The organism is Mesorhizobium sp. M1342, assembly GCF_040317955.1.
Lineage (GTDB): Bacteria > Pseudomonadota > Alphaproteobacteria > Rhizobiales > Rhizobiaceae > Mesorhizobium.
On the sequence record NZ_JAMYLI010000031.1, the window covers coordinates 1 to 57,022 of the forward strand.

General features: G+C 62.9%; 50 protein-coding genes, 1 tRNA gene and 1 riboswitch (1 of these 52 cut by a window edge). Of the genes, 24 read left to right on the plus strand and 27 right to left on the minus strand.

Going from position 1 to position 57,022, the window contains the following annotated elements; genetic code table 11:
- Positions 1-116: 116 nt before the first annotated feature.
- Positions 117-1,025 (minus strand): polyphosphate kinase 2, encoded by a 909-nt coding sequence (gene ppk2 / locus NKH06_RS26355; RefSeq protein WP_023811346.1) that lies wholly within the window; start codon positions 1,023-1,025, stop codon positions 117-119.
- A 224-nt stretch (positions 1,026-1,249) separates the two neighbouring features.
- Here ppk2 and NKH06_RS26360 point away from each other — a divergent pair, with 224 nt between their 5' ends.
- The 3 genes from NKH06_RS26360 to NKH06_RS26370 all read left to right on the plus strand — a co-directional run bounded on the left by NKH06_RS26360 (position 1,250) and on the right by NKH06_RS26370 (position 4,454).
- Positions 1,250-2,515 (plus strand): ATP-binding protein, encoded by a 1,266-nt coding sequence (locus tag NKH06_RS26360; RefSeq protein ID WP_352892112.1) that lies wholly within the window; start codon positions 1,250-1,252, stop codon positions 2,513-2,515.
- 113 nt (positions 2,516-2,628) lie between these two features.
- Positions 2,629-3,354, plus strand: a complete 726-nt coding sequence (gene phoU / locus NKH06_RS26365) for a phosphate signaling complex protein PhoU (protein WP_352632329.1) — start codon at positions 2,629-2,631, stop codon at positions 3,352-3,354.
- Positions 3,355-3,443: 89 nt separating this feature from the next.
- Positions 3,444-4,454 (plus strand): magnesium and cobalt transport protein CorA, encoded by a 1,011-nt coding sequence (locus tag NKH06_RS26370; RefSeq protein WP_352894625.1) that lies wholly within the window; start codon positions 3,444-3,446, stop codon positions 4,452-4,454.
- Between the two features lie 120 nt (positions 4,455-4,574).
- Here the strand turns inward: NKH06_RS26370 and NKH06_RS26375 are convergent, their stop codons facing one another.
- A complete protein-coding gene (locus NKH06_RS26375; protein ID WP_023811342.1) occupies positions 4,575-5,093 on the minus strand; it encodes a GcrA family cell cycle regulator in 519 nt (172 codons plus the stop codon).
- A gap of 358 nt (positions 5,094-5,451) precedes the next feature.
- Between NKH06_RS26375 and NKH06_RS26380 the strand changes: the two genes are divergently transcribed.
- From NKH06_RS26380 to NKH06_RS26390, 3 genes are all read left to right on the plus strand, one after another.
- The gene (locus NKH06_RS26380) at positions 5,452-6,651 is read left to right on the plus strand and encodes an aspartate aminotransferase family protein (RefSeq protein ID WP_023811341.1); all 1,200 of its coding nucleotides are present in this window, start codon (positions 5,452-5,454) and stop codon (positions 6,649-6,651) included.
- Between the two features lie 17 nt (positions 6,652-6,668).
- The gene (gene argF / locus NKH06_RS26385) at positions 6,669-7,580 is read left to right on the plus strand and encodes an ornithine carbamoyltransferase (protein ID WP_352894629.1); all 912 of its coding nucleotides are present in this window, start codon (positions 6,669-6,671) and stop codon (positions 7,578-7,580) included.
- 110 nt (positions 7,581-7,690) lie between these two features.
- Entirely contained in the window at positions 7,691-8,722 is a 1,032-nt protein-coding gene (locus NKH06_RS26390; RefSeq protein ID WP_031213286.1) for an Hsp33 family molecular chaperone, read from the plus strand.
- 48 nt (positions 8,723-8,770) lie between these two features.
- Here NKH06_RS26390 and apaG read toward each other — a convergent pair whose 3' ends face one another.
- A complete protein-coding gene (gene apaG, locus NKH06_RS26395; protein ID WP_013533640.1) occupies positions 8,771-9,163 on the minus strand; it encodes a Co2+/Mg2+ efflux facilitator ApaG/CorD in 393 nt (130 codons plus the stop codon).
- 25 nt (positions 9,164-9,188) lie between these two features.
- Here apaG and NKH06_RS26400 point away from each other — a divergent pair, with 25 nt between their 5' ends.
- Positions 9,189-9,392 (plus strand): hypothetical protein, encoded by a 204-nt coding sequence (locus tag NKH06_RS26400; protein WP_352554071.1) that lies wholly within the window; start codon positions 9,189-9,191, stop codon positions 9,390-9,392.
- 121 nt (positions 9,393-9,513) lie between these two features.
- Positions 9,514-10,665, plus strand: coding sequence for a ceramide glucosyltransferase (locus NKH06_RS26405; RefSeq protein ID WP_352752736.1), 1,152 nt, complete (start codon positions 9,514-9,516; stop codon positions 10,663-10,665).
- A 5-nt stretch (positions 10,666-10,670) separates the two neighbouring features.
- On the opposite strand, the gene NKH06_RS26410 is transcribed toward NKH06_RS26405, so the two are convergent.
- The gene (locus NKH06_RS26410; RefSeq protein ID WP_292564337.1) at positions 10,671-11,858 is read right to left on the minus strand and encodes an O-succinylhomoserine sulfhydrylase; all 1,188 of its coding nucleotides are present in this window, start codon (positions 11,856-11,858) and stop codon (positions 10,671-10,673) included.
- 57 nt (positions 11,859-11,915) lie between these two features.
- Positions 11,916-11,993, minus strand: a riboswitch (SAM riboswitch).
- A 138-nt stretch (positions 11,994-12,131) separates the two neighbouring features.
- Here NKH06_RS26410 and NKH06_RS26415 point away from each other — a divergent pair.
- From NKH06_RS26415 to NKH06_RS26425, 3 genes are all read left to right on the plus strand, one after another.
- Positions 12,132-13,226: a 2'-deoxycytidine 5'-triphosphate deaminase gene (locus NKH06_RS26415; protein WP_027039510.1), complete on the plus strand. Its 1,095-nt coding sequence runs from the start codon at positions 12,132-12,134 to the stop codon at positions 13,224-13,226.
- Between the two features lie 72 nt (positions 13,227-13,298).
- Positions 13,299-13,685: a hypothetical protein gene (locus NKH06_RS26420; protein ID WP_128287794.1), complete on the plus strand. Its 387-nt coding sequence runs from the start codon at positions 13,299-13,301 to the stop codon at positions 13,683-13,685.
- 99 nt (positions 13,686-13,784) lie between these two features.
- Entirely contained in the window at positions 13,785-14,558 is a 774-nt protein-coding gene (locus NKH06_RS26425; RefSeq protein ID WP_352720397.1) for an ABC transporter substrate-binding protein, read from the plus strand.
- A gap of 205 nt (positions 14,559-14,763) precedes the next feature.
- Here NKH06_RS26425 and araD1 read toward each other — a convergent pair whose 3' ends face one another.
- From araD1 to chvE, 4 genes are all read right to left on the minus strand, one after another.
- Positions 14,764-15,756 (minus strand): AraD1 family protein, encoded by a 993-nt coding sequence (gene araD1 / locus NKH06_RS26430; protein ID WP_352720399.1) that lies wholly within the window; start codon positions 15,754-15,756, stop codon positions 14,764-14,766.
- 299 nt (positions 15,757-16,055) lie between these two features.
- The gene (gene mmsB, locus NKH06_RS26435) at positions 16,056-17,342 is read right to left on the minus strand and encodes a multiple monosaccharide ABC transporter permease (RefSeq protein ID WP_027038593.1); all 1,287 of its coding nucleotides are present in this window, start codon (positions 17,340-17,342) and stop codon (positions 16,056-16,058) included.
- Positions 17,339-18,871 carry a multiple monosaccharide ABC transporter ATP-binding protein gene (gene mmsA / locus NKH06_RS26440; protein ID WP_352894633.1) on the minus strand — a complete coding sequence of 511 codons (1,533 nt, stop codon included), beginning with the start codon at positions 18,869-18,871 and terminating at the stop codon, positions 17,339-17,341. Before mmsA ends, mmsB begins: the two co-directional genes overlap by 4 nt.
- Before the next feature lie 120 nt (positions 18,872-18,991).
- Positions 18,992-20,062 (minus strand): multiple monosaccharide ABC transporter substrate-binding protein, encoded by a 1,071-nt coding sequence (chvE, locus tag NKH06_RS26445; RefSeq protein ID WP_128305264.1) that lies wholly within the window; start codon positions 20,060-20,062, stop codon positions 18,992-18,994.
- 311 nt (positions 20,063-20,373) lie between these two features.
- Between chvE and NKH06_RS26450 the strand changes: the two genes are divergently transcribed.
- Together NKH06_RS26450 and NKH06_RS26455 are read left to right on the plus strand one after the other, a co-directional pair.
- On the plus strand, positions 20,374-21,363 hold the full coding sequence (locus tag NKH06_RS26450; protein WP_127411597.1) for a LysR family transcriptional regulator: 990 nt from the start codon (positions 20,374-20,376) through the stop codon (positions 21,361-21,363).
- Between the two features lie 231 nt (positions 21,364-21,594).
- Positions 21,595-21,831, plus strand: a complete 237-nt coding sequence (locus NKH06_RS26455) for a hypothetical protein (protein ID WP_127266711.1) — start codon at positions 21,595-21,597, stop codon at positions 21,829-21,831.
- A 2-nt stretch (positions 21,832-21,833) separates the two neighbouring features.
- On the opposite strand, the gene NKH06_RS26460 is transcribed toward NKH06_RS26455, so the two are convergent.
- The 6 genes from NKH06_RS26460 to NKH06_RS26485 all read right to left on the minus strand — a co-directional run bounded on the left by NKH06_RS26460 (position 21,834) and on the right by NKH06_RS26485 (position 27,743).
- Positions 21,834-21,907 (minus strand) — tRNA-Gly (locus NKH06_RS26460).
- A gap of 76 nt (positions 21,908-21,983) precedes the next feature.
- Positions 21,984-23,897, minus strand: coding sequence for an acyltransferase family protein (locus NKH06_RS26465; RefSeq protein ID WP_352894635.1), 1,914 nt, complete (start codon positions 23,895-23,897; stop codon positions 21,984-21,986).
- A 197-nt stretch (positions 23,898-24,094) separates the two neighbouring features.
- The gene (locus NKH06_RS26470; protein ID WP_352894636.1) at positions 24,095-25,576 is read right to left on the minus strand and encodes a hypothetical protein; all 1,482 of its coding nucleotides are present in this window, start codon (positions 25,574-25,576) and stop codon (positions 24,095-24,097) included.
- Positions 25,577-25,614: 38 nt separating this feature from the next.
- A complete protein-coding gene (locus NKH06_RS26475; protein ID WP_031213781.1) occupies positions 25,615-26,082 on the minus strand; it encodes a GtrA family protein in 468 nt (155 codons plus the stop codon).
- Positions 26,060-26,761 carry a class I SAM-dependent methyltransferase gene (locus tag NKH06_RS26480; RefSeq protein WP_023813884.1) on the minus strand — a complete coding sequence of 234 codons (702 nt, stop codon included), beginning with the start codon at positions 26,759-26,761 and terminating at the stop codon, positions 26,060-26,062. The genes NKH06_RS26475 and NKH06_RS26480 overlap by 23 nt, the downstream gene beginning before the upstream one ends.
- On the minus strand, positions 26,754-27,743 hold the full coding sequence (locus NKH06_RS26485) for a glycosyltransferase family 2 protein (RefSeq protein WP_196815360.1): 990 nt from the start codon (positions 27,741-27,743) through the stop codon (positions 26,754-26,756). The genes NKH06_RS26480 and NKH06_RS26485 overlap by 8 nt, the downstream gene beginning before the upstream one ends.
- Before the next feature lie 273 nt (positions 27,744-28,016).
- Here NKH06_RS26485 and NKH06_RS26490 point away from each other — a divergent pair, with 273 nt between their 5' ends.
- Positions 28,017-28,280: a DUF6460 domain-containing protein gene (locus NKH06_RS26490; protein WP_023813886.1), complete on the plus strand. Its 264-nt coding sequence runs from the start codon at positions 28,017-28,019 to the stop codon at positions 28,278-28,280.
- Between the two features lie 59 nt (positions 28,281-28,339).
- On the opposite strand, the gene NKH06_RS26495 is transcribed toward NKH06_RS26490, so the two are convergent.
- Positions 28,340-29,242 carry a histone deacetylase family protein gene (locus tag NKH06_RS26495; protein ID WP_023813887.1) on the minus strand — a complete coding sequence of 301 codons (903 nt, stop codon included), beginning with the start codon at positions 29,240-29,242 and terminating at the stop codon, positions 28,340-28,342.
- A gap of 132 nt (positions 29,243-29,374) precedes the next feature.
- Here NKH06_RS26495 and NKH06_RS26500 point away from each other — a divergent pair, with 132 nt between their 5' ends.
- Positions 29,375-30,748: an MATE family efflux transporter gene (locus NKH06_RS26500; protein ID WP_352894638.1), complete on the plus strand. Its 1,374-nt coding sequence runs from the start codon at positions 29,375-29,377 to the stop codon at positions 30,746-30,748.
- A 480-nt stretch (positions 30,749-31,228) separates the two neighbouring features.
- Here NKH06_RS26500 and NKH06_RS26505 read toward each other — a convergent pair whose 3' ends face one another.
- The gene (locus NKH06_RS26505) at positions 31,229-32,305 is read right to left on the minus strand and encodes a quinone-dependent dihydroorotate dehydrogenase (RefSeq protein WP_352894639.1); all 1,077 of its coding nucleotides are present in this window, start codon (positions 32,303-32,305) and stop codon (positions 31,229-31,231) included.
- Positions 32,302-32,652 carry a DUF952 domain-containing protein gene (locus NKH06_RS26510; protein WP_352894653.1) on the minus strand — a complete coding sequence of 117 codons (351 nt, stop codon included), beginning with the start codon at positions 32,650-32,652 and terminating at the stop codon, positions 32,302-32,304. Before NKH06_RS26510 ends, NKH06_RS26505 begins: the two co-directional genes overlap by 4 nt.
- A gap of 187 nt (positions 32,653-32,839) precedes the next feature.
- On the opposite strand from NKH06_RS26510, the gene NKH06_RS26515 reads away from it, so the two are divergent.
- Both NKH06_RS26515 and NKH06_RS26520 read left to right on the plus strand, forming a co-directional pair.
- Positions 32,840-33,268, plus strand: a complete 429-nt coding sequence (locus tag NKH06_RS26515; protein ID WP_352894640.1) for a hypothetical protein — start codon at positions 32,840-32,842, stop codon at positions 33,266-33,268.
- A 120-nt stretch (positions 33,269-33,388) separates the two neighbouring features.
- Entirely contained in the window at positions 33,389-34,048 is a 660-nt protein-coding gene (locus tag NKH06_RS26520; protein WP_023813893.1) for a response regulator transcription factor, read from the plus strand.
- A 32-nt stretch (positions 34,049-34,080) separates the two neighbouring features.
- Here the strand turns inward: NKH06_RS26520 and NKH06_RS26525 are convergent, their stop codons facing one another.
- Positions 34,081-35,592: an MFS transporter gene (locus NKH06_RS26525; protein WP_352894641.1), complete on the minus strand. Its 1,512-nt coding sequence runs from the start codon at positions 35,590-35,592 to the stop codon at positions 34,081-34,083.
- A gap of 146 nt (positions 35,593-35,738) precedes the next feature.
- On the opposite strand from NKH06_RS26525, the gene NKH06_RS26530 reads away from it, so the two are divergent.
- Positions 35,739-36,647: a LysR family transcriptional regulator gene (locus NKH06_RS26530; RefSeq protein ID WP_023813895.1), complete on the plus strand. Its 909-nt coding sequence runs from the start codon at positions 35,739-35,741 to the stop codon at positions 36,645-36,647.
- Between the two features lie 147 nt (positions 36,648-36,794).
- Here NKH06_RS26530 and NKH06_RS26535 read toward each other — a convergent pair whose 3' ends face one another.
- Positions 36,795-40,283 (minus strand): PAS domain-containing hybrid sensor histidine kinase/response regulator, encoded by a 3,489-nt coding sequence (locus NKH06_RS26535; protein WP_352894642.1) that lies wholly within the window; start codon positions 40,281-40,283, stop codon positions 36,795-36,797.
- A 264-nt stretch (positions 40,284-40,547) separates the two neighbouring features.
- Here NKH06_RS26535 and mscL point away from each other — a divergent pair, with 264 nt between their 5' ends.
- Both mscL and NKH06_RS26545 read left to right on the plus strand, forming a co-directional pair.
- Entirely contained in the window at positions 40,548-40,970 is a 423-nt protein-coding gene (gene mscL / locus NKH06_RS26540) for a large conductance mechanosensitive channel protein MscL (protein ID WP_027038576.1), read from the plus strand.
- A 112-nt stretch (positions 40,971-41,082) separates the two neighbouring features.
- Positions 41,083-42,249 (plus strand): pyridoxal phosphate-dependent aminotransferase, encoded by a 1,167-nt coding sequence (locus NKH06_RS26545; RefSeq protein WP_352894644.1) that lies wholly within the window; start codon positions 41,083-41,085, stop codon positions 42,247-42,249.
- A gap of 73 nt (positions 42,250-42,322) precedes the next feature.
- Here the strand turns inward: NKH06_RS26545 and hemA are convergent, their stop codons facing one another.
- Positions 42,323-43,600 carry a 5-aminolevulinate synthase gene (gene hemA / locus NKH06_RS26550; protein ID WP_023813899.1) on the minus strand — a complete coding sequence of 426 codons (1,278 nt, stop codon included), beginning with the start codon at positions 43,598-43,600 and terminating at the stop codon, positions 42,323-42,325.
- A 267-nt stretch (positions 43,601-43,867) separates the two neighbouring features.
- Here hemA and galE point away from each other — a divergent pair, with 267 nt between their 5' ends.
- The 3 genes from galE to NKH06_RS26565 all read left to right on the plus strand — a co-directional run bounded on the left by galE (position 43,868) and on the right by NKH06_RS26565 (position 48,048).
- The gene (galE, locus tag NKH06_RS26555) at positions 43,868-44,863 is read left to right on the plus strand and encodes a UDP-glucose 4-epimerase GalE (RefSeq protein ID WP_128305248.1); all 996 of its coding nucleotides are present in this window, start codon (positions 43,868-43,870) and stop codon (positions 44,861-44,863) included.
- Positions 44,864-44,968: 105 nt separating this feature from the next.
- Positions 44,969-46,219, plus strand: coding sequence for a D-amino acid dehydrogenase (locus tag NKH06_RS26560; RefSeq protein WP_352441463.1), 1,251 nt, complete (start codon positions 44,969-44,971; stop codon positions 46,217-46,219).
- 2 nt (positions 46,220-46,221) lie between these two features.
- A complete protein-coding gene (locus NKH06_RS26565) occupies positions 46,222-48,048 on the plus strand; it encodes an alanine racemase (protein ID WP_352894647.1) in 1,827 nt (608 codons plus the stop codon).
- On the opposite strand, the gene NKH06_RS26570 is transcribed toward NKH06_RS26565, so the two are convergent.
- From NKH06_RS26570 to NKH06_RS26600, 7 genes are all read right to left on the minus strand, one after another.
- Positions 48,049-49,425, minus strand: a complete 1,377-nt coding sequence (locus NKH06_RS26570) for an FGGY-family carbohydrate kinase (RefSeq protein WP_352894649.1) — start codon at positions 49,423-49,425, stop codon at positions 48,049-48,051. It lies immediately after the preceding gene.
- Positions 49,422-49,739 (minus strand): L-rhamnose mutarotase, encoded by a 318-nt coding sequence (gene rhaM, locus NKH06_RS26575; RefSeq protein ID WP_352441460.1) that lies wholly within the window; start codon positions 49,737-49,739, stop codon positions 49,422-49,424. The genes NKH06_RS26570 and rhaM overlap by 4 nt, the downstream gene beginning before the upstream one ends.
- Complete coding sequence (locus NKH06_RS26580) at positions 49,739-50,734, minus strand: ABC transporter permease (protein WP_352441459.1); 996 nt, start codon at positions 50,732-50,734, stop codon at positions 49,739-49,741. The genes rhaM and NKH06_RS26580 overlap by 1 nt, the downstream gene beginning before the upstream one ends.
- Complete coding sequence (locus NKH06_RS26585) at positions 50,731-51,705, minus strand: ABC transporter permease (protein ID WP_352441458.1); 975 nt, start codon at positions 51,703-51,705, stop codon at positions 50,731-50,733. The genes NKH06_RS26580 and NKH06_RS26585 overlap by 4 nt, the downstream gene beginning before the upstream one ends.
- A complete protein-coding gene (locus NKH06_RS26590) occupies positions 51,702-53,252 on the minus strand; it encodes a sugar ABC transporter ATP-binding protein (RefSeq protein WP_352894651.1) in 1,551 nt (516 codons plus the stop codon). The genes NKH06_RS26585 and NKH06_RS26590 overlap by 4 nt, the downstream gene beginning before the upstream one ends.
- A gap of 113 nt (positions 53,253-53,365) precedes the next feature.
- Complete coding sequence (gene rhaS / locus NKH06_RS26595; protein ID WP_023813908.1) at positions 53,366-54,361, minus strand: rhamnose ABC transporter substrate-binding protein; 996 nt, start codon at positions 54,359-54,361, stop codon at positions 53,366-53,368.
- Between the two features lie 55 nt (positions 54,362-54,416).
- Complete coding sequence (locus tag NKH06_RS26600) at positions 54,417-55,226, minus strand: DeoR/GlpR family DNA-binding transcription regulator (protein WP_023813909.1); 810 nt, start codon at positions 55,224-55,226, stop codon at positions 54,417-54,419.
- Positions 55,227-55,410: 184 nt separating this feature from the next.
- On the opposite strand from NKH06_RS26600, the gene NKH06_RS26605 reads away from it, so the two are divergent.
- On the plus strand, positions 55,411-57,022 hold the 5' portion of the coding sequence (locus NKH06_RS26605; protein ID WP_352441456.1) for a bifunctional rhamnulose-1-phosphate aldolase/short-chain dehydrogenase. 491 nt of this gene lie beyond the right edge of the window; 1,612 of the gene's 2,103 nt are visible here — the first part of the coding sequence; the start codon lies at positions 55,411-55,413; the stop codon falls past the right edge of the window.

The following is a 57,022-nucleotide window of genomic DNA, read 5'->3' on the forward strand; positions in this document are numbered from 1 at the left end:
CACTCCTGTGCTTGCTTGGTGGTGGGCGCTGTTTGGTTATACATCCCCGGGGGGGGCCCTTGGGCTAAAGATACCTTCCCCCCGCCGCTCGCACTCGCCGGGGGGGCGCGGAAGCGTCAATCCTGCTTGCCGAGGAATGACGGCCCTTCGCCGATGATCTTCTTGTCTTCCTTGCCGATGATTTCGAGATCGCGCCCCTCATAGGGCAGAGACGACAGGATGCGCCGCATGATCGCCAGCCGCGCGCGCCGCTTGTCATTGGCCCGTACGATGATCCACGGCGCGAATTCCTTGTGGGTGCGCTCGAACATTGTGTCGCGCACCTTGGTGTAGTCGTCCCACTTGGTGATGCCTGCAACGTCGATGGGGGAAAACTTCCAGCTCTTCAGCGGGCTGTAGCGGCGGTCGTGGAAGCGCTCGAGCTGCGTTTCCCGGCCGATGTTCAGCCAGAATTTGAAAAAGTGGATGCCCTCGTTGGAGATCATCCGTTCGAAATGCGGCGTCTCGTCGAGAAACTGCTCGTGCTGCTGCGGGGTGCAGAAACCCATCACCGGCTCGACACCGGCGCGGTTGTACCAGGACCGGTCGAAAGTGACGAATTCGCCTGAAGTCGGGAAGTGGTCGACATAGCGCTGGTAGTACCATTGACCAAGCTCGGTCGGGGTCGGCTTGGTCAGCGCCACGTTGCGTGCCGTGCGCGGATTGAGGTACTGGCGCACCACGAAGATCGTGCCGCCCTTGCCGGCAGCGTCGCGGCCCTCGAACAGCGCCATCACCCGTTTGCCGGTCGACTGCAGCCAGGCCTGCGCCTTGACCAGCTCGATCTGCAGCTTCTCGAGCATCTCGTCATACTCGTCGCTTTTCATCTTCTTGTCGTAGGGATAGCCGCCGGCGGTCAGCTTGTTGTCCTCGACCCAGTCGGGAAGCACGGGATTATCGATGTCGAACTCCCTCTCCTTGCCGCCGATCCTGATCTTCAGCGGCCCCGAAGTTGGCGCGGCGGGACTTTCCTTGGCTTTTTTCATCGAGACGAACCCTTTCCAGCTTCCGGACTCATGCTATGGGGAGCCACTACAGCGCCGCGCGTCCGTTTGGATGCGCAAAGGACGCTGTAGCACTTTTAATTTGCGCATGATCCTTTCCGAAAATCGATTCCCGATTTTCGGGGTCATGCGGCAAGCGATCTGGTGGAAGTTTTCCGCCACCGTGCGACCGGGTGCGAAGACATTGGGGGGCAGGTCACGAGCGAATGGCTGACCTGGACACAGAGCAGAGAGGCGTCACGCAAACCATGGCCGCACGGCTGTGGAATAGCCGCTGGCTGCTTGCGGCCGGTATTGTTGCGGTTCTCGCTGTTTATGCCTTGGCCGGGATTTCAGCCTATGTCGTCCCCGCGGCGCTGCTGTTGCTGCTTGCAGCGGCTATACTGCCGACCGCCGCCGCGCGCCAATCCACCGACAGCGGCGCTGCCATCGAGGCCATCGGCCTGCAGCGGCTCTCGGGCGAATATCTGGCCGCCGCCGTCGCCGATCCGCTGATCATCTTCGACCGGGCTGCCACCATCGTGCATGCCAACGCCGCCGCCTTCGCCGCTTTCGGTGGCATCGCGCCAGGCATGTCGCTGTCGCTGAAATTCCGGGCACCGGAGATGCAGACCCTGCTGGATGGCGTACTATCTGGTGATATCGCCTCCGATGTCGTCGACTACATGGAGAAGCTGCCGGTCGAACGTGCCTACCGGGTGAGTGTGTCCTCGGTCGGTCACGCCACCGATCTCTATGTGCTGGTGTTCAAGGACCAGAGCGAAACGCGCAGGATCGACCGCATGCGCGCCGATTTCATTGCCAATGCCAGCCATGAACTGCGCACGCCGCTCGCCTCAATCGCCGGCTTTATCGAAACGCTGCGCGGGCCAGCCCGCAACGACGCGGCGGCGCGCGACCAGTTTCTGCAGATCATGCAGAGCCAGACCGGTCGCATGGCGCGTCTGATCGACGATTTGTTGTCGCTGTCGCGGCTCGAGATGAAACCCTATCTGAAGCCGGGAACCGAGGTGGACCTGCGGCAGACAGTCGACAGCGTCATCGATTCGCTCGGACCGCTGGCCAGCGAAAACGCCGTTGCCATCGAGCGGCACTACGCCGATGGGCCGCTTCATGTGCCTGGCGACCGAGATGAGCTTTTCCAGGTTTTCGAGAACCTCCTGGAAAACGCCTGCAAATACGGGCAGTCGGGTGGGCGCGTGGTTGTATCCATAGCGCATGGCGATGCCGGATCAGAGCCGGGCATCGACGTGACGATCAGAGACTTTGGCCCTGGTATTCCCGAGGAGCACATTCCGCGCATTACCGAGCGCTTCTACCGCGTCGACGTCGAGACCAGCCGGACCCAGAAGGGGACCGGCCTCGGCCTGTCGATCGTCAAGCATATCCTGACGCGCCACAACGCCCGGCTTTCGATCAAGTCCGAAGTCGGCAACGGCGCGGCATTCTCGGTTCATTTGCCGACGCACTGATATCGCCCTAATTCAAGGGGACTGTTTCTTTTTTCTGTCATCCGGCTAGCGTATCAGCGGGGATTCGAGGAAACGACTCAAAATCAAAACACCCCGTGGGAAGGCATTTTGCCATGCAGTCCGTGCACATCGTCAGCGCCTATGACGAGGAGTTGAAATATCTGTCGAAGCGCATCGCCGCGATGGGCGGCCATGCCGAGCGCATGGTCGAACAGGCGGTCGCCGCTCTCGTCAATGCCGACCCAGGCCTTGCCCAGAAGGTCATCCGCGACGATACCGTACTGGACGAGGGCCAGCGCGAAATCGACGACAAGGCGATCATCATCATTGCCAAGCGTCAGCCGATGGCGGGGGATTTGCGCGAGATCGTCGGGACCATTCGCATCTCCGCCGACCTCGAACGGGTTGGCGATCTCGCCAAGAACGTTGCCAAGCGGGTGGTCGCCGTCACCGACGGACGCCAGCCGACCAGCCTGTTCCGCGGCCTCGAGGCTTTGTCCAACCTGGCGTTGACCCAGCTCAAGGAAGTGCTCGACGTCTACGCGTCTCGCTCGGTGGAGAAAATCGGCTTCGTGCGCGATCGTGACGACCAGATCGACGCCATGTACACATCGCTGTTTCGCGAATTGCTGACCTACATGATGGAAGATCCGCGCAACATCACGCCCTGCACGCATCTGCTGTTTTGCGCCAAGAACATCGAGCGTATCGGTGATCACGCCACCAACATAGCCGAGACCATCTACTACATCGTCACCGGCGATCAGTTGCCGGCTGAGCGGCCCAAGGGCGACAAGACCGATAAAATCAGCCTTTCCGGGACGCAGCCGCTGAAGTGAACGCGCCTCTCGAACCGTAATCCGATTTACGCTAAGCTTTCCGGGCTTTGCCTCTATCCTCGTCCGTGGATTTGCTCCGGGAGGTCGTGATGGAAAATGTTCGGAACCTGACCCCGGCGCCTGGGCCGACATCCGGCATTATCGCTTGCGGCGTCTACACGGCCGGGCGCCGCATCGCCGACATTCCCATCGAGGAAGCCGGCGAATGGGCAAAGAAATCCGGTCATGTCGTCTGGATCGGCCTATTGGAGCCCGACCGTAACCTGTTGCTGCGCGTCCAGGCGCAATTTCACCTGCATGAGCTGGCAATCGAGGATGCCGAGCACCCGCACCAGCGGCCGAAGATCGAGCAATATGGCGACGCCTTGTTCATCGTCGCTCGCACCGCGCAGCTGATCGACGGTCGGGTCACCTTCGGCGAGACCCATTTGTTTGTTGGCTCAGGCTACATCGTCAGCGTCAGGCACGGTCCTTCGACGTCCTATGCCGCCGTTCGGCAGCACTGGGAAAGCTGCCCGCACTCGCTGGCCAAGGGTGAGGATTTCGTCCTTTACGCCATTCTCGATTTCATCGTCGACAATTACATGCCGGTGCTCGAGCAGATCGAGGACGAGGTCGAGGTGATCGAGGACAAGGTTCTGCTGAAGCCGATGACCGCTCCCGACATCGAACGGCTCTATATGCTGCGCCGCGATCTCCTACGCCTGCGCAATGCCGCGCTTCCGCTGGTCGAAGTCTGCCGACGGCTGACCAGCGCCGAGCTGCCGCAGATACACACCGCCATGCATCCGCTGTTCCGCGACGTCACCGATCACATCCGCACCGTCCAGGAGAAGATCGACAGTCTGCGCGAGGTGCTGGCGTTCGCTTTCGAGGCGAGCTTGCTGGTCGGCCAGAGTCAGGAAACCGCGAACACCAAGAAGCTCGCCTCCTGGGCCGCAATCCTGGCGGTGCCGACGGCGCTCGCCGGCATCTACGGCATGAACTTCAGCGACATGCCGGAACTGAAGATGGAATACGGCTATCCGGTGGTGCTGGGCGCTATCGTGCTGATCTGCACGTTTCTCTACTGGCGGTTCAGGAAGAACGGGTGGCTGTGAGGGTAGGCAGTAGGCAGTAGGCAGTAGGCAGTAGGCAGTAGGCAGTAGGCAGTAGGCAGTAGGGCAAGAAATTCAGAGCATATTGCCCCTACTGCCTAGTCCCTACTGCCCAATCCCTAACTATCGGCTCCGCCGCCGCTCCGATGCCGGCTGGAATGCCACGCGGGCGTGGTACTTGCAGTACGGACCGGTTTCGGCGGCATCGTTGCCGCAGAAATGGAAGTCCTCTGAAAGCGGGTCGCCGTTCGGCCATTTGCAGGTCCGCTCGGTCAGCTCGACCAGCTGCAGATGCCGCGAGATCGGCAGCACGACATTTTCGACCGGACGGATGTAATGGCGCGCCACCGGTTCGGCGTCGAACTGTGTCTGCAAGGCCGTCGCGCCGATCGATGTCGTGACATGGCGTGCCGTGGTTGCTGCACGTGATACCGATTTCTGGACGGTTGATCCTTGTGCCGCCTTCTTCTGGCGTGCCGGCGTGGCGGTCGAGCGACCGCGGCCCGAGAGTTTCAGCCGATGCACCTTCCCGATGACCGCATTGCGGCTGACCCCTCCAAGCTGCGCAGCAATCTGGCTTGCGCTCAGACCCTCCGACCACAGTTTTCTCAAGAGTTCTACCCGCTCGTCAGTCCAGTTCATGAGACCGCGCTCCTCTAAGCGTGCGGCAATCGGAATCCTTCTCCCGACCCGGCAACATTTGCCGGGGCAGACACCACATATATCTGGTGATTAGGTCCGCCGCACGAAATCTAGTTATTTCTCGACTACAACTACTCTATGCGCTGACTCGGTGACAAGAGTCCCAAGTGCAACACGAATCGGTTTTTTCGGTTTTCCCCAACTTGCCCGGTCGCTTATGAGCCGGCGTCCCGTCAGGGGGCTTGCCGCGCGCCACTACGCGACGTTTTCGTTGACTTCATGGCCGAAAAACGGGATAAGCCGCACAGGCCGCCGCTTTGGCGGCTTTTTTGATTTTCCGGTACCGGAGACGCATATAATGAGCGGTTCGGCGCTTTACGAGACCTTTGCTCGCGCACCCCTGGCCTTCGACCACGGGGAAGGCACATGGCTGATTACCGACAAGGGCGAGCGATATCTCGACTTTGCCGGCGGCATCGCCGTCAATTCGCTGGGCCACAGCCATCCGCATCTGGTCGCCGCACTCACCGAGCAGGCAGCCAAGCTGTGGCATGTCTCCAACCTCTACGAGATCCCCGGGCAGAGCCGGCTTGGCGAGCGGCTGGCCGACGCCACCTTCGCCGACAAGGTGTTCTTCACCAATTCCGGCGCCGAGGCGCTGGAATGCGCGATCAAGACGGCGCGCCGCTGCCAGTTCGTCAACGGACACCCCGAGCGCTTCCGCGTCATCACCTTCGAAGGTGCCTTCCATGGCCGCACGCTGGCGACCATCGCGGCCGGCGGCCAGTACAAATATCTCGAGGGCTTCGGCCCCAAGGTCGAAGGTTTCGATCAGGTCAGTTTCGACGACATCGACGCCGCCGAAAAGGCGATCACGCCGGAGACGGCCGCCATCCTGATCGAGCCGGTGCAGGGCGAGGGCGGTATCCGTCCGGTGCCGACGCAATCGCTGAAGCGGCTCAGGCAATTGTGCGAACAGCACGGCCTGCTGTTGATCTTCGACGAGGTCCAGTGCGGCATCGGCCGCACCGGCAAGCTGTTTGCGCATGAATGGTCAGGTGTAACGCCAGACATCATGGCGATCGCCAAGGGCATTGGCGGCGGCTTCCCGATGGGTGCCTGCCTTGCCACGGATGAAGCGGCCGTCGGCATGACCGCTGGCGTGCATGGCACCACGTTCGGCGGCAACCCGCTGGCCATGGCAGTCGGCAACGCCGTGCTCGACGTCGTGCTGGAAGACGGCTTCCTCGAAGATGTCCAGCGCAAGGCGCTGCTCATGAAGCAGGGGCTGGCGTCGGTCGCCGACGAGTTTCCCGAAATCATCGAGGACATCAGGGGTGCCGGGCTGATGCTCGGCCTCAAATGCGCCATGCCCAACACCAAGGTGAACATGGCCTTGCGCGACCAGCACCTGCTGGCGGTTCCGGCCGGCGACAACGTCATTCGCCTGTTGCCGCCGCTCACCGTCACCGACGCCGAGATCCATGACGCGCTCAACCGCATTCGCGCCGGCGCCAAGGGCCTGGCGGAGGCGATCGCTTCCGCCGCGGCGAAGTAATCCCGGAACCATTGCTGATGTCAGTTCGCCATTTCACCGATCTTTCCGCCGTTTCCGAAGGCGATTTGCGCTTCATGCTGGACGATGCGGTGGTGCGAAAGGCGCGCCTCAAGGCCGGCGAGCGCACCAAACCGCTCGAAGGCAAGGTGCTGGCGATGATCTTCGACAAGCCGTCGACGCGCACACGCGTCTCCTTCGACGTCGGCATGCGGCAGCTCGGCGGCGAGACCATCATGCTGACCGGCACCGAGATGCAGCTCGGCCGTTCCGAGACCATCGCCGACACCGCCAAGGTGCTGTCGCGCTATGTCGATGCGATCATGATCCGCACCACCTCGCGTGAGCGACTGCTGGAGCTGACCGAGAACGCCACCGTGCCAGTGATCAACGGACTGACCGACGACACCCATCCCTGCCAGCTGATGGCCGATATCATGACCTTCGAGGAGCATCGCGGTCCGGTCGCCGGCAAGACCATCGCCTGGACCGGCGACGGCAACAATGTGCTGCATTCGCTGATCGAGGCCTCGGCCCGGTTCCGCTTCAACCTCAACGTTGCCGTGCCCGAAGGCAGCGAGCCGGCGCAGAAGCACATTGACTGGTCGCAGGCGCATGGCGGCAAGCTGCACTTCACCCGCTCGCCCGAGGAAGCCGTCGACCAGGCCGACTGCATCGTCACCGATTGCTGGGTGTCGATGGGCCAGGAGCATCGCGCCCGCGGCCACAATGTGTTCTCGCCCTACCAGGTCAATGCCAAGCTGATGGCCAGGGCCAAGCCGGACGCGCTGTTCATGCACTGCCTGCCGGCGCATCGCGGCGAGGAGGTGACCGACGAGGTCATCGACGGACCGCATTCGGTGGTCTTCGACGAGGCCGAGAACCGGCTCCATGCCCAGAAGGCCGTGCTGGCCTGGTGTCTCGGCGCTTGAAGTGTCTCGGCGCTTGATCCCCAGGAGCTTGATCTGCGGGGGTGTGATGCCTATTTGCGCCGCATCACGCAAATCAAGCGCGTTTCGACGCATGCGCCCCGGAGGGCGGCATGGCCGCGCCCTGGAGCTTTGTCATGTTGGAAACCTATCAAGTGACTGAACATCACCCCAAACTCGGCGAATTTGGCTATGCCGGCGACGATCACGTCGTGCCGTTCGAGGTCGGCCCGCTCGATGTGCGGGGCCGCACGGTCCAACTCGGGCCGATGCTGGACGCCATCCTCGGCCGCCACGATTATCCCGAGCCGGTCGCCCGCCTGCTGGCGGAGGCCTGTGTGCTGACCGTGCTGCTCGGCACTTCGCTGAAGTTCGAGGGCAAGTTCATCCTGCAGACCCGCACCGACGGGCCTGTCGACATGCTGGTCGCCGATTTTTCCACGCCCTCGGCATTGCGCGCCTATGCGCGTTTCGATGCCGACCGGCTGGAAGCGCTGGTCGCGGCCGGCGAAACCTCCCAGCAGACGCTGCTCGGCAGCGGCGTGCTGGCGCTGACCATCGACCAGGGCGCTCACACGCAGCGCTATCAGGGCATCGTCCAGCTCGACGGCGAGACGCTGGAGGATGCTGCGCGCACCTATTTTCGTCAGTCGGAGCAGATCCCGACGGATCTCAGGCTGTCGGTGGCCAAGCTTTTGACGCCCGGTCCCGGCGGCGCCCGCGAGCAGTGGCGCGCCGGTGGTATCCTGGCGCAGTTCCTGCCGCAGTCGCCCGAGCGCATGCGCGTCCCGGACCTGCCGGGTGGCGATGGCGATCCGCGCGAGGAGATCCACGATCCGGCCGACAATTCCTGGCAGGAGTTGCTGGCGCTGCTCGGTACGATCGAGCCGACCGAACTGATCGACCCGACGATCGGCGCCGAGCGGCTGCTCTACAGGCTGTTCCACGAGCATGGCGTGCGCGTCTTCGGCGGCGTTCCGGTCGCCGACCAGTGCTCGTGCTCCAAGGACAAGATCCGCGGCATCCTCGAGGGTTTTTCCGCCCAGGAGATCAAGGACAGCACCGAAGACGGCGGCATCCACGTCGCCTGCGAATTCTGCTCGAAGCAATATGATTTCGATCCGGCGGAATTTGCGGCCCAGTAGAGAAAAAAACCACGCCTCACCGGCCGCTCCGCGGCCGGTGAGGCGAAATCAATTCACCGTCCGCCGCGTCCCCGGCAGATCCAGCGAAAACGCCGGAATGGCGATGTCGAACGTCTCGCCCCGCTTGTTGCGCATCGTGTAGTGCCCGACCATGATGCCGGATGGTGTCGAGAGCGGGCAACCGGACGTGTACTGGTAGCTGTCGCCGGGATTGAGTTCGGGCTGGTCGCCGACCACGCCGGGGCCACGCACTTCCTCGACCCGGCCGGTGCCGTCGGTGATGTGCCAATAGCGCGACAGAAGCTGCACGAAATCGTCCGACTGATTGTCGATCGTTATCTGATAGCCCCAGACATAGCGGTTCTCCGAGGGATCCGAACGGTCCTCCAGATAGAACGGCCTGACCTGCACTTCGATGTTGCGCGTGACGGCGCTATACATAAGCGGCTCCAAAACAATCTAGAGCATGATCCTGAAAAGTGGGAACCGGTTTTCAGAAAAGATCATGCTCAAAGAAACAGAGATAGAGCCCCATCCCGGTTCAATCGGGATGGAACAGGCTCTAGGTCGAACTTTCGGCGCTCCACGCGGGCTGGTCAACGGTGCGCGTCCTGTCATTGCGGACGGAACCGCAGGTGGCGGCAAAGAATGTCATTTAAGTGACACATGACAATGATGGTGTGCGCCGACCAGTGCCGCGCGACTCGGGCGCTCTGTCGAATTGTTGAATCGGTCGTCATGCCAGCCAGATTGTTCTGGCGGACCGGTTTTCCTGGAGTGACCGGATCTCGATGGAACTCACTCTCATAGCCGCCACGCTTTCAACTGCCCTCATTCTCTCAAATCTCGCCAGCATCGTGCTCGCCGCTTCGCGTCTGAAACGGCGCCGCGCCATTGCCGCGCCGGCCGGCAAGCCACGGCCGGTGTCGATCGTCGTGCCGTCGCGCGGCGTCGAGCCGTTCACGCAGGAGACGCTGGAGCGCGCCTTCTCGCTCGACTGGCCGTGCTACGAGTTGATTTTCTGCGTCGCCCATGCCGACGATCCGGTGGTCAAATTGATAAACAGGACGATCGTCCGGTTTTCGAAAGTGCCGGCCCGGCTGCTTGTCGGCGACGACCGCATCAGCGCCAATCCGAAACTCAATAATTGCGTCAAGGGCTGGGAGGCGGCGCGGCACGACTGGGTCGTCCTGGCCGATTCCAACGTGCTGATGCCGAGGGACTACGTCCAGCATCTGATGGCTGCCTGGCGGCCCGGCACCGGCCTTGTCTGCTCGACGCCGATTGGCTCGCGGCCGGCCGGCTTCTGGGCCGAGGTCGAATGCGCTTTCCTCAACACGCTGCAGGCGCGCTGGCAATATGCCGGCGAGGCGCTCGGCCTGGGCTTTGCCCAGGGCAAGAGCATGCTCTGGAACAAGCCGATGCTCGACGCCAATGGCGGCATCCGCGCGCTGGCCGCCGAGATCGCGGAGGATGCCGCCGCGACCAAGCTGGTGAACAGTCTCGGCCTGCGCGTCAATCTCGTCGCCGCCCCCTTCGAGCAGCCGCTTGGCCGGCGCTCTTTTGACGAGATCTGGTCGCGTCAGGCCCGTTGGGCGCGCCTGCGCCGCGTCACTTTCCCTCTGTTCTTCGCACCCGAAATCCTGACCGGCGCCGTGGTGCCGCTGGTGCTTGCGCTGATTGCCGCGGCCAGTGCCGGCTTCAGCCTCTGGGCAACCGCCCTTGCAGTGCTGGTAGCCTTCTACCTTCCCGAGTGCGCGCTGGCCTGGTCCAAGGGCTGGTACCTGTCGCCACGCATGGTCACGGCGATCATGGCGCGCGACCTGATCCTTCCGGCGATGTGGGGGCGCGGCTGGCTCGGCGGCGCCGTCGACTGGCGCGGCAATGCGATGACCATCGGCACCAAGACGGCCGAGCTGGAGGAGACGCCGTCCGGCGCCTGAAGGCCCTACCTGGCCTTCAGCGCCTGCGCGATGTCCTCAAGCAGATCGTCGGTGTCTTCCAGCCCGACCGACAGCCGGAGCGTGCCCGGCCCGATGCCGAGCTCGGCGCGCGCCTCGTCGCTCAGATTCTTGTGCGTCGTCGTCGCCGGGTGGGTGATCAGGCTCTTGGCGTCACCGAGATTGTTGGAGATCAAGACGATGTCGAGCGCGTTCTGCAAGGCAAAGGCCGCCTGCTTGCCGCCCTTGACGTCGAGGCAGATCAGCGTCGAGCCGCCCGCCATCTGCTTCTTGACGATATCAGCCTGCGGGTGGTCGGCGCGGCCGGGATAGATGACGCGGGCGATCTCCGGCCGCTCGGCCAGGAAATCCGCGATCCGGCCGGCACTTTCCGTCTGCTGGCGCACGCGCAGCGGCAGCGTTTCCAGGCCTTTCAGCAGCGTCCAGGCGTTGAAGGGTGACAGGCTTGGGCCGGTATGGCGGAAATAGTCGTGCAGGTTCTCGTCGATCCACTTCTTGTCCGACAGGATCACCCCGCCGAGACAGCGCCCCTGGCCGTCTATGTGCTTGGTCGCCGAATAGACGACGATATGGGCACCGAGCTGCAAGGGCTTCTGCTGCAGGGGCGTGGCGAAGACATTGTCGACGATCAGCCTGGCGCCGATCGAATTGGCAAGCGAAGCGACAGCGGCGATATCGACCACTTCCAGCGTCGGATTGGTCGGGCTTTCCAGGAAGAACAGCTTGGTGTTCGGCTTGATCGCCTTTTCCCAATTGGCGATGTCGGTGCCGTCGACCAGCGTCGCCTCGATGCCGTATCTCGGCGCCAGCGTCTCGACCACCCAGCGGCAGGAGCCGAACAGCGCACGCGCCGCCACGATATGGTCGCCGGCCTTGGCGCTGCACAGAAGGGCGGCCGTCACCGCAGCCATGCCGGACGCGGTGGCACGGGCGTCTTCGGCGCCTTCGAGCGCGCACATGCGTTTTTCGAACATGTCGACGGTCGGATTAGCGTAGCGCGAATAGATGAAGCCCGGTTCCTCACCCTTGAAACGGGCCTCGGCGGCCTGCGCCGTTTCGTAGACATAGCCCTGGGTGAGGTAGATCGCTTCCGACGTTTCGCCGAAACCGGAACGCAGTGTTCCGCTGTGCACGAGTGCCGTCTGAGGCTTCCAGTTGTGCTTCTTGGTGCTCATCGCTCTTCTTCCAGACACAAAAAAACCGGCCGCGAAAGTCGCAACCGGTCCATACGGCCTTGCGGCCCGACGGTCCTTTAGCGACTTGTTTAACGTGGCTGCAAGCCGACCGGCCAAATCACCACGGGATAACGACCCTTTAGACCCGCACCGCGCTTGCGTCAATTGCCGGCTTCATTAAGAGGTTTGTACCAAGCAGGTTCCGCAAAAGTGTTCCACGGTTTTGCGACAAGAACCTGCGACAAGAAAAACGTCTGACCTAGGAGTGGAGCCTTGCGGCAGACAGGCATTCTTCCCGATCAGGACATTTCAGCGCTGTTCCAGTCCGGCGCGCTGAAGTCGGCGCGTGCGCTCGACGCCGACCAGATCCAGCCGGCCAGCCTCGATCTCAGGCTCGGCGACAAGGCCTGGCGGGTGCGCGCCTCCTTTCTGCCCGGCCCCAACCACAAGGTTTCGGAAAAGCTCGACCGGCTGCAACTGCACGAGATCAATCTTGCCGAGGGCGCGGTGCTGGAGACCGGCTGCGTCTACATCGTGCCCTTGCTTGAAAGCCTGGCGCTGCCGGCGGACATTTCGGCCTCGGCCAATCCGAAGAGTTCGACCGGACGGCTCGACATCTTCACCCGCGTCATGACCGATCGCGGCCACGAGTTCGACAAGATCGCCGCCGGCTATCATGGCCCGCTCTTTCTGGAAGTCAGCCCGCGCACCTTCCCGATCGTGGTCCGCACCGGCTCACGCCTGTCGCAGATCCGTTTCCGCACCGGCAATGCGTTGCTCTCCGAAGCCGAGTTGCACGACCTGCATCGCACCGAGATGCTGGTCGCCACCGAGCCGCCGAACATTTCCGGCGGCGGGATCGCGCTGTCGATCGACCTCAACGGCGATCAGAACGGCCTGGTCGGCTATCGCGGCAAGCATCACACCGGCCTCGTCGATGTCGACAAGCGCGCGGCCCAGGAGGTCGTCGACTTCTGGGAGCCGATCCACAAGAGCGGCGCCGGCGAACTGGTGCTCGATCCCGATGAATTCTACATCCTCGTCAGCCAGGAAGCGGTGCACGTGCCGCCGCTCTACGCCGCCGAGATGACGCCCTTCGATCCGCTGGTAGGCGAATTCCGCGTCCACTATGCCGGCTTCTTCGATCCGGGCTTCGGCCATTCGGCGTCCGGCGGCACCGGCAGCCGGGCGGTGCTGGAAGTGCGCAGCCATGAAGTGCCGTTCATCCTTGACCACGGCCAGATCGTCGGCCGGCTGGTCTACGAACATATGCTGAAGCGGCCGCAGGCGCTCTACGGCACCGATCTCGGCTCCAACTACCAGGCGCAGGGCCTGAAGCTGTCCAAGCATTTCCGCGCCGCGCGCTGAATACTTGATCAGGCGGAGCTCTTGTGAAAACTCGGCCAGGAGATGGTTCGTACTGGAAGAGCGGTGAGTTCAATGAACGACCCCTATGACGACATCTTATCGCTAACCGACAGCAAACCGATTTGGTGGGATGTCCATGACGTGCCGCGCTTTGCTCCGTTTCGTCCAGGCATGGGCGCGTATGGTAGGCCAACGGAATGCCTCCTTGTATTGGCTCGGGCGCGCGGTGGTCCTGAATATCTGCAGTTGATATGCGGGCACACCGCCCAGTTTGAGAGAGCCGATCATCTGACCCGGTCGAAGACTTTGGCAATGGGCGAGCCTCCAGCAGGTTTGCATGCCGAGAACGGCGACCTGAGTGTTGAGCCAGTCAAAGTGCTGGAGTATTGGCGGCGTGATCCAAATCCATTTGCCAAGTGGCAAAGGCTACCTGAATTTGAAATCGACCTAATCGATTGATGGCCTTCGGTCCCGACCAGACTCAGCTTGCCTGACTCTGCCCCGCCATGCTTGGTTACGCTGACCTTGAAACGAAACACTGCAAGGGGAACCAAGAAAATGCAGATTTCAAAATGGATCGTATCGGCAGCAGGCGCTGCCATGCTGGTGATGGCTGCCGGCTCTTTGTCGGCGCAGGCGGCGGAGAAAATCAAGATCGGCACCGAGGGCGCCTATCCGCCGTTCAACACCATTACGGCCGACGGCAAGGTGGAGGGCTTCGACATCGACATCGCCAATGCGCTGTGCGCGCAGATGAAGGTCGAATGCGAAATCGTCACCCAGGATTGGGACGGCATCATTCCCGCTTTGCAGGCCAAGAAGTTCGACGCCATCATCGCCTCGATGAGCATCACCGAGGAGCGCAAGAAACAGGTCGCCTTCACCAACAAATACTATACGACACCGCTCGCTCTGGTGGCGCCTAAGGACAGCGATCTCACCTCGACCGAACCGGCGGCCCTTGCCGGCAAGACGGTGGGCGCCCAGGCTTCGACCACGCAGGCCGACTATGCCCAGAATGAATATGGCAAGGCGGGCGCTGAGGCAAAGCTCTACCCGACCCAGGAAGAGGCGATCACCGATCTGCAGAATGGCCGCCTCGATGCGGTCATTTCGGACAAGTTCGTGCTGGTGGACTGGATGAAGAAGGCGAGCGAAGGCTGCTGCAAGATGATTGGAGACGTCAAGGGTACGGAGACGCAAGCCGGCATTGCCGTGCGCCTGGAAGACACGGCCCTGCGCGACAAGCTCAACGCCGCAATCGACGCCATCGTCGCCGACGGCACCTACAAGAAGATCCAGGCCAAATATTTCGACTTCGATATTTATTGAGACGTCGAAGCCGCCAATCTCCCCCCTCGTGGGGGAGATGCCCGGCAGGGCAGAAGGGGGGCGCGAGGGATCGCGACCTCTCTGCACCAGCAGACTGGTTCGAAAGAAAAACTAAGTAGGATGGAGACGTTGGCGGGACAGCGCCCCCCTCTGGCCTGCCGGCCATCTCCCCCACGAGGGGGGAGATCACGCTGTCATCGACGCCTCACAGCGCCTTCACAGCCACCTTCACCGGCTGCTCGATCTCCAGCGGGTTGCGCAGCGGCAGGCCGAAATCCCCGGCCTCGATCTCGAACACATCGCCGGCCTCGGTCTTGATGCCGTCGGCGAAGGACAGCGTCGCCGTACCGAACATATGCACATGCACGTCGCCCGGCTGGCGGAAGGCCGCGTATTTGAAATGGTGATGCTCGAGATTGGCGATGGTGTGCGACATGTTCGCTTCACCGGACAGGAACGGCTTTTCCCACAGCACCTCGCTGTCGCGCACGATGCGCGAGGTGCCGCGGATATCGGGCGGCAGGTCGCCGATCAGGATTTCCGGACCGAACGAGGCGTTGCGCAGCTTGGAATGGGCGAGGAACAGATAGTTCACGCGCTCGGTGACGTGGTCGGAAAACTCATTCGACAGCGTGAAGCCGACGCGGAAAGGTGCGCCGTCATCGCCGATGACATAGATGCCGGCCACCTCGGGCTCTTCGCCGGCGTCCTTGGCAAAGGCCGGTGACAGGAGTGCGGCGCCTGGCGCCACCGCCATCGTGCCATTGCCCTTGTAGAACCATTCCGGCTGCACGCCGATCTGGCCTTTCGCCGGCTTGCCGCCCTCCAGCCCCATGCGGAACATCTTCATGGAATCGGTGAGCTGCTCCTCGCCGTCGGCGCTCAGCTTCTTGTGCATGGAATCGCGCGTTGCGGCGGAGCCGAGATGCGTCAGCCCGGTGCCGGTCAGGTGCAGATGCGCCGGATCGGGGTGATTGATCGGCGACAGCAGCCGCCCCTTCTTGTAAGCGGCCTCGAGATCGACCGTCTCGCCAAGCCCCTTGCGTTCGATCAGCGCGACGAGGCCGACGCCGGTGCGGGCGGCCTCCATCGCCAGCGAATAGACGCTGCGGGCGCCATTGATGATCCGGGTCTTGCCGCCATTGCGGGCGACGACGCGGATGGTCTCGGCGTCGTCAAGGATCTGGGAGATCAGCATGATGAATCCTCTCTCATTTGCCTTGGCAGGGCTGCCAAAACGGCAGACCTTGCTCGGCGCGGCCGGACCTCGTCCATGCCACGGTTTAAATTCTCAGTTCGGATTGCGCTCGCGGGCCTGGTCCCTCAGGGACTTCTGTTACCGGGTTGCCGGCAGCGCCGCGATCGTATGCCTCCTGCTTGCCTCGACTAGAGCAGTTCACCGTCTCACGGAAACGGCGAACCGCTCTAACTCATTGTGGTGCAATTCCGGGCGGAAAACCGTTTCACACTTTTCCTTGGAATTGCTCTTAAGCCCGTTCAGGCCTTGTTCTTGTTGTAGACGTCGAAGATCACGGCACCGAGCAGCACCAGGCCTTTGACCACCTGCTGCCAGTCGACATTGACGCCCATGATCGACATGCCGTTGTTCATCACGCCCATGATGAAGCCGCCAACGACCGCACCGATGACCTGACCGACGCCGCCCATGGCCGAGGCGCCGCCGATGAAGACGGCGGCGATGACGTCGAGCTCGCTGCCGAGGCCCGCGGCCGGCACCGCCTGTCCCAGTCGCGCCGCGATGATCAGGCCGCCGAGCGCCGACAGCACGCCCATATTGATGAACACCATCAGCGTCAGCCGCTCGGTGTTGATGCCCGACAGCTGCGCGGCCTTGGAATTGCCGCCCATGGCGTAGATACGGCGGCCGATGGTCATGCGCTTGGTGACGAAGACGAACAGCGAGATCAGCACGCCCATGACGAGCAGCACCACCGGCAGGCCCCTGTAGCTGGCGAACTGGTAGACCAGGAACAGGGCCAGCGCGCTGCCGACCAGCGTCTTGACGACGAACAGGGCAAAGGGCTCGGCCTCATAGCCATGGCGTTCGCGCTTGCGGCGCGTCCTCACCCCGAAATAGGCATAGGCCAGCACGGCGATCAGGCCCAGCACGATCGTTGTCATGTGCAGCGTCAGGCCGCTGCCCATGATGGTCTTGCCGGCCGCGTTCACCGTCGGCGGGATCAGCGTCAGCGGGCCGATGACATCCGGGATGAAGCCGGAGCTGAGCGCCTTGAAGCCATCGGGTAGCGGCCCCACCGAGGATCCGCCGCCCAGCAGGGCCTGGCAGATGCCGCGGAAGATCAGCATGCCGGCCAGCGTGACGATGAAGCTCGGTATCCGGTGATAGGCGATCCAGTAGCCTTGCGCGGCGCCGATCGCGCCGCCCACGATCAGGCAGATGATCGACACCACCAGCGGATTGCTGAACGGGCCGAGCGGCCAGATGACCATCATCATCGCCGCCAGCGCGCCGATGAAGCCCGCCACCGATCCGACACTCAGGTCGATATGGCCGGAGACGATCACCAGCAGCATGCCCAGCGCCATCACGATGATGAACGAGTTCTGCTGCACCAGATTGCTCAGGTTCACCGGCTTGAACAGCGTTCCGTTCGTGGTGAACTGGAAGAACACCATGATGGCGATCAGCGCCAGGATCAGGCCGTACTCGCGCAGGTTCGTCGTCAGCGCCGAGACGGCGATGCGTGGGCGCTGCTCTTCGGCGACGTTGCCCTGCGGGGCGGGGGCGCTTTCGGTGCTCATGCTGCTTTTCCTTCTCCACGAACGATGGCACGCATTATTTTTTCCTGGCTTGCTTCCGCGGCGGGCATTTCGCCCACGATGCGCCCTTCGTTCATGACGTAGATGCGGTCGGTGATGCCGAGCAATTCCGGCATTTCCGACGAGATGACCACGATCGCCTTACCCTCCGAGGCGAGCCGCGCGATGATCGTATAGATTTCGTACTTGGCGCCGACATCGATGCCGCGTGTCGGCTCGTCGAGGATCAGCACGTCCGGGTCGGCGAACAGCCATTTCGACAGCACCACCTTCTGCTGGTTGCCGCCGGAGAGATTGCCGGTCATCTGATAGACGCTGGACGCGCGGATATTGGTCTTCTTGCGATAATCGTTGGCGACGGCGAGTTCGCGCATGTCGTCGATCACGCTGTGGCGCGACACGCCGCCGAGATTGGCCAACGTGATGTTGTGCTTGATATGGTCGATGAGGTTGAGGCCGTAAGTCTTGCGATCCTCGGTGACGTAGGCGATGCCGTGCTGGACCGCCTTGCTCACGGAGGATACGTCGATCGGCTTGCCCTTGAGCAGCACCTCGCCGGAGATGCGGCGGCCGTAGGAGCGGCCGAACAGGCTCATGGCGAATTCGGTGCGGCCAGCGCCCATCAGCCCGGCAATGCCCACCACTTCGCCCTTGCGCACGTTGATGTCGATGCCCTTGATCACCTGCCGCTCGGCATGGATCGGGTGATAGACCGACCAGTTCTTCACTTCGAACACGACCTCGCCGATATCAGGCTCGCGCGGCGGATAGCGGTCGTCGAGTGAGCGGCCGACCATCGAAGTGATGATGCGGTCTTCCGAGATGTCCTTCTTGGCCAGCGTCTCGATGGTGCGCCCGTCACGGATCACCGTCACCTTGTCGGCGACCCGGTTGACCTCGTTGAGCTTGTGCGAGATCAGGATCGAAGTCATGCCTTGCCGCTTGAACTCGAGCAAAAGGTCGAGCAGCGCCTGGCTGTCCTTTTCGCTCAGCGAAGCCGTCGGCTCGTCCAGGATCAGCAGCTTGACTTCCTTGCTCAGCGCCTTGGCGATTTCGACCAGCTGCTGCTTGCCGACGCCGATATTGGTGATCAGCGTCTTGGGGTCCTCCTTGAGGCCCACTTTCTTCAACAGCGCGCTGGTGCGCTCCTCGTTGGCATCCCAGTCGATGACGCCGAATTTGGCGTGTTCGTTGCCAAGGAAGATGTTTTCCGCGATCGACAGCATCGGCACCAGCGCAAGCTCCTGGTGGATGATGACGATGCCCTTGTGTTCGCTGTCATGGATGCCTTTGAACTGGCATTCCTGGCCTTGGAAGATGATCTGGCCGTCATAGGTGCCGGAGGGATAGACGCCCGACAGCACCTTCATCAGCGTCGACTTGCCGGCGCCGTTTTCGCCGACCACGGCATGGATCTCGCCTTCCTCGACGCTGAGGTTGACGTTCGACAGCGCCTTCACGCCGGGGAACGTCTTGGTGATGTCGCGCATCTCCAAAATCGTCGAGGCCATGGGACAACCGCTCCTTGAGAGGTCGGCAAACATTGCCGGCGAGGTCGGCGACAATACCGGGCTCGCTGGTGAACGAAAAGGGGCCCTGCGTTGCGCAGGACCCCTGACTTTGTAACCGGGTTACTTCAGTTCGTCGGCCTTGATGTAGCCGGAGTCGACGACCAGCGCCTGGTAGTTCGACTTGTCGACCTCATGCGGCGTCAACAGGATCGAGGGAACGACCTTGACGTCGTTGTTGTAGGTCTTTTCATCGAGGCCGTCCGGCTTGCCGCCCGAGAGCACCTTGTCGACGAGCTCGACGGTGGCCTTGGCCAGTTCACGGGTGTCCTTGAACACGGTCGAATACTGCTCGCCCGTGATGATCAGCTTGACCGAAGCGGTCTCGGCGTCCTGGCCGGTCACAACAGGCCACGGCTGAGCCTCGGTGCCGTAGCCGACGGCGCGCAGCGAGGCGGTGATGCCGCGCGACAGGCCGTCATAGGGCGAAAGAACGCCATCGACGCGGCTGCCGTCCGAATAGTTGGCCGACAGCAGGTTGTCCATGCGCGCCTGGGCGGTGGCGGCGAGCCAACGCAGCGTGCCGACCTTGTCCATGCCGGTCTGGCCGGACTTGATCTTGATTGAGCCGTCGTCGATCAGCGGCTGCAGGACGGAGATGGCGCCATTGTAGAAGAAGAAGGCGTTGTTGTCGTCGGGCGAGCCGCCGAACAGTTCGACGTTCCACGGCTTGGTGTTCGGGAAACGCTCCTTGAGGCCCTTGACCAGCGAATTCGCCTGGATCACGCCGACGCCGAAATTGTCGAAGGTGGTGTAGTAGTCGACATTGGCGGTCTTCTTGATCAGGCGGTCATAGGCGACGACGACGACGCCCGCGTCAGCGGCCTTCTGCAGAGCATCCGACAGGGTGGTGCCGTCGATCGAAGCGATGATCAGCGCCTTCGGGCCTTTGGTGATCTCGTTTTCCAGCTGGCTGAGCTGGTTGGGGATGTCGTCCTGCGCGTATTGCAGGTCGACGGTGTAGCCGAGAGCCTCGAGCTGGGACTTGACGGCATCGCCGTCGTTGATCCAGCGCTGCGAGGTCTTGGTCGGCATCAGCACGCCGACGAGACCCTTGTCGGCTGCGTGCGCCGAGTAGGTCATGGCAGCGATGCCAAGGGCCGCGACGGCGGCCAGTGTCTTGATGATTTTCACTTCAACTCTCCCTGTTTGATGGACGCGGCACCCCGGGGGTCGCGGGCCGCGCAATCGTGCAGAAGCGCCAAGGCACTGCTGCCGTCATATCGATCTCCGGTATCCTCCCATGGCCCCGAGACGCTGATTCAATCGATACGATTTTGCTCGTCAGCGACCGTCACGTCTTGGAACGCGCGGAGGGTGTGGGTCTTTGCCATAACTGTCAAATGCGATCTTTGATGGTTGCTATATCATGGTTGGTATATGTATTGCGACGTGACGGGCTGACCCCGATGTCGGCCTAACACGAGCAGAAGGCAGGGAAAGCGATGGCGCGGCCCGGGAATCCGACAACAGCTTCAAATGGTTACAGAGAAGCACCGGGCGATGGCGAAACCCTGCTGCGCAGCGGTCTCAGTCTGCGTCACATGCGCATGATCGTCGCGCTCGACGACCATGGCCGGGTCAGCGCGGCAGCCCAGGTTCTGAACATTTCGCAGCCGGCGGCCTCGCGCATGATCGCGGAGATGGAGGCGGTGCTGGAGGTCAAGCTGTGCGAGAGGCTGCCGCGCGGTATCACCTTGACGCCATACGGCAAGGCTTTGGCCAGGCGCGCGCGCTCGATCCTGCTGGAGATGCGCGAGGTCGACCGCGAGATTTCCGAGCTCAAGGCGGGCAAGGGCGGTTCGGTTTTCCTGGGTGCCGTGACCGCGCCGGCCATCGAGTTGGCGGTGCCGGCAATTCGTGAAATCCGCCGCATTTACCCGCGTATCGAGATCACCATGCAGGTCGAGACCTCCAATGTGCTGGCACGTGAGCTGATCGCCACGCGCCATGACTTCATCATCGCGCGCATCCCCGACGATCTCAATCCGCGGCTGTTCGAGTCGCGCGTCATCGGCGTCGAGAAGGCCTGCCTGATCGTGCGCCGGGGCCATCCGCTCACCAAGGGCGAGGCGGTGCGGCTGGAAGAGACCGCCGCCTATGACTGGGTCTTCCAGTCTGGCGGCTCGCCCTTGCGCCAGGCGATGGAGAGCAACTTCCTCAACCGCAACATCGCTCTGCCGGACCGCATCCTGAACACCAGTTCGCTGCTCCTGACCCTGGTCATGGTCGCGCAATCCGATGCCATCGCACCGGTCTCTGTCCAGGTGGCGAAATTCATCCAGAACCCTGACGGGCTGGCCGGCGCCATTGACGTCGTCCAGACCGAATTCGACATCGAGGTCAGGCCCTACAGCCTGATCACGGTCAGGAATCGCGCGCTGTCGCCGGCCGCCAAGATGCTGCACGACTTCATTCTGAGAGAAGTGGGATGATGGCTCGCTCGGGTAAGGTTGTCCGCGAAAGCACCGCCAGGCCGAGGCTAGAGCAGTTCACCGTTTCACGGAAACGGCGACCCGCTCTGACTCCTTGTTTTGACGCAATTCCGGACGGAAAACCGTTTCACACTTTTCCTGGAATTGCTCTAGCGAAAAGCGAACTGGGAACATTGTTTCCCGCCGATGCGTTCATGATCTTGCAAGGGACGATTTCTCTGGAGGCTGAACATGCGCAGCTTCGAAATCATTGATCTGCTTTGCGTGATCGAGGCCTGCAAGCACGATCGATCGGTCGGGAATTTCGTTTCCATGGCTGAAGGCGTGGAAGAATTGCGGGTGTTGACCGGCGATTTCGTTTCATCGGATGACGTGGCAGCAAACGCCCTCGCAACGGTGGCGCTTGCGCGAGGCTGCTCGGTTGTGTTCGACGAACAGGCAGGCGCTGAAATGGTTCTGACGCCTTAGACTGGAGCGGGTAGAGGGAATCGAACCCTCGCGTTCAGCTTGGGAAGCTGACAAGCTACCATTACATCATACCCGCGTGTGCCCTCGTTACCATGAGGGTTAGCCTCGGGCAATCGCAAAGCGGTCTGTTCTCACGACGGTCGTGCTGCGGATCACGGCGCGCCCGCCGCCGTGAATTGCCGTTTTGCCTCCGCGACCTTGTTGCTGGTGGCGAAGCTTGGCCAGTATTTCGAGATGGCCAGCGTCGCGCCGGCGGAAGAGAAGTGGCCATAGTCGAAGTAGAGAAATTCATTGGTCGTGGCATCGGCGTATGAACAACCTGCCGAGTCGCACAGATACGTCAGCGGATCTATGAAATCGGCCCCTTTGGTGAACGGCAGAACCCGTGCGTTGATGTTCGGATCCATAGCCATCGGCCAGGATGTGGTTCCGGCATGCTCCCGTTTCACCAAGAAAGCGATCTTCTGGACGTCGGCGATGAATTCCGGAGACTGGCCGACGGTATAGACCTTGACCCCCATCTCGCGAAGCCGATCGATCGTCTTCTGCAGGCCGTCGAAGCCCCTGGCCTGGTAGTCGGTCCATCGGCCGCTCAAGATCACCGCCTGGATGTTGGCGTCGCGAATGATCGACAAGGCCCGTTCGTTGAAGCGGGTGCAGGCGGGCCGAGCATAGGAAAAATAGGTCAGGTCGGGCGGACAGCCGGCATAGGTGTATTGGATGACATTGGCCTGGATTTTCTGGGCGTTGGGCTCAAGTCCCGGAACATAATGGGCAGCGAAAGAATCGCCCCACAGCAGCACATTGGTGGCAAAGCCCGTTGTACGGGTGCAGTCGGCGAGGTTCCAGTCTTCGATGCGGGTCCCGTTTTCGTTGAAACAGATGCCGTTGCGCCAGTCGCCGACCCGGATACGTTCGGTCGAGAAATCCGGAAACCGTTGCGGGAAACCGTTGCCCAGTGCACCGGCCAAACCACCGGCGCACAGCAGCACGATTGCCGTCGCCGAAAAGGCGAAGATAGGCAGCGGGGCGGTATAGGCACGTTTGTGGCGGAAGGGTTGCTCGACATATTTCCAGGAGAATGCCGCCAAGGCGAAACTGGCCACCGTCATCGCGATAATCGTTGGCACACCGACAGTCTTCAGGGAGAGATAATGGACGAACGAGTTGATCGGCCAGTGGACGAGGTAAAGCGAATAGGAAATGAGGCCGACCCAGACCAGCGGCGCCAACCGAAGCACGCGAGTGGCGACAGATGCCGGCCTGTCGGCGCTATCCTGGCCAGCATAGATCAGCAAAGCTGTTCCGATGCACGGGAATAGGGCGTTGTAGCCGGGGAACGGATCGCTGTCCGAAATCATCACAAAGCCAAATGCAACCAGGGCAAAGCCGGCGAGGCCGATCAGGTCCGCCGCCAGCCGACTGGCTAGGACCGGAGGCTTCCGCAACATCAGCATGGCGCCCAGCGCCAGCTCCCATATGCGCGTCGGCAAGAGATAGAACCCTGCCGTCGGTGCCAGCGAGGTTGCTATGACTGCCAGGGCAAAGCTGCCGATGGCCATCGGCAGAAGTACCGTCAGCCAGCGCTTCGAGACGTATCGGTGGATCAGATAAAGGAGGATCGGCGCGAAGATATAATACTGCTCCTCCACCGAAAGCGACCATGTGTGCAGGAGCGGCCGCAGTTCGGCGTCGATGGAGAAATAGTTCGTCGTTTTCCAGAAATAGATGTTCGACCAGAAGGTCGAGGCGGCGATCACGCTAAGGCTGAATTCGTGGAGATCCGAAGGCAGAAGGATGAACCAGGCGGCAATGCTCGCGAGCAGGATGACGAAGGTCAGCGCCGGCAGGATGCGCCGTGCGCGGCGCCAGTAGAAGCGGCCGATCGAGAACTGGCCCCGCTCAAGATCATCGAGCAGGCTGCCGCTGATCAGATAGCCCGATATGACGAAGAAGATGTCGACGCCGGTGAAGCCGCCAGGAATGGCGGACACGCCGAAATGGAAGAGCACGACAGGCAGCACCGCAACGGCCCGCAGGCCGTCGATGTCGCGCCGGTAGTTCATCCGGCCGGCCCGCGCGCGACCACCAGGATCCGTGCGGCCGCACCCGACACGCTCATGGGGCGATGCCTCAGGTCGTGGTGAAAATCCCGGCTCGTCGATCTCACAGGCTTACCCTCAGGCAGCAATTTTGCTGCGCTGCAATATGGGTGTCAAGGCATATATTGGCCGTCGCGAAATTCGCCAGCAACGCACCACGATCAGGCGCCAGGCAGATAGATCACTGCATGGTCGTCCGCATAGGCCCGCTTCCAGCCCAACTGGTCGAAAAAGGGGATGCGGGCGTCGTCAGCCGACAGCAGCGCCCAGCCTATTGCGTATTGCTTCAACCGGGCTTCGAGGAGTGGCTTGCCGTTGCTGTGACCCGTCTCGTCATCGGCTTTTGTGAAACCTCCCAGGAACAGCTGGTCCGTCCGTCCGTCGATATAGGTCTTGAACCCGTGGAAAATCAGCGTGCCGCCGAAATTGTAGGAATTCAGCACGTTGCCGGATAGATGATGGCTTTGCGCGAATGCCAGCGCCCCGCTGGCCGATGTCTTCGGACTTGGCGCTACCTGATAGACGCTGCCGAGCACAGTGACCCCGCCAATCAGCAGAACGGCTGCCGTGCCGCAGATGGCGTAGAACCGCCTGGCGAAGAATCTCTCCAGTCCGTCGCGCTTTTCGGCCAGCCATGCGGTGGCCGAAAGCGAGGGATATTGCTGGGCGACCTCGGCCGCCATCACCAGCGGAATCAGCAGGAAGAACAGATACATGAAGCGCACATGGGCGAGATAGACATGCAAGGTGAAGACGACGAACAAGGCCTTGGCCCAGCCAATTCGCAATCGGGACACCAGTAGCCCGAAAAGCGCCAGCAGCATCGCCGCTTCCTGGACGGGACTGTCCGGCTGATTGAACGGTTTCCATTCCATGATCAGCGACACCGCCTCATTGCCGTAGGCCACGGCGAGCGTCGCCAGGATGGCCTGGACGCCGTAGGGGTGGATCAGGCTGACCAGCGGGCAAAGCAGACCGAACGCGATCCACTTCGCCAGCAGGGACGGTTTCGACAGGCCCGTGCGCGCCAGCAGATCGAGACCGGCAAAAGCCGCGATGACGAAGCTCAAGGTGAAGGTGGCGTGCAGGTTCGCCCATAACACGACCAGCACAAGCAGCCACCAGGGCGGCGCCCGTTCTTCCCTCGCCGCACCGAAGAGCACCGCCGTCCAGATGACGATGATCGGGAAGGTGAAGACATGCGGACGCGCCGTGAAGATCGGGTTGATCAGGAACACCGCCGCGAAGGCCAGTGTAATCGCCAGGATCGGTTTCAGCCATGCGCTGAGAAACCACCCCATGAGGAAAACCGTCAGGGAGATCGAGGCGATGATCGCGGTGACGACCCCGTTCCAGCCGCCCGCCCGGTAGGCAAGAGCCAGCAGGACCTGTCCCAGCCATTCCTTGGCAATCCAGGGCTGGCCGGCAAACGTGTAGGAATAGGGATCGACGGTCGGAAATGTCCGGTTAGTCAGGAAATCCAGACCGACCTTCACTTGCCACCAGCTGTCGGGATCCTGCAGGGTGGCGCCTGCCTGGGCACCCAACGCACCGGCCATCGCCAAGGCCGCGAACAGGCAGAAGATCAGCCTGTTCCGCTCGTTGTATGTCGCGGCCTCCGCACTGGCCTGAGCGTCGTTCATGCTGCGCCGCCTCTGATCGGTTCCGGTGACAGTTGGGTTCAAGGTGTTGGATTGGCGGGGTGCTGCCGAGGCTTGTCGGCCACCCGAACTGTGCGGTCGGTGCTGTCGTCCCCGCGCCCCACAAACACGAAGCGAGCCGAGCCAAGATAGAAAACAACCGAATAGACGCAGATTCCCGCGAGGTGGACCAGCGGGTTTTCGACGATGCCTGCTGAACGGGCGGCGATCACGACGGCCAGATTGACGCTGTAGGCGACCAGAAAGACACCCCCGTAGCGCAGCGCGGTTCCGGGCTGGAAACCATCGGCTCTGCTGAAGGTCCATTGGCGGTTGAGGAAGAAGCCGAGGACAAGGCCGGCGGCATAACCCGTGGCGTTGGCAAGGATGTCGCCCAGACCCAGCGCAAGCCCGGCCAGGATGACAGCGTATCCCAGCGCCGTGTTCAACAGACCGACGGCGCCAAATCGCAGCATCCTCGGGAAGTCAAACGGCAGGCTTGACCACATGCGCAAAATATTGGGCTCCGACAGGTACCTTGGTGAGGAAGCGCTCGAACGGCCTCAGTCTCGCAAGCATCCGAGGAAAGAAAATCCGGTAGACGATCCTCGTATTGGCAAGGCCCGCCTCGGCCATGCGCCTGCGCATCTCGCGCGAATTTATCAAAACCGCGTTTTCATCGAAGGCACAGTTTCTCACCGCGTGCGTGGTCAGCGGGTTCCAGGGATTGTGTTCGAAGACGAAGAAGCTGCCGCCATCGGCCAGCACCCTGCCGATCTCGGCGAACAGTCCGATCTGCAGGTCCTCGGGAATATGGTGGAATACACAGGCCGCGAAGGCCAGGTCGAAGCTGCCGTCGGCAAAAGGAATTGTCTTGCCGTCGAAATGCGTGAAGGCGGCCTGGCCGGGAAAGCGCTTGCTGGCGATGTCGAGCGATTCCCGCGAAGGATCGAGCAAGGTGATCTCCGCGTCGGGAAACGCGTTGCGCATATGGCCGAGCGAATTGCCGACGCCGGCGCCGAAATCCAGTACTCGTCGGGGTTTGACACCGGCCCGCCGCAGCGTCGCGGCGACGTCGTCGATCTTGTACCTGGCGAAGAAATCCGGGTTTTCGCCGCTCAGCCTTATGCTTGCGGCATGCTGCTCCTGATATTCCCGCGCAAACTGGTCGAACTCCGCCTCAAGCACGTGCGGCCCTCTTTGCCATCTCCTGCAGGCGATGAACCGGCAATTCGCCGTCCTCCACCGCCTGGCTGCGCGAAACGATCTCGTTGACGAAGTAGAGCGGCCGCCGCTTTGTCTCCATGTACATGCGCCCGAGATACTCGCCGAAGATTCCGAGCACCATAAGCTGGACGCTGCCGAGGATCAGCACGATCGCGGCAAGGCTGGTCCAGCCGGGCAACACGTTTCCGACCGACCATTCGAACAGCGTGTAGCCGAGCACGACCAGCCCCAGAAGCCCGAACATCATTCCGAGCAGCGAAGCGAAGCGCAAGGGCACGATGGAGAAGCTGGTCATCGCGTCGACCGCCAGAAGAAGCATTTTCTTCAGCGGATAATGGGTGGTGCCGGCAAAGCGGCGGTGCCGCTCATAGGGGAAAGCCACCTGTTTCAGCCCGATCCAGCTAACCATGCCGCGAATGAACCTGTAACGTTCTGGCATCGCGTTCAGATGGTCGAGCGCGCGACGGTTCATCAGCCGGAAATCACCGGTATTCGGGGCTATGTCGACGTCGACCATCCGGCGCAGCAAGCGATAGAACATGGACGCGGAGGCGAGCTTGAACCAGCTTTCGCCATCGCGCGTCAGCCTCTGGCCGTAGACCACATCGAAGCCTTCGTTCATCTTCGTCATCATCGCGCCGAGCAGTTCAGGTGGATCCTGCAGGTCGGCATCGAGAATGAGAATGCGCTGGCCGCGACAGAATTCGAGCCCGGCGCTCAACGCGATCTGGTGGCCGTAATTGCGGGCGAGGTCGATGGCGACGACATGTTCGTCCTTTTCGGCCAGTTGTAGAATGGCCTCGCGCGTACCGTCGGTCGCGCCATCGATGACAAGGACGATCTCGTAGGAAGGGCCTTGTTCAAGGCATGCGGCCGTGACCCGCCGGTGCAGTTCGGCCACGCCATCCAGCTCGTTGTAGCATGGGATGACCACCGACAGCATGACGCCGCGTCGCGCGGTGTTTCTCTCCGTCTCCACCAAAGCCTTGCTCCCGCTATTCGATTGGGAATAGCGGCAATTGGTTAGAAAACAGATAAGCCAGCGGGATCGCTGCGGCAGTAGCCGGCAGTCTGCCATGCGCCTGGGCTCGGCTTGCGGCCACACTATGCTCGGTGTCTCGCTATCCCGCAGAACTCCCGGCTTGAAGCGGACAAGCCAAGTGCGTATGTCTGGCTGACGCCCTCTAGCCAGGGTACCTCAATCTGGAGACGGGCCTTGTCCGCATTGACGCGCTTCCTTGGCGACTCGCCGCTCAAGGTGATCCTGAAACTGCTGGTGGTGTCTTTCCTCGTCGGCCTGGTCATGAATGCCTTCGGCTGGTCGCCGATGGATGTGCTCTACGGCATCCGGAAGTTCTTCATGGACCTGTGGAATCTCGGCTTCCACGCCATCGACCGCTTCCTCGGCTATATCTTGCTGGGCGCGGCTATCGTCGTGCCGGCGTTCATCTTGTTGAGGATCGCCAACTACCGGAAGTAGAGCATGATCCCGAAAAGTGGGAACCGGTTTTCCGACAAGACCGTGCTTGAAAAGGACTATCAGGCGTAGCCCGCGGCGACCTCGAACAGGATGGCGTGGCGCGCCGCGAGTGCGGGCACATCCGTTGAATAGCCACCCCCGATGACGCCACACACCGGAACGCCCCGCGTGCGAAAGTGGCTGATGACCATGTCGTCGCGGGCGCGCAGGCCGTCATCCGACAGCGACAGCCTGCCAAGCCGGTCCTCAGCATGGACGTCGACGCCGGCATTGTAGAACACGATGTCCCAATGGGCTTGGGCGGAGAGCTCCGGCAGGATGGCGGCGAGCCTCTTCATGTAAGCGACGTCACCCGTGCCGTCGGGCAGCGCGACATCGAGGTCGGAGGCGATCTTGCGCACGGGATAGTTGCGGTCGCCATGCATGGAAAAGGTGAACACGCGCGGATCATCGGCGAGAATATCCGCCGTGCCGTCGCCCTGGTGCACGTCGAGGTCGACGACCAGGATGTTTTGTGCCGCGGCTTCGGCGAGCAGGACCAATGCGGCGACGGCGACATCGTTGAAGGTGCAGAAGCCCGCGCCCTGCGCGCGCCGCGCATGATGGCTGCCGCCTGCGGTGTTGCAGGCGATACCGTGGCGCAAGGCCAGCCGCGCCGCCAGCACGGTGCCGCCGGTGGCAAGCTGCGCGCGCAGCGAGACGCGGGGTCCGATCGGAAAACCGATCTCGCGCTCGATCTTCTCGGCCACGCAGCAGTTGACGACCTGGTCGACATAGTCCGCCGCATGGGCAAGCTCCAGCCATGACGCTGGTGCCGGTTCGGCGGTGCTGAGCGCGTCGGGGCCGGCGAGGCCGCGCGTACGCAGCGCCTCCATCAGCAACGGATATTTGCTCATCGGAAAGCGATGGTTGACGGCGAAGCCGGCGTCGTAGTCGGGATGATGGACGATCTGCAGAGGCATGAAATCGTATCCGGCTGGCTCACGCCAGACCGGGATTTCGGTTGGCCGTCAAGGGATAGGTGATTGCGCGGTGGCCGGAAAATGGGGCACATCGACGGTTCTATCAAGCCGCAATCAGCAAGGCAGCAATCCTTGGACAAAGGTGCAACACCAGCCGACGCCGGATCCCCTATCCACGCGGGATCCCCGATCCACCCCGGATCATTTGTCGTCACCAACCGCTCCGTGCTCGCCATCGCCGTGCCGATGACGCTTGCCTATCTGACGACGCCGATGCTCGGCCTGGTCGACACGGCTGTCGTCGGCCAGTTCGGCGATGCCGCCCTGCTTGGCGGCCTGGCGGCCGGCGCATTGATCTTCGACGTCGTCTTCACCTCTTTCAATTTCCTGCGCTCGGGCACCACCGGCCTTGTCGCACAGGCGTTTGGGCGTGGCGATGCCCTGGAGGAACAGGCGGTGTTCTGGCGCGCCGTGCTGATCGCGGTTATCGCCGGCATCGTGCTCGCGGCCCTTGCCCCACTGGTCGCCATCGCCGGGCAGAAATTCATGGGCGCCGAACCGCGCGTCAGCGAAGCGATGGGCGTCTACATCCGCATCAGGCTGCTTGCGGCACCCTTCTCGCTGATCAACTATGCCATCCTCGGCTATGTGCTGGGGCGCGGCGAGGGTGGGCTCGGGTTGATGCTGCAGCTGGTGCTCAACGGCATCAACATCGCGCTCTGCTTCCTGCTTGGGTTGAAACTTGGCTGGGGTGTCGCCGGCGTTGCCTGGGCGACCGTCACCGGCGAGTTCCTGGCCATGCTGCTCGGCCTGGCGATCGTCATCCGCCGGTTCCGGGCCGCCCCATCCTTGCCGCGCCACCGCCTGCTCGACATGGCCGCCTTCCTGCGCATGATGTCGCTCAACCGCGACATCATGATCCGCTCGTTCTCGCTGCTCGCCGCCTTCGCATTGTTCACCCGCCAGGGCGCGCAGTTCGGCACGGTGACGCTGGCCGCCAACGCCGTGCTGATGAACTTCTTCCTCGTCGCCGGCTATTTCCTCGACGGCTTTGCCACCGCCGCCGAACAGCTGGCGGGCCGTGCCGTCGGCGCGCGTGCCGCCGCACCGTTCCGCCAGGCCGTGCGGCTGACGCTGTTCTGGGGTTTCGGACTGGCGGGAGCCGCGACGCTGGTAATGCTGTCTGGGGGCGCCAATCTGGTCGCTCTCGTGACGACATCGGAGGACGTCCGTTCGGTGGCCGACATCTACCTGCCGTGGGCGGCATTCACGGCGCTGAGCGGTGTGCTGGCGTTCCAGATGGATGGCGTCTTCATCGGCGCGACCTGGTCCCGCGACATGCGCAACATGATGCTTCTGTCGTTCCTGGTTTTCGCGGCCGCGCTGCTGACCCTTGCGCCCGCCTTCGGCAACAATGGACTGTGGGCGGCGCTGCACGTCTTCCTGCTGGTGCGAGGCTTCAGCCTGCTGACGATCCTGCGGCTCAGGGTACGGACGGCGTTTTAGACGGTGTCCCCGGAAGGCCTGCGCCGTCCAGGCACCGAACGGCACCTGTTCGCGATAGGAATTTTTTCTTGACTCGGTGACCTCAGCTATGGTACATATTTGTTTATGGTGCTGATTTGCGCCAGTGACCCGCCGCACAGGCGGGTTTTTCGTTTGATGCTCCGTCAGCCAACGCCTCGGCGAGACTCCGAAGGAACCCGTTAACCCGGGTTCGTTGCCAATGCTGTGCGGTCGGATGCACTTGCACCTCCAGTCGATTTCCAACAGACTTGATGCACCAATTGTTCCAGGGCGAGCTTATGCGAAGCTACCTGCCATATGTCTTGGGCGCGGCGCTGGGATTGCTCGCTGCGTTCATTCTCTCCGCGGTTTCTGGCATCGGCGGAACCGCACAGTTGCTTCTCTTCGGAGTGTTGCCTGCCATCGGCGGCACCATCTGCGAGCGGGCCGTCAGTCGCAATCTACGCTCCTGAGAGCGATTCAGAGTTGCCTGGACGCCCACAAGTCGAGGCGGCTGTCGCGCAACTCGCAAATCGACTTCAGCCGTTCTTTTTCGACGAAACGGACCATTCCGGAAAGAATACGGCCTGGCAGTGAAGGCCCGGCATAGATCATGCCGGTGTAGAGCTGGACCAGATCAGCACCCGCACGAATCTTGTCCAGCGCCGTATCGGCGGAATCGACGCCGCCGACGCCGATGATGGCGCGGTCCGGTCCGAGCAGTTTGCGCATCTTCGCCAGCACGATGGTCGAACGCTCGAACAGCGGCTTGCCGGAGAGTCCCCCGGTCTCGCGCGCGGTGTCGCCGCTGCGCAGCGGCGGCCGGGAGATGGTGGTGTTGGAGACGATGACGCCGTCCACCTGCTTTTCGGTGACCTCCGCGGCGATGTCCTCCAGCTCGGCCTCGACCAGATCCGGCGCGATCTTCAGGAACACCGGCGGCTGGGTTGATGCCGTGGCGCGCGCGGCCATGACACGCGACAAGAGCTCGCCAAGCTGCTCGCGCGCCTGCATGTTGCGCAGGCCCGGCGTGTTGGGCGAGGAGATGTTGACGGTGAGATAGCTGGCGTACTGCGCAAACCGGGCGACGCCGCGCTCATAATCGCCGATGCGGTCGCTGCTGTCCTTGTTGGCGCCGATGTTGACACCGACGATGCCGGTGCGCCCCTTGCGCGCGGCAAGGCGCTTTTCGGCGGCCGCATGGCCTTCATTGTTGAAGCCCAATCGGTTGATCACCGCATCATCGGCCGTCAGCCGGAAAATACGCGGCTTCGGGTTGCCGGCTTGCGGCAGCGGCGTGATCGTGCCGACCTCGGCGAAGCCGAAACCCAGCCCAAGCAGCGCGTCGGGCACCTCGGCGTTCTTGTCATAGCCGGCCGCCATGCCGAGCGGATTGGGGAAATCGAGGCCGCAGACGCTGACCTTCAGCCTGTCGTCGCGGACCGCCGGCGCACCAACCGGAACGCCGCATCGCAAGGCGGCGATTGACAGGCCATGCGCCGTTTCCGGATCGAAGGCGAACAGCAGCTTCTGGCCGAGCCGGTCGAGCACGCTCATTGCCCCTCCAGTGCCGGGAACTGGTGCACACCATCGGCGCCAAGCGGCAGTGGTCGGACCGACAGCACTGCTTTCAGGTCCAGAACGTCGTAGAGATGCGGAAACAGTTCGCCGCCGCGCGAGACCTCGTATCTCAGCGCGGCGCCCAGGCCGGCGCCGTCGATGGCGACCAGCAAAAGGTCCGCCTGGCCGGCAAAGTGCTTTGCCGCCGTTTCCCTGACCTGCGCCGCCGTGGAGAAATGAATGAAGCCGTCTGCGACATCGATCGGCGCGCCGGTGAAGCGGCCATGTGTTTCGGCCTCGCGCCATGGCGCTTGCGGGGTTATCTTGTAGATAATCTGAGACATGGTTGCGCTATAGAGCAGTTCCAGGAAAAGTGTGAAACGGTTTTCCCGGGAAAAGCGCATAGCGCTTTCCCTTGGGAGTTGCGTCAAAAAGATTCCGAACCAGCCATTCGGGAAAGGCCATGCCAAGGGTCTTCCCCATTTCCGGCGCAAACATGCGTTATCTGAGGCCTTGGCCATGGAGGACAACATGCGTCTGCAGCACATCTTGATCCCCGCCGCGCTCGTTTCGCTGATCGCGGCTTCAGCTTACTCGGAAGAAACCGACCGCTACCGGCTGGAAAAGTCCGATAACGGCTTTGTCCGTATCGATACGCAGACCGGCGCCATGTCGATTTGCGAGGAGCGTTCGGGCCAGCTCGTCTGCAAGATGGCGGCCGACGAACGCGCTGCTTTCCAGGACGAGGTCGACCGCTTGCAGACCTCGATGAAGGCGATGGACGAGCGCGTCACCAAGCTTGAGAATTCGCTCTCCGCCCGCCTCGAATCGAAACTGCCGAGCGAGGAGGATTTCAGCAAGACGATGGGCTACATGGAGCGCTTCCTGCGCGGCTTCATGGGCATCGTCAGGGATATGGACAAGGACAACGGCGCCCAGCCCAATTCGCAGAAGACCTGAGCGTTTCAACCAGGGGAGGCGGCGCGCTGGCTTTGCCGCTTGAAAACAGCGCGCAGCCCCTCATAATCGTCCAATTGAACCCGAAAAGCCAAAAATCATCGGGGATTTGGGGAGGGACATTTGCCGGCAGGCTATTCTTTCGTCATCGCCGACGATCACCCGCTGTTTCGCGGTGCGCTGCGCGAAGCGCTCGCCGGCATCGGCAACGTCGCTGCCATCCACGAAGCCGGCGATTTCGAGAGCGCCAAGGCGCTGGTCGTGGCCAACGAGGACGTCGATCTGGTGCTGCTCGACCTGTCGATGCCGGGCGCCAGCGGGCTCTCCGGCCTGGTCTCGCTGCGCGGCATCCATCCGGCGGTGCCGCTGGTCGTGGTGTCGGCCCACGACGATCCGGCGACCATCAGGCGGGCGCTCGACCTCGGCGCTTCCGGCTTTATCTCCAAATCGGCCAGCATGGAAGAGATCCGCAGCGCCGTGCAATCGGTGCTTGCCGGCGACATCGCAGCACCAGCCGGCGTCGATCTCGGCATCGAGCGCGATCCCGAAATATCGGACCTTATCAAGCGGCTGCAGGCTTTGACGCCGCAGCAGACACGGGTGCTGGGCATGCTGGCCGAGGGCCTGCTCAACAAGCAGATCGCCTATGAACTCGGCGTATCGGAGGCCACCATCAAGGCGCATGTCTCCGCCATCCTGCAGAAGCTCGGCGTCGACAGCCGCACGCAGGCGGTGATCCTTCTGTCCAAGATCGGCAGCGACCCGCTGCAGCCGGCGGGTTGATCGCCAGGGCGCCTGTTCAATCAGAACATTGTTCAATCAGAGCACTGAACCTCCGTCCGCCGCATCGGCCGGGCGTTGAAGCTTGCGAAACTGATGGCGGCCATGATCCAGACGCCGATCCCGCCATAGAGCATGACCCAGCCAAAGCCGTTGCGCAGCGCATCCTGGGCGACGGTCCCGGCGAGCCCGGAGATGGGATTTCCAGCAGCGATAGCTTCGGCGAGAAGACGCAATTGGGCAGCGTCGAGGTCGGGCAGCGCATGCCTCAGATGCGCCAGCACACCGCTGGCCAGGATGAAGCCCATCACCGCGATGTTTACCGCCAGCGAAACCATGCGGGCGCTCATGTCGATGCCGGAGGCCATGCCGGCGCGGTCGCTCGAAACGGAACCCGTCGTCGTGTTGGTGACAGGTGTGTTGGTTATTCCCAGACCCATCCCCGCGATCAGGCAGCCGGGCAGCATCGTCAGCCAATCCGGCTGCGCGGCGGCGCTGCCGAACTTCATCAGGATGAACCCGACCCCGATGATGACGAGGCCCGCCGGAATGATGATGCCGGGCCGATAACGCAGCGAAAAGCGCTCTGCCAAGGGCGGCAGCACAAGCGTCGGCAGCGTGTAGGCAAGCAGGGCAAGGCCGGTGGAGACGGTGTCATAGCCGAGCCCGGCGTGGAACCAGATCGGCAGGTAGATCATGAAAGGCCAATAGCTGAGGTTCATCGCCGCCGAGCCGACGATGGCGCCGGAAAAGGGTCGGATCCGGAAGACCGAGAAGTCGAACATCGGCCGCTGGCTGACCTTCTCGGCAATGAGGAAGGCGATGAAGCTCACTATCGAGATGCCGAGGATCGCCAGCGCGGTTGGGCTGGAGAAACCCAGATCCGGCCCCTGGATGATGTAGAAGACGAGACAGAAGACCGACGGTGACAGCGTCAGGATGCCCGCTATGTCGAGCTTGCCCGCCTGCGGGTCCTTCGATTCGTGGACGCCCATCAGAGCGAGGGCGAATGCCAGCGCAGCAACCGGCACGTGGACAAGAAATACCCATTGCCAGCTCGAGACCGCGACGATGCCGCCGCCGATGATGGGGCCGAAGCCGAGGCCGATGCCGAAGATGACGCCCCACCAGCCCCATGCGACGGCGCGTTCGCGCCCTTCCCGGAATTCATGAGACAGCACGGCAAGCTGGCAGATCAGCATCGCACCGCCGCTCAGGCCCTGCAGAAACCGGGAGACAATGAGCGTGGAGACGCTTTCGGCGACGCCGCAAATCAGTGATGTCAGGCCGAAGGCGGCGATGGCGACCAGAAAGACACGCTTGCGCCCGTAACGATCGGCGATCGTGCCGACCGCCATCAGCACCGTCGTGACCGCGATCGTATAGGCGTTCATCACCCATTGCAGTTGCTTGAAGTCGGCATGCAGCACCTGCTCCAGTGTCGGCAGGATCGTGGGAACGCTTGAAATCTCCAGACCGAACATCAGGCACGCCAGGCAGGCGGCAAACAGAACGATGATGCCGCGGCGGGTCAGGGCAGTGGGCATGGTTCAACCTTTCGAACGTATTTGTCGGCAATCGGCGAATCCATTGCAGCTCGCCCGGCGCGCGTATGGCCCAGGGTAGGCGAGGCTTGATCATTTTAGAATTGCATGGTTGGCTATTTCAGAGACAACAAGTGCGGATAGCTGACATGACGCTGGACGTAGACGCTGTGAAAACATTCGTCGCCATCGCCGATCTTCAGAGCTTTACGCGGGCGGCCGAGGCTCTTGGCAGCACGCAAGGAGCAATCAGCGTGAAGCTGAAGCGGCTGGAAGAGCGCGTCGGCCAGAAATTGATCGAGCGCACGCCTCGGCTGGTGCGCTTGTCGGCGCAGGGCGCGGTGTTTCTCCAGCCCGCACGCGACTTCCTCGCGGCACACGATCGCGCCATTGCCAGCCTGTCTTCGGTGCGCCGCCGCTTCACACTGGGCATCGCCACCCATGTCGGAGGCGCGGAAGTCCCGACATTGCTGGCGCGGCTCAACGCGCATGACCCGGCGCTCACCATCGAAGTGCGGCTCGATGATTCACACGACCTGCTGGACGCTTTCGATCGCGGTGAGATCGACGCGGCGATCATCCGCCGGGAGGACGACCGGCGCGATGGTGAAGTGCTGGCGCCCGAACATTTCGGCTGGTACGCCGCGCCCGACTTCATCCACCGGGCCGACGAGCCGCTGCGCCTGGCGGCATCCTCGCCATCCTGCGGTATCCGCAACATCACGACCCGCGCGCTCGACGCTGTCGGAATACCGTGGACGGAGGTGTTCCTCGGCTGCGGCTCCTTCGCCGTCGCGGAGGCCGTCTCGGCCGGCCTCGCAGCCTCGGTATTTTCCTGCCGGCTTGCCCCATCCGGCACCATCGAGGTCAGCCGGAAATTCGGGCTTCCGGCGCTGCCGCCTTCCGAGATCGTGCTGCTTTCGACGCTGACGGACGCCAAGTCCCGCGAGGCGCTGAGGACGCTTGCAATGGCCTTTCGCGAGCATCGTCCGCCTGTGGCGGGCAATGCCGGACGGCCCCGGTTCCGCAGTTCCCAGATGGTCGACGGCCTGGCCTAGAGCAATTCTAGGAAAAGTGTGAAGCGGTTTTCCGTCTAGAATTGCGTTAAAACAAAGAATTAGAGCAGAACGCCGTTTCCGTGAAACGGTGAAATGCTCTAGGACACCACCCTCGGACACCAGGGCTGAGACCGGCCGCCCTTGATGCTATTCGGCCGCCGGTGCCAGCGGCCTGACCCTGGCCATCATCGAGCGCAGTACCGCTGGTTTGAGCGGTTTGTTGATCACCGCAATCTCGAGCCCGCCGGCGGCCGTGCGCACCTCGTTGGAGCGGTCGGCTGTGACCAGCACGGCCGGCAGGTTGTCGCCATGGATCGCGCGCAGCCTGACGACGAGTTCGAGACCGGTTTCGCCGTCGAGATGGTAGTCGGCAAGAACGATGTCCGGGCGGTGTATCTTCGCGGTCTCCAGATCCTTTGAACCGGCCACGGTGTCGACGTTGCAACCCCAGCCTTCGAGCAGGAGCCGCATGCCTTCGAGGATGCGGACGTCGTTGTCGATGCACAGCACGTGCAGCCCGGCCAGCGAAGCCGTCGCGCGGGCTGGAGCCCTGGTTTCGATCTCGCGCCGCGGCTCCTGCACGGCTGCGACCGGCAGGATGACGGAGAAGCGCGTGCCTTTGCCTGGGTTGGAAAAGATCCGGATTTCCAGGCGCAAAACCCGGGCGATGCGGTCGACGATGGAAAGTCCGAGACCGAGGCCTTCGGCCTCGCGCGCGCCCTCGTCGAGCCGGGTGAATTCGCGAAAGACGGTGTTCAGCTTGTCGCCGGCGATGCCGATGCCGGTGTCGATCACCTGGATCTCGGCCAGTTCGCCGCGCCGCCTGACGCCAACCAGCACGCGGCCGTGGCGCGTGTATTTGATGGCGTTGGAGACGAGATTCTGGATCAGGCGGCGCAGCAGATTGCGGTCCGTCGTCACTGTCAGCGATGACGGCATGATGGTCAACTCGAGCTTCTTTTCGGCGGCGAGCGGCCGGAAGTCGTTGCCGATCTGGCGCAGCAATCCGTCGAGGTTGAAGGCGGTATCGTCCGGCTTCATTGCGCCGGCATCGAGGCGGGAGATGTCGAGCACGGCGCCGAGAATCGTCTCGACCGATTCCAGTGAGGATTCGATGTTGACGGCCGCCTTGCCGGCAGGCCCCTTGCCGGCCTTCTCGATCAGCGAGGAGCAATAGAGCCGGGCGGCGTTCAGCGGCTGCAGGATGTCGTGGCCGGCGGCGGCGAGGAAGCGCGTCTTGCCGAGATTGGCCTCCTCGGCCAGCATCTGCGCCTGCGCCAGCTCCTCGTTGACCCGGGTCAGTTCGATGGTGCGGGTCTTGACGCGCTGTTCCAGCGATTCATTGGCACGCTTCAGCGCCAGATCCTGTTCCACGCGCCCGGAAATGTCGGCATAGGTGGCGACGATGCCGCCGTCCGGCATCGGGTTGGAGCGCAGTTCCAGGATGCGGCCCGAGGTTTTCAGCTCCATCTGCCATGGGCTGACGAAACTGGTCAGCCGGTTGAGCATGGCCACACGCTGATCGGCGGGGATGTCGCCGCGTTCGGCGAGATGGCGCAGGATGCGGTCGAGCGAGACGCCGACCTGGCCCATCTCGTCGGGCAGGTCGAACAACGCCCGATATTGGCGGTTCCAGCAGATCAGGCGGAAATCGCGATCGAAGACGGTGATGCCCTGTTCCATCTGGTCGAGCGCGATCTGCAACAGGTCGCGGTTGTGCTGCAGCGCCTCGGTGGCGTCGTCGAGCAAGCGGAAGGCATCCCTGGATTCGCGGTCGTGGCGCCGAAACAGCAGCGACAGGATCAGCCGCGCCGAGGAGGAACCGACGGCGCTGGCCAGCAATTGCTCGGAGAAGCGGATGACGTCCATGCTCGCCTGCTCGTTGCCGTGCAGCGAGGCTCCGTTGGTCTTTTCGAACGACTGGAAAGAGCGCTCGGTGCGCTCGACGCCGAGATAGCGCCCGATCGTGTCCTTCAGGTCGTTGACGGTGATGGCGGTGCGGAAGCGGCGCAGGCTTGGCATCGGGCCGGCATCGCGCGGCACGAAGATCGACGCCTGGATGCGTTCCAGCGGCACCGATGCGCGCGACAGCGAGCCGAGCACGAAGAACACCGCGTTGAGCGACAGGCTCCACAGCACGCCGTGGTTCAGCGGTTCGGCGACGGTGCCGAACAATGCCTGCGGCCGCAGCGCCTCGAAGCCGAACAGCCCGTGCACGATGATGCCGGTATCAGGGGCGGCAAGCGATGGAAACAGCAGCGTGTAGCCCCAGACGAGGATGCCGGCGACCATGCCAAGTGCCGCACCCCGGCCATTGGCGCCGCGCCAGATCAGCCCGCCGATCAGCGCCGGCGCGAACTGGGCGATGGCCGCGAACGACATCAGGCCGATCGACGACAGCCGCGCGCTGTCGGTGCTCTCGCGATAATAGAGGAAGGCGATGAACAAGAGGATGAAGATCGCCCCGCGCCGCACATTGAGGATGAGCGTCGACCAGTCCTCGGTCTCGGAGGTCGAGGTCTTGAGCAGGCGGCGCACGAACAATGGAATGACGAGGTCGTTGGAGATCATGATCGACAGCGCCACGCTTTCGACGATCACCATCGCCGTCGCCGCCGACAGGCCGCCGATGAAAGCCGCCATCGCCAGCACATCATGACCGCTGAACAGGGGCAGCGACAGCACGTAGAGATCGCTGCTGGTCCCGGTGCCGACCAGCGAAAGGCCGGCGAAGGCGATCGGCAGTACGAACAGGTTGATCGCCACGAGGTAGAGCGGAAACACCCATGTCGCGGTGCGCAGTTCGGCCTCGCCGCGGTTCTCGACGATGGTGACGTAGAACTGCCGCGGCAGCATGATGATGGCAAAACCGCTGAGGCACGTCAGCACCAGCCAGGTGGCGAGCGAGGTGTTGTAGCTCATCGCCTGTCGGACCTGCGCGTTCTCAGCGAGCTTGTCGAACATGTCGCCCGGGCCGCCGAAGATCAGGAAGGTGACCATCAGGCCGATCGCCAGGAAGGCGGCGAGCTTGACCACGGTTTCGACCGCCACCGCCAGCACCAGCCCATCCTGGTGTTCGGTGGCGTCGGCGTGACGGGTTCCAAACAGCACCGCGAACAGCGCCAGGAGCATGGCGACGACCAGAGAGATGTCGCTGACGAAGGGATCGAACGAAGGCGGCGATCCCGTATAGTGCTCGACCATCAGGCTGACCGAACCGGAGATCGCCTTCAACTGCAGTGCGATATAGGGCACCGCGCCGATGGTGGCGATCAGCGTGGCGATCGCCGCGACGGTGAAACTCTTGCCGTAGCGCGCGCCGAGGAAATCCGCGATCGAGGTGATCTTCTCGGTCTTGGCCAGCCGCACGATGCGGTTGAGCAGCGGGAAGCCGAACACGAAGACGAGCACCGGGCCCGTATAGATGCCGAGGAATTCGAGGCCGCGTTCGGAAGAAAGACCGACCGAGCCGAAGAAAGTCCAGGACGTACAGTAGATCGCGAGGCTAAGCGCGTAGATGAAAGGCCGCCCCCGGCTCGGCTCGGAGATGGCCGAGCGGCGGTCGCCGATGCTGGCGATGGCAAACAGCAGCGTCACATAGGCGATCGCGATGATGACGATGAACAAGCCCTGCACGCTTGGACTTTCCTCCTCTGCCGTCTTTCTATCCGGCTTGCCCGGACGCAATCACAGCTTGGCGTCCGAGTCCATTGCGGCTTTGGAAGCATGATCGCGACCGCGATATTCAGACAGTACAAGCAAGGTGCCGTCAGGTAAGAAGAAAGCGGTTGTTTTCTCCCTTTTATCGATGTTGCAACCGGAGGTTTTTGTTATGTTGCCTCAGGTCGATGCCGCAAGGACGGAAACGGCAGCTTGGCCAGTCACGACAAGGAGGGTCGAATGCTGAAAGAATTCCAGGAATTCATTTCCAAGGGCAATGTGATGGACCTTGCGGTCGGCGTCATCATCGGCGCGGCCTTCGGCAAGATCGTCGATTCCCTTGTCAACGACATCATCATGCCGATCGTCGGTGCGATTTTCGGCGGATTGGACTTCAACAACTATTTCTTCGGATTGTCCTCAGCCGTCAACGCGACCTCGCTGGCCGATGCCAAGAAGCAGGGCGCGGTCTTTGCCTATGGCAGCTTCATCACCGTGGCGCTGAACTTCCTCATTCTCGCGTTCATCATCTTCCTGATGGTCAAGGCGGTGAACAACATGCGCAAGCGGCTTGAGCGCGAGAAGCCCGCTGCTCCGGCCGCTCCGCCGCCCGCCGATGTCGCTCTGCTCACCGAAATTCGCGATCTGCTCGCCAGGCGCTGACCGCGGCTGGCATTTGCTGGACCAAAACCCCGGTCGTTCGCGGCCGGGGTTTTCTGTTTTCGCATCTGGTATGGACCGCTGACGAAAACCGCAGACCAAAACGGACCCGCCAATGACCCTGATCGACAGCTTGCGCCCTGAGGCCCGTGCGACACCCGAAAGCGGCATTGTCGCCGTCGTCAATTACGGCCGCCTGCGCGAAGGCATGATTCCGCTCTGGGCCGGCGAGGGCGACCTGCCGACGCCAGCCTTCATCACCGATGCCGCGTCGAAGGCGATGGCCGGCGGCGAGACATTCTACACCTGGCAAAGGGGCATCCCCGATCTCAGGCAGGCGCTCTCCCGCTACTATGCCAGGCATTTCGGCAAGACCTTCCCGGAGGAAGAATTCATCGTCACCGGCTCCGGCATGCATGCCATCCAGCTGGCGCTCGACGCGCTCGCCGGCGTGGGCGACGAGGTGGTTTATCTGTCGCCGGCCTGGCCGAATTTCGATGCCGCGGCAGCGATAGCGGGAGCCATTCCAGTCGCGGTCACGCTCGATCATTCCGGCAATGGCTGGTCCTGCGACGTCGAGAAGATCGCGGCTTCGATCACGCCGCGCACAAAGGCGCTGTTCATCAACACGCCGTCGAACCCGACCGGCTGGACCGCCGATCATGAGACCTTGCAGGCCATCCTCGATCTGGCGCGCGCGAAAAACCTCTGGATCATCGCCGACGAGATCTATTCGCTTTTCCAATATGGCCACGGCCGCGCGCCGTCCCTCCTCGACATCGCGTCGGCGGAAGACCGCATCCTGTACGTCAACTCCTTCTCCAAGAACTGGGCGATGACCGGCTGGCGCGTCGGCTGGATCAAGACGCATCCGAGCTTGCAGCAGGTGTTCGAGAACCTGATCCAGTATTCGAACTCCGGCGTCGCCCAGTTCATGCAGCGCGGCGCGGCCGCCGCCCTTGATGGGGGCGACGCCTTCGTTGCCGAACAGGTGGAGCGGGCGTGCAAGGCGCGCGACCTTGTCTGCGGCATTCTCGGCGCCACCGGCCGCGCCCGGTTCACGGTGCCGCAGGGCGCGTTCTACCTGTTTTTCACTGTCGACGGCATCACCGATTCACGCACCGCTGCCTTCGACATTGTCGACAAGGCCAATGTCGGCCTGGCGCCAGGCACCGCTTTCGGCCCCGGCGGCGAGGCGTTTTTGCGGTTGTGTTTCCACCGCCGCCTCGACCAGATCGAGGAAGCGGCGCACCGGCTGGCAAATTGGATGAAGGCTATTTGAGCCGCCGACGAAGCGCGGATTGAAAATCGCTCCGGCGAGCCAGATAGCCGCCGGAGCAGAGTTTCAAACGGCTTCAGCCGCCCGACTTGGGCACCAGCAGGGGAATGATGCGGTCGCTCTTGGCCACCGAAGGCCGCCCGGCGGAGCCATAGGGGATGCCGAGCGCATCCCAGGTCTCGACCAGCGCATCCTGCAATTCGGCAATCAGCGCATCGGAATGGAACGGCGTCGGCGTGATGCGCAGCCGCTCGGTGCCGCGCGGCACGGTCGGGTAGTTGATCGGCTGGATGTAGATGCCGTGCACGCCGAGCAGGCGGTCGCTGGCCATCTTGCAGGCCTCGGGATCGCCGACCAGGACCGGCACGATATGGGTCGGCGAGTCCATCACCGGCAGGCCGGCGGCCGACAGGATCTGCTTGGTTCGGCTCGCCTGCTGCTGCTGGGCGTCGCGCTCGGCCTGCGAGCGCTTGAGATGACGGATCGACGCGGTCGCGGCAGCCGCGATCGCCGGCGGCAGTGCCGTGGTGAAAATGAAGCCCGGCGCATAGGAACGCACGGCGTCGATCACGGCGCTGGTGCCGGTGATGTAGCCGCCCAGCGTGCCGAATGCCTTGGCCAGCGTGCCTTCGATGATGTCGATGCGGTCGGCCAGGCCTTCGCGCTCGGTGATGCCGCCGCCGCGCGGCCCGTACATGCCGACGGCATGGACCTCGTCGATATAGGTCATGGCGTTGTAGCGCTCGGCGAGTTCGACGATCTCTCTGATCGGCGCGATGTCGCCATCCATCGAATAGACGCTTTCGAAGACGATCAGCTTGGCGCGTTCGCGCCCCGCCGCCTGCAAAAGGCTTTCCAGATGCGCCACGTCGTTGTGGCGGAAGATCTTCTTCTCGGCGCCGGAACGCCGCACGCCTTCGATCATCGAGGCGTGGTTCAATTCGTCCGAGATGATCAGGCAGTTGGGCAAAAGCTTCGCGATGGTCGAGATCGAGGCTTCGTTGGAGACGAAACCGGAGGTGAAGACCAGTGCCGCTTCCTTGTCGTGCAGATCGGCAAGCTCCACCTCGAGTTCGACCAGCGGGTTCGAGGTGCCGGAAATGTTGCGGGTGCCGCCGGCGCCCGAACCCATTTTGCCTGCCGTATTCTGGAACGCGGCGATGACGTCGGGATGCTGGCCCATGCCAAGATAGTCGTTGGAGCACCAGACGGTGATTTCCTCGGCGCGGCCATTGGAACGCCAGATGGCGCGCGGGAACTTGCCCGCGATGCGCTCCAGGTCGGCGAAAACGCGGTAGCGACGCTCGGCATGGAGCTGGTCGATCGCTTCCTCGAAGAACCGCTGATAGTTCATGTCGACTTCCCAATTTTGCGCGGGATCATAATCATTGGCCTGTTGGTCGTCCACCTGGCCTTTTTGGTCAAAATGCCACGCCCCGGACCTGTTCCTAACGACCACGGATCGTGGCCTATTCCCTTGATGTGGATCAACTTTGTTTCAGGACGATGCCACTGGCCGGCAATGCCGGTTACCACGGGTTCCAATGGTCATGCGGCGGGCTTTCCAGTAGAGCGGGGGTTGAGACAGTTTCCGATAAATCTTGGATAAGCGAGGACGCGGATGACGGTTTTGGTTACAGGCGGCGCCGGTTACATCGGCAGCCATATGGTCTGGGAGCTGCTGGATGCCGGCGAAAGCGTGGTCGTTCTCGACCGTCTTTCCACCGGTTTCGAATGGGCGGTGGCGCCCGAGGCCAAGCTGGTCGTCGGCGATGTCGCCGACCGGGAATTGGTCGGCTCGGTCATCAGGGAGAACAAGGTCGACGCGATCATTCATTTCGCCGGCTCGATCGTGGTTCCGGAATCGGTTGCCGACCCGCTCAGCTACTATGAGAACAACACCTCGAAGACGCGCACGCTGATCGAAACCGCGGTGCGCGAAGGCGTGCCCAATTTCATCTTTTCATCGACCGCCGCCGTCTATGGCGGAGCCGGACTGGAGCCGGTGCGCGAGGATGCCCGCCTGTCGCCGGAATCGCCCTATGGCCTGTCCAAGCTGATGAGTGAGTGGATGCTGCGCGACGCGTCGATCGCGCATGGCCTGCGCTATACCGCGCTGCGCTACTTCAACGTCGCCGGCGCCGACCCGAAGGGCCGCACCGGCCAGTCGACGCCGGGCGCCACCCATCTGATCAAGGTTGCCTGCGAGACGGCACTCGGCAAGCGGCCGTTCATGCAGGTGTTCGGCACCGATTATCCGACGCCGGACGGCACCTGCATGCGCGACTACATCCATGTCAGCGACCTGGCGGCGGCGCATCGCCTGGCCTTGCAGCGGCTGCGTGCCGGGGGCACCAGCCTCGTCGCCAATTGCGGCTACAGCCATGGCTATTCGGTGCTCGAGGTCATCGACAGCGTGCGCCGCGCCTTTGGTCATGATTTCGAGGTGAAGATGGGCGACCGTCGCCCTGGCGATGCCGCGGCGGTGGTTGCCAATTCGGATCTCGCCCGCGCCGAGCTCGGCTGGACCCCGCAACGCGACAATCTCGACCAGATCGTCGCCGACGCGCTCGCCTGGGAGCGCATCCTGACCGGCAAGAACTCCGCGCGCGGCTGAACCGGGTTCTCCCAAGGGCTCGCAAGGCGGGCAGCGAAGCGCTATTGAAGGCATTCGCGGCAAGGCGCGGAGGCGCCGCGCCGCGAGGAGCTCTTGGGGGATGGCATGAAAATAACGGTGCTCGGGGCCGGTGTCGTCGGTACGGCGGCCGCCTATTATCTGGCCAGCGACGGCCATGAGGTGACAGTGATCGAGCGCCATCCGGCGGCGGCACAAGGCACCAGCCAGTCCAATGCCGGCCTGGTGTCACCGGGTGACGCCACCGCCTGGGCCTCGCCGGCGGCTTTGAAGACCTTCCTGCGCGGGCTCTACAACCATGATCTCGGCATCAAGGTCAGGCTGCGCCTCGATCCCTATTTCCTCGCCTGGAGCCTGCGTTTCCTGCGCCAGTGCACGGTGGCGCGCCTGCGCGCCAACACCGACATCAAGCTCAGGCTCGCGCTCTATTCGCGCGACTGCATCAATGCGCTTTCGGAAGCCACCGGCATCCACTACGACGAGCGCAAGAAGGGCATTCTCTATTTCTTCCGCTCGCAAAAGAGCCTCGACACCGGTACCGACAATTACCGTTATCTTGCCAAGCACGGTCTGCCGATCGAAATCGTCGGCCGCGACCGGCTGGTCGAGCTGGAACCAGGCCTTGCCGGCGTCAAGGACAAGATTGCCGGTGGCGTCTATTCGCCAACCGACCAGACCGGAGATTCCAAGCAGTTTGTCGACAGGCTGGCCGCCTATGCTGCCGAGAAACTCGGCGTCAAATTCCTGTTCGGCACGACAGTCGAAGGCCTCGACATCGAGGGCGATCATGTGCGCGCGGTGTTGACGTCGGCCGGCCCGGTCGCCGGCGATGCCGTGGTCATCTCGATGGGACCGGAGAGCGGCCTGCTCGGGCGCCGCTATGGCATCGACCTGCCTGTCTATCCGGTAAAAGGCTATACCGCGACGATTCCCTTGGAGGACGAAAGCAAGGGACCGACCATGGGCGGAGCCGACGAGGACCGGCTGATCGGCTATTCCAGGCTGGGCAACCGCTTGCGGATGTCCTCGACGGCTGAATTCACCGGCTTCGACCGAACTTTCAAGCCCGCCGATTTCAAGACGATCATCAGCACCGGCAAGGATCTTTTCCCGGGTGCCTTCGACGAGAAGAAGGCTGTGTTCTGGGCGGGCCTGCGGCCGATGATGCCCAACTCGGTGCCGGTCATCGGCCAGGCGCGCTACAAGAACCTCTATCTCGACACCGGCCACGGCCATGTCGGCTGGACCATGGCCTGCGGCTCCGGCAAATTCCTTGCCGATCTCGTTGCCGGCCGCAAGCCGGAGATCGACCCGCAAGGGCTGGTTTACGGAGGCTAGAAATGTCGGGGCCGCAAGTCGCTATCGACCTTGGCCGCATCGAGCGCAATGCGCGCACCATCGTCGAGCGCTGCGCGCTCTCGGGCATCAAGGTGTTCGGCGTCACCAAGGGCGCCTGCGGCATGCCGCAAGTGGCGCGCGCCATGCTGCGCGGCGGTGTCGCCGGCATCGCCGAATCGCGCTTCGAGAACATCCGCCGGCTGCGCGACAGCGGCATCAACGCGCCGATCATGCTGTTGCGCAGCCCGCCGATGGCGCGGGTCGAGGAGGTGGTACGCACCGTCGACATCAGCCTGCAGTCGGAACTCGCCACCATCCGCGAGATTTCGCGCATCGCCGAGCGCATGGGCCGCGTCCACGACATCATGCTGATGATCGATCTCGGCGATCTGCGCGAAGGCATCTGGCCGAACGACCTGATCCCGACGGTCGAGCAGATACTGCAGTTCAAGGGCGTTCGCATTGCCGGCATCGGCACCAATCTCGGCTGTTTCGGCGCCATCATGCCGACGCCGGAAAATCTCGGCCAACTCGTCGCCCATGCCTACAAGACCGAGCGCCTGTCCGGCAGAAGCCTCGACGTGATCTCCGGCGGTGCCTCGTCGTCGCTGCCGCTGCTGCTCGAAGGCAGACTGCCGGCCGGCATCAACAATCTGCGGGTCGGCGAGGCGATCCTGCAGGGCGGCGTCGAGACCTTCCGCGACACGCCGTGGGCGGAGCTCGAACCCGATGCCTGCCGGCTGACAAGCGACATCATCGAGGTCAAGCTCAAGCCGTCACGGCCGATCGGCCAATCGGGCTACGACGCCTTCGGCAACCAGCCGGTCTTCCCCGACGAGGGCGACAGGCTGCGCGCCATCGCCAATATCGGCCGCGAGGACGTGCTGGTCGAGGGGCTGACGCCGATCGCCAGGGGGATACGGGTGCTCGGCGCCTCCAGCGATCATCTGCTGCTCGACGTCGCCGATGCCGATCCAAGGCCCTCCGTCGGCGACCGCGTCGCCTTCCGCATGAGCTATGGCGCCATGCTTTTGGCAATGACTTCGGAATATGTCGAGAAGGCCCCGATGCATGACGTCGAGGATTTTTCCGGTCGCAAGATGGTGCAGATCACGGCCGGGCAGGGAGCTGCCGGCATCCTGGCCCGGGAAGGCACCGGCGCGCGGCTGGAAGCGATGAACTTCGACGTGGTGGAACTCGCCGATGTCGAGAGGCCGCCATCGGGGCTGGTCCGGCTCATCGCAGGCGCAGACCGGCGCATCGCCCACAAGGCGCTGACCGCGACGGCGCGCGCGACACATTCTTTCGGCCTGATCTGGATCGATTCGATCGCCGCCCTGATGCCCGAGGACGAGGACGGCATCGACCTGCCGGAAGGCTCGGTGCTGGCGCGTACTCTCGGCCTCGACCATAAGGCGGGCGCGTTGCAGCCGCAGCTGTCGCCGGAAAATGTCGTCATCGTCGGCCTGCGTCACGCCGACCCGGCCGAAGCGCGGGTGCTGAAGGATTCGCGCGTGTCGGCCTTCACCATGACCGATATCGACGCCATGGGCATGCGCGACCTGATGCATGAGGCGATCCGCATCGCCACCTCAGGCACGCAAGGCTTTCACGTCAGCTATTCGCCGACCGCAACCGAATTCGCCGGCTGGGCAGCAGGCTCCGGCGGGCTGACCGTGCGCGAGACGCATCAGGCGATGGAGGCGATCGCGCTCTCCGGTGGCTTGCTGTCGATGGATGTTTCGGGCCTGACGGCGGATCTGGAGCCGCGGATCGGCACCGACGCGGTCAACTTCGTCATGTCTGCCTTCGGCAAACGGATTCTCTGATCAGCCCTGCGCTTCCACTGCCGCGCGCCATGCGCTGGCATAGTCGACCCAGGCCGGGTCTACAGGCGGTTCTATTCTTTCGCCCTTGCCGTGCGTCGCCGGCTGACCGGATGCCAGCAGCGCCGCGCCAATGCTGGTGCCGGTGGCGGCCTCGGACGCAACCACGGCGCGCGCCGTGGCTGCCGCCAGCATGCCGACAAAGAGCCGGTTACGGGCAAAGGGGCCTTCGACCGTGGTCGGACCGTCCGCGCCGATCAGGTCGAGGCAGGTCGCCGTCATCAACGCCAGATAGAACGAGATGGCGGCAAAGCGCTGGCCGCTGTTCATGCCGTCAGCGTTGAGCCATGCCGCGGTCTGATGCGGGAACGGCCCAGACCCTTGCTGGGTCGACGGCAGCAGCAGCATCTTTCGCGCCAGCACGGCGCCGACATCATTCTCGGTCCACTGCTCCGGCTGGTCCTTGGTCAGCACGGAAAACTCGCGGCCGCCCATGAAGCGCGCAGAGGGAACGGGATTGCCGAGTGCGTTGACATTGACCAGCGTGTCGCGCGCGGCATCCAGCGCAATCTGTTTGCCGCCGACCGCCATCGACACCACCCAGGTGCCGGTCGAGACCACGGAGAAAGGTGGTTTGTCGGACAGCAGATGCGGCAGCAGCGAGGCGTTGGAATCATGCAGGCCGCAGAACACCGGCGTTTGCGCACCGAGTCCGGTTCGCACCGCAACGATGGGCAGGATAGGGCCGAGACGATCCCTGGCTGGCCGCACCGGCGCCATCAGGCTCCGCCACTCCAAGCCGTCGACCAACGATGAAAAATCCGCCGTCCACGGGTTCCACAGATCGGTGTGGCAGCCGAGCGAGGTGACCTCGTTGGCGGCGATGCCGGTCAGGCGAAGCGCCCAGTATTGCGGGTACATCAGCATCGCGGCGGCCCTGGCGAATTCGGCCGGGAAGTTTTTCTGCTGCCAGAAGAATTGCGCACCGAGATTGAGGCCGAGCGGCAGGCGCGGCGTGCCGGTCTCGGCGAAAGGCGGGCGGATCGCGTCATAATCCGCTGCCAGCCTGTCGGGGCCATCGAACTCATAGTCGAGGACCGGCAGCACCAGTTCACCCGCCGCGTCGACCAGCACGCCCGTCGCGCCGTGGGTGGTGATCGAAATGGCGTCGATGCGCTGTTCGTGGTTGAGGCCGGCAAGGCTTTCGAGGATGAATGCCCACAAGGCCTCGACATCGTGGTGCGGGTAGGGCGCCTGTCGCACCGGCGCATTGGACGTGCGGCGCAGCGCCACCTCGCTCAACGTCGCGAGGTCGACCAGCGCCACCTTGGCGTTGGTCTTGCCGATGTCGATGACGGCGATGTGGCGCATCGCACTCATGCCATGTGGAACATTGTTTCCAGCGGCACGGCCACCGGCTCGTTGTCCGGTCTGGTTTCCATGATGTCGGCCATTTCAGCCCACCAGCGCTGCATCACCGGATATCCGGGCAATTCGCCCATGCCGTGGTCGTCTCGCCGCCACAGCACACCGAACAGGATATTGGTCTCCTCGTCGAGATGGATGGAATAATCGGAGACGCCGGCCTGCTTCAGCAGCGCGACCAGTGACGGCCAGATCTCGTCATGGCGCTTCTTGTACTCGGCCTTCATGCCCGGCTTGAGCTTCATTTTGAACGCGTATTTCTGCGGCATCAGCGCCCTCCGCGGAGCCGCCGCCAAACGATCGGCAAGGCGATGACGATGATCAGCAGCAGGCCGATGAAGATCGACATGACGATGCCGGGCACATTGAGCAGGCCGAGCCCGAAGGTCACCAGCCCCATGATGAAGGCGGCCAGCACGACGCCAACAATACTGCCGGCGCCGCCGAGGATGCTGACGCCGCCGAGCACCACCATGGTGATGACTTCCAGCTCGTAGCCCTGCGCGATCGAGGGCCGCGTCGAGCCGAGGCGCGAGGTGATCAGCACTGAGGCGATGCCCGACATCAGCCCGGTCAGGCAAAACAGGATGAACTTGGTGCGGCCGACGCGCACGCCGGAAAATTGCGCAGCGACCGGATTGTTGCCGATGGCAAAGACGCGGCGGCCGAAACTCGTGCGGTGCAGCAGGAACCAGTAAACGACGGCCGCGATGAGGAAGAGCACCAGTTCGAACGACACCACCCACCAGACATAGCCCTGGCCGAAGAAGGCGAAGTTGGAGGGATAGCCCTTGTAGGCCTGGTCGCCGAGGATGATGAAGGCGATGCCGCGAAACAGGCTCATCGTGCCGATGGTGACGACGATGGAGGGCAGGCCGAGCCTTGTCACCAGCAGACCGTTGAAGGCGCCGCAGCCGAGCCCGACGACGATGCCGATCGCCACCAGCACCGGCGTGCCGGCGCCGGCCTGCACCGCCATGCCCATCATCGTCGACGCCAGCGCAATAATGGCGGCCACCGACAGGTCGATCTCGCCCGAGATGATCAGCAGCGCCATGGCGAAGGCGATCAGGCCTTTCTCGGTGAAATTGAAGGTCAGATCGGACAGCGAATAAGGGTCGAGGAAATAGGGCGAGGCGAAGCTGTTGATGGCGAAGATGGCGACGGCCACCACGACTAGCAGCGCTTCCCAGGAAAAGATCGCCGAACGAAGCGGCTTGTCGAGCCGGTCGGGAATGTGGCGCGGAGCAGGGATGTCGGTCACGCCTCCACCTTTCTGAGGATGATGCGGCCTTGCCGGCGTTCGCCGCGCGCATTGAGCACGACGGCCAGGATGATGGCGCTGCCCGAAATCGCCATCTGCCAGAAGGGCGAGATGTTGATGACCGGCAAGGCGTTGGAGATGATGCCGAGGAACAGTGCGCCGAGCACCGCGCCGCCGACCGAGCCGATGCCGCCGGCGATCGAGATGCCGCCGATGACGCAGGCGGCGATGATGTTGAGCTCATAGCCGTTGGCGACCTCGACCGACGCGATCACATAGCGCGAGATCCAGAGATAGCCTGACAGGCCGCCGATCATGCCGGAGATGCAGAAGACGATGAACTTCGTCCGGCCGACATCGATGCCGGCATAGACCGAAGCCGTCGGGTTGACGCCGATGGCATAGATCGAGCGGCCGAGCGCGGTGCGTGTCATCAAGATAAAGAACAGCGCGATGACCAGGATGGCGATCCAGGACAGCACCGGAATGCCGAGAAAGGCCGCGCGCTGAAAGCCGATGAAATCCGGGCTCATCTTGTCGGCATTGACCCAGGCGCCGCCGGACAGGACGAAGGTGGCGCCGCGATAGATGGTCAGCGTGCCCAATGTCACCACGATCGAAGGGATGTTCAGCCGCCAGACCAAAAGGCCGTTGATGACGCCGAGCACCAGACCGACGGCCAGCGCAATGACGATCAGCAGCGGGATCGGGATCGCCGGATGCGCGGCGTTCAGCATCGCCACCACCATGCCGGTGAAGCAGAGGTTGGACGCCATCGACAGATCGATCGACCGGGTCAGGATGACCACCATCTGGCCGAGCGCCAGGATCATCAGGATCGAGGTGTCGTTGAACACCTGACGCAGATTGCCGGGGTCGGCAAAGGCCGGGAAACGCGTCGAAATCAGGCCGATCAGCACGACGATGGCCGCCAACAGCCAGATTTCACGGTATTTGAGGAAAGCCTTCATGCCGCGATCCCCGCTGCCGTCCGAACCAGCGTCTCGGCGTCCAACCCCTTGTTGTCGTAGACCGCCGCGACGAGCCCCTCGCGCATGACCACGACGCGGTCGGACATGCCGAGGATTTCGGGCAGCTCGGAGGACACCATGATCACCGACAGGCCTTGCGCCACCAACTCGGCCATGAAGCCGTGCACGGCGGCCTTCGAGCCGATGTCGATGCCCTTGGTCGGCTCGTCCAGGATGATCACCTTGGGCGACGTCGCCAGCCATTTGGCGATGACGATCTTCTGCTGGTTGCCGCCCGACAGCGTGCCGACGTCCTGGCTTAGCGAGGAGGCCCTGAGGTCGAGCCGCTCAGTGTAGGAGCGGGCCAGATCGAACTCTTCCGCCAGCCGCAGCAGGCCGGACTTCGACGTGCGCTTGAGCGAAGGCAGCGAGACGTTCTGGAAGATCGGCAGGCCGATCACCACGCCTTGCTTGCCGCGTTCCTCCGGCACGTAGACGATGCCGGCATCGATCGAATCCGCCGCCGATTTCGGCGCGAGCGTCTTGCCTTCCAGCGTGATCGTGCCGGCTGATGTGCGGGTGATGCCCGATATCGCCTGCATTACCTCGCTGCGGCCGGCGCCGACCAGGCCGTAGAAGCCGAGGATCTCGCCCTTGTGCAGTTCGAAGCCGATGTCGTTGAATTCGGTCGGATGCGACAGGCCGGAAACGGAGAGCACCGGCGCGCCGATCTCGGCCTTGCGCTGCGGGAAGATGTGATCGACCGCGCGGCCAACCATCAGGCGCACGATCTGGCTCTGGCCGGCATCCTTGATCAGGCCTTCGCCGACCATCTCGCCATCGCGGAACACCGTGTAGCGGTCGGCGATACGGTAGATCTCGTCGAACTTGTGGCTGATGAACAGGATTGCCTTGCCGTCGCTCTTGAGGAACTCGATCAGCAAAAAGAGCTCCTCGATCTCCTTCATCGAAAGTGCGGCGGTCGGCTCGTCCATGATGACGATCTGCGCGTCGATCGACATGGCGCGCGCGACGGCGACCAGATGCTTGTTGGCGATGCCGAGGTCCTTCAGGCGCGCGTCGGCGTCGATGTGGCCGGCATGCATGGTATCGAGCACTTCGCGCGCGTTCTTGCGCATCGTGCGCCAGTCGATGGTGCGCAAACGCGTGCGCGGCGCGTGGCCGAGAAAGATGTTTTCGGCCACGCTTAGATCGTCGAACAGCACGGTTTCCTGGTGGATGGCGGTGACGCCATGGCCGAAGGCGGCATGCGCGCTCGGCAGGGTGACGGCCTGGCTGTCGATGCTGATCGTACCCTCATCGGGCTGGTAGATGCCGGTCATGATCTTGACCAGCGTCGACTTGCCGGCGCCGTTTTCGCCGATCAGCGCCGTCACCTGCCCGGGGTAGAGAGACAGGCTGACATTGTGCAGCGCGCGCACGCCGGGAAAGCTCTTGGAGATGCCGGACAGCGTCAGGCGTGGAGCCGCCTCCCCCTTCTGGGGAGGGTCGCGAACGACTGGAGCGGGGTGGGGGTTGTCTAGCATATCAAGGTCCTGGTGCGTGGAGATGTCGCCACCCCACCCCGTCTCGCCGGTTTTGCTTCGCAAGACCGCCTCGCCGACCCTCCCCACAGGGGGGAGGGTGCAAGCGCTCCAGATCAATAGATCTTGGAGAACTTCTCGATGTTCGACTTGTCGAACTGGAAGGGCGGAGCCATCGCAGCCGAGTTGGTGTCGTCGAGCGTGACCTTGCCGACACGGCCGATCGACAGCGTGGCGCCGGGCTTGGCCTCTTCCTTCTTCACTGCCAGATCATGGGCGAGGTAGACGGCCGAGTAGCCGAGGTCGATCGGGTTCCACAGCGCAACCGCCTGGCTGGAACCGTTGTCGATGAACTTCTTGAACTCGGACGGCAATGCGAGACCGGTGACATTGACCTTGCCGATCAAGTTCTCATCGGTGACGACCTGGGCGGCGGCAACGACGCCGACGGTGGTCGGCGCTATGATCGCCTTGAGGTTCGGATAGGACTTCAACAGGCCCTTGGCCTCATCAGTGCTCTTGGCCGAATCGTCATCGCCATAGACGGTGGCGACAAGTTTGATCTTGGGGAACTTCTCCGGCAGGATTTTCTTGGCCGCATCGATCCAGGCGTTCTGGTTGGTCGCGGTCGAGGAGGCCGACAGGATGGCGACTTCGCCGCCTTCCGGCAGGTAATCGGCGGCAAGCTTGATGATGGTCTCGCCGATCAGGCCGGTGTCGGACGGGTTGAGGTGAAGCTGGCGGCCTTCCTTGGCGACGCCCGAATCCCAGGAGATGACGGTGATGCCGCGTTCCATGGCCTTCTTCAGCACCGGTACCAGCGCGTCGGCGTCATTGGCCGAAATGGCGATGGCGTTGACCTTCTGCGCGATCAGCGAATTGACCACTTCGATCTGCGCTTCGGCGGTCGCCTTGGTCGGGCCGGTGTAGATGATGTCGACATCGCCGAGTTCCTTGGCCGCCTCTTCGGCGCCCTTGTTGGCGGCATCGAAGAAGCCGTTGCCGAGCGACTTCACCACCAACGCGATCTTGACGTTCTCGGCATAGGCGGCATTCACGAACATGGCGGCTGAGAATGCAGCCGTCACCATCAATTTCTTCAAGAAGCTCATCGAATTTCCTCCCTTGAGCGTTGCATTCCATCGCCGCTGCGAGCGCGAGTTGGCCTCAGGCCTGCAGTGAAGATTCTTCCTTGTTGGTTGCGGATGTGCGGGCGACGATCAGCGTCACGCCGGCGGTTTCCAGCATCTTGGCTTCGCGATCCTCGATGCCGTCATCGGTGATGACGGTGGCGATGCGCGACAGGCCGCACAGGATCAGGCTGGAGCGTTTGCGGAATTTTGAGGAATCGACCAGCACCACCAACTCGTCGGCCTGGTCGATCAGCTTCTGCTCCGCCTGGATCAAAAGCGGATCGCCTTCCATCAGGCCAAGCGGCCCCAGCCCCTGCGCGCCCATGAACATGCGGCGCGCATAGAAATTGCGCGTCACGTCATTGTCGAAGGGAGACAGGATGATGTTCTGCTCGCGATAGATGGTGCCGCCCGACAGCATCACCGTGTTCTTGGAGTGCTTGAGCAGGTGCTCGGCGATCGGGAACGAATTGGTGAAGATCGGCATGCGGCGGCCGGTCAGGAAATGCACCATCTGGAAGGTGGTGGTGCCGCCATTGATGATGATCGGTTCGCCGTCCTTGCACAGCTCGACCGCTTCACGCGCAATCGCCCGCTTCTGCGAGGCGTTGATGGTTTCGTTGACGGAAAAGGGCCGGCCGGCCAGCCCGATGAACTGCGGCGGCGAGATTGCCTCGGCGCCGCCGCGGACGCGGCGCAGGCGCTTCTGGACGTGGAGAGCCGCGATATCGCGCCGGATCGTCGCCTCGGAGGACTCCGTCAGGTCGACCATCTCTTGCACCGTCACAACAGGCTTTTCCTGGACGGCGGACAGAATGATCCTGTGGCGCTCTTTTTCGTGCATGGTTCCTCCCTGCCAGAGCATCTAGGCACCCAAAACGCGCAGTGTCAATCATTTCCGATCATATAATTTCATTGTGCAGTGCAATATGATCGATCTTGATCGTTTGTGATTGACAAGCCGGCTGCTTCCGTGGAAATTCGAACCAAATGGCCGCGCCTTTTGCGTGCCTTCGGGAGGATTTCTTATGCTCGACAAGCGCACCGGCGCGCGCCTCGCCAATCTGTGGGATGAGGCCAAGGCTCACGCGATGAGCGGGCCGGAACTTCTGGTCTACCGCTCGAACACACTTGGCTCGGACAAGCGCGTCACCAACTATGGCGGCGGCAACACGTCCTCGAAGATATGGCAGAAAGACCCACTCACCGGCGAGAACGCCGAAGTGCTTTGGGTCAAGGGCTCGGGCGGCGACAGCGCCTCGATCAAGCTGGACGGCTTTGCCACGCTCTACATGGACAAGCTGCGCGCGCTCAAAGGCCTCTATCGCGGCGTCGAGCACGAAGATGAAATGGTCGGCTTCCTGCCCCACTGCACCTTCAACCTCAATCCGCGCGCGGCCTCTATCGACACGCCGTTGCATGCCTACGTGCCGAAGCCTTTTGTCGACCACATGCATCCCGATGCCATCATCGCCATTGCCGCCGCCAAGGATTCGAAGGCGCTGACGAAAGAAATCTTCGGCGACGCCATCGGCTGGCTGCCGTGGAAGCGTCCCGGGTTCGAGCTTGGTCTTTGGCTGGAGAAATTCTGCCTCGAACACCCCGATGCCAAGGGCGTCATCCTCGAAAGCCACGGCCTGTTCACATGGGGCGACACTCCCCGGGAATGCTACGAGACGACGATCTCGGTGATCAACCAGGCGATCGAATGGTTCGAGCGCCGCTCCGAGGGTGTCGCTATCTTCGGCGGTGAGGAGGTCAAGGCACTCGACGCCACCGAGCGCCGTGCCATCGCGGCCAAACTGATGCCGAGGATTCGCGGCCTGATCTCGGAAAAGAGCCACAAAACAGGCCATTTCGATGATTCCGCCGCCGTGCTCGAATTTGTGAATTCCAGGGATCTGCGCCCGCTGGCGGCACTCGGCACGTCGTGCCCCGACCATTTCCTGCGCACCAAGATCCGCCCCCTGGTCATCGAATTCGATCCGGCCAAGCCCGATGTCGATGCGGTGATTGCGCGGCTTGCCGACGACATCGCAGCCTATCGCGTCGGCTACCAGGCCTATTACGAGGGCTGCAAGCATCCGGATTCGCCCGCCATCCGCGATCCCAATGCCGTGGTCTACCTGATGCCCGGCGTCGGCATGTTCACCTTCGCCGGCGACAAGGCGACGGCGCGCATTTCGGGCGAATTCTATGTCAACGCCATCAACGTCATGCGCGGCGCCTCCACCGTCTCGTCCTATGTCGGGCTGCCCGCACAGGAAGCCTTCGACATCGAATACTGGTTGCTCGAGGACCTGAAGCTGCAGCGCATGCCGAAGCCGAAGTCGCTTGCCGGCCAGATCGCGCTGGTCACCGGCGGCGCCGGCGGCATCGGCCGCGCCACGGCCAACCGCCTGCTGCGCGAAGGCGCCTGCGTCGTGCTGGCCGACATCGACGAGACAGCGCTGGCCGGCGCCAATGACGAACTGGCGAAAGTCTACGGCAAGGATTTCGTCCGCCCGGTGTTGATCAACGTCACCTCGGAGGATCAGGTCATTTCGGGCTTTGCCGAGACGGCGGTCGAGTTCGGCGGCATCGACATTCTGGTGTCGAACGCAGGGCTGGCCTCCTCGGCGCCGATCGAGGAGACGACGC

Coding starts and splice junctions, on each gene's coding strand:
- ppk2 (WP_023811346.1), bottom strand. CDS start 1,025: ATGAAAAAAGCCAAGGAAAGTCCCGCCGCGCCAACTTCGGGGCCGCTG.
- NKH06_RS26360 (WP_352892112.1), top strand. CDS start 1,250: ATGGCTGACCTGGACACAGAGCAGAGAGGCGTCACGCAAACCATGGCC.
- phoU (WP_352632329.1), top strand. CDS start 2,629: ATGCAGTCCGTGCACATCGTCAGCGCCTATGACGAGGAGTTGAAATAT.
- NKH06_RS26370 (WP_352894625.1), top strand. CDS start 3,444: ATGGAAAATGTTCGGAACCTGACCCCGGCGCCTGGGCCGACATCCGGC.
- NKH06_RS26375 (WP_023811342.1), bottom strand. CDS start 5,093: ATGAACTGGACTGACGAGCGGGTAGAACTCTTGAGAAAACTGTGGTCG.
- NKH06_RS26380 (WP_023811341.1), top strand. CDS start 5,452: ATGAGCGGTTCGGCGCTTTACGAGACCTTTGCTCGCGCACCCCTGGCC.
- argF (WP_352894629.1), top strand. CDS start 6,669: ATGTCAGTTCGCCATTTCACCGATCTTTCCGCCGTTTCCGAAGGCGAT.
- NKH06_RS26390 (WP_031213286.1), top strand. CDS start 7,691: ATGGCCGCGCCCTGGAGCTTTGTCATGTTGGAAACCTATCAAGTGACT.
- apaG (WP_013533640.1), bottom strand. CDS start 9,163: ATGTATAGCGCCGTCACGCGCAACATCGAAGTGCAGGTCAGGCCGTTC.
- NKH06_RS26400 (WP_352554071.1), top strand. CDS start 9,189: ATGATCCTGAAAAGTGGGAACCGGTTTTCAGAAAAGATCATGCTCAAA.
- NKH06_RS26405 (WP_352752736.1), top strand. CDS start 9,514: ATGGAACTCACTCTCATAGCCGCCACGCTTTCAACTGCCCTCATTCTC.
- NKH06_RS26410 (WP_292564337.1), bottom strand. CDS start 11,858: ATGAGCACCAAGAAGCACAACTGGAAGCCTCAGACGGCACTCGTGCAC.
- NKH06_RS26420 (WP_128287794.1), top strand. CDS start 13,299: ATGAACGACCCCTATGACGACATCTTATCGCTAACCGACAGCAAACCG.
- NKH06_RS26425 (WP_352720397.1), top strand. CDS start 13,785: ATGCAGATTTCAAAATGGATCGTATCGGCAGCAGGCGCTGCCATGCTG.
- araD1 (WP_352720399.1), bottom strand. CDS start 15,756: ATGCTGATCTCCCAGATCCTTGACGACGCCGAGACCATCCGCGTCGTC.
- mmsB (WP_027038593.1), bottom strand. CDS start 17,342: ATGAGCACCGAAAGCGCCCCCGCCCCGCAGGGCAACGTCGCCGAAGAG.
- mmsA (WP_352894633.1), bottom strand. CDS start 18,871: ATGGCCTCGACGATTTTGGAGATGCGCGACATCACCAAGACGTTCCCC.
- NKH06_RS26450 (WP_127411597.1), top strand. CDS start 20,374: ATGGCGCGGCCCGGGAATCCGACAACAGCTTCAAATGGTTACAGAGAA.
- NKH06_RS26455 (WP_127266711.1), top strand. CDS start 21,595: ATGCGCAGCTTCGAAATCATTGATCTGCTTTGCGTGATCGAGGCCTGC.
- NKH06_RS26465 (WP_352894635.1), bottom strand. CDS start 23,897: ATGAACTACCGGCGCGACATCGACGGCCTGCGGGCCGTTGCGGTGCTG.
- NKH06_RS26470 (WP_352894636.1), bottom strand. CDS start 25,576: ATGAACGACGCTCAGGCCAGTGCGGAGGCCGCGACATACAACGAGCGG.
- NKH06_RS26475 (WP_031213781.1), bottom strand. CDS start 26,082: ATGTGGTCAAGCCTGCCGTTTGACTTCCCGAGGATGCTGCGATTTGGC.
- NKH06_RS26485 (WP_196815360.1), bottom strand. CDS start 27,743: ATGCTGTCGGTGGTCATCCCATGCTACAACGAGCTGGATGGCGTGGCC.
- NKH06_RS26495 (WP_023813887.1), bottom strand. CDS start 29,242: ATGCCTCTGCAGATCGTCCATCATCCCGACTACGACGCCGGCTTCGCC.
- NKH06_RS26505 (WP_352894639.1), bottom strand. CDS start 32,305: ATGAGCGTGCTCGACCGGCTCGGCCAGAAGCTGCTGTTCGCCTTCGAT.
- NKH06_RS26510 (WP_352894653.1), bottom strand. CDS start 32,652: ATGTCTCAGATTATCTACAAGATAACCCCGCAAGCGCCATGGCGCGAG.
- NKH06_RS26515 (WP_352894640.1), top strand. CDS start 32,840: ATGCGTCTGCAGCACATCTTGATCCCCGCCGCGCTCGTTTCGCTGATC.
- NKH06_RS26525 (WP_352894641.1), bottom strand. CDS start 35,592: ATGCCCACTGCCCTGACCCGCCGCGGCATCATCGTTCTGTTTGCCGCC.
- NKH06_RS26530 (WP_023813895.1), top strand. CDS start 35,739: ATGACGCTGGACGTAGACGCTGTGAAAACATTCGTCGCCATCGCCGAT.
- mscL (WP_027038576.1), top strand. CDS start 40,548: ATGCTGAAAGAATTCCAGGAATTCATTTCCAAGGGCAATGTGATGGAC.
- NKH06_RS26545 (WP_352894644.1), top strand. CDS start 41,083: ATGACCCTGATCGACAGCTTGCGCCCTGAGGCCCGTGCGACACCCGAA.
- hemA (WP_023813899.1), bottom strand. CDS start 43,600: ATGAACTATCAGCGGTTCTTCGAGGAAGCGATCGACCAGCTCCATGCC.
- galE (WP_128305248.1), top strand. CDS start 43,868: ATGACGGTTTTGGTTACAGGCGGCGCCGGTTACATCGGCAGCCATATG.
- NKH06_RS26560 (WP_352441463.1), top strand. CDS start 44,969: ATGAAAATAACGGTGCTCGGGGCCGGTGTCGTCGGTACGGCGGCCGCC.
- NKH06_RS26565 (WP_352894647.1), top strand. CDS start 46,222: ATGTCGGGGCCGCAAGTCGCTATCGACCTTGGCCGCATCGAGCGCAAT.
- NKH06_RS26570 (WP_352894649.1), bottom strand. CDS start 49,425: ATGAGTGCGATGCGCCACATCGCCGTCATCGACATCGGCAAGACCAAC.
- rhaM (WP_352441460.1), bottom strand. CDS start 49,739: ATGCCGCAGAAATACGCGTTCAAAATGAAGCTCAAGCCGGGCATGAAG.
- NKH06_RS26585 (WP_352441458.1), bottom strand. CDS start 51,705: ATGAAGGCTTTCCTCAAATACCGTGAAATCTGGCTGTTGGCGGCCATC.
- NKH06_RS26590 (WP_352894651.1), bottom strand. CDS start 53,252: ATGCTAGACAACCCCCACCCCGCTCCAGTCGTTCGCGACCCTCCCCAG.
- rhaS (WP_023813908.1), bottom strand. CDS start 54,361: ATGAGCTTCTTGAAGAAATTGATGGTGACGGCTGCATTCTCAGCCGCC.
- NKH06_RS26600 (WP_023813909.1), bottom strand. CDS start 55,226: ATGCACGAAAAAGAGCGCCACAGGATCATTCTGTCCGCCGTCCAGGAA.